Annotated in this window: 54 protein-coding genes and 1 pseudogene (1 of these 55 running past the window's edge); 44 read left to right on the forward strand and 11 right to left on the reverse strand. The window is 39.8% G+C overall.

Features of this window, described 5'->3' with window-relative positions:
• Nucleotides 1-116: 116 nt before the first annotated feature.
• Nucleotides 117-368 (forward strand): annotated as a pseudogene (locus tag QSE00_RS20730) (outer membrane beta-barrel protein); the annotation flags it as partial.
• 126 nt (nucleotides 369-494) lie between these two features.
• On the opposite strand, the gene QSE00_RS20735 reads toward QSE00_RS20730, so the two are convergent.
• Nucleotides 495-1,181 (reverse strand): dioxygenase family protein, encoded by a 687-nt coding sequence (locus QSE00_RS20735; protein ID WP_286107338.1) that lies wholly within the window; start codon nucleotides 1,179-1,181, stop codon nucleotides 495-497.
• Nucleotides 1,182-1,421: 240 nt separating this feature from the next.
• Here QSE00_RS20735 and QSE00_RS20740 point away from each other — a divergent pair, with 240 nt between their 5' ends.
• The 7 genes from QSE00_RS20740 to QSE00_RS20770 all read left to right on the forward strand — a co-directional run bounded on the left by QSE00_RS20740 (nucleotide 1,422) and on the right by QSE00_RS20770 (nucleotide 8,213).
• The gene (locus tag QSE00_RS20740) at nucleotides 1,422-2,762 is read left to right on the forward strand and encodes a DEAD/DEAH box helicase (protein WP_286107339.1); all 1,341 of its coding nucleotides are present in this window, start codon (nucleotides 1,422-1,424) and stop codon (nucleotides 2,760-2,762) included.
• Nucleotides 2,763-2,767: 5 nt separating this feature from the next.
• Complete coding sequence (locus tag QSE00_RS20745; protein ID WP_286107340.1) at nucleotides 2,768-4,081, forward strand: DEAD/DEAH box helicase; 1,314 nt, start codon at nucleotides 2,768-2,770, stop codon at nucleotides 4,079-4,081.
• Between the two features lie 228 nt (nucleotides 4,082-4,309).
• Nucleotides 4,310-5,860: an SDR family NAD(P)-dependent oxidoreductase gene (locus tag QSE00_RS20750; protein ID WP_286107341.1), complete on the forward strand. Its 1,551-nt coding sequence runs from the start codon at nucleotides 4,310-4,312 to the stop codon at nucleotides 5,858-5,860.
• A 111-nt stretch (nucleotides 5,861-5,971) separates the two neighbouring features.
• Nucleotides 5,972-6,751 carry a HipA family kinase gene (locus tag QSE00_RS20755; RefSeq protein ID WP_286107342.1) on the forward strand — a complete coding sequence of 260 codons (780 nt, stop codon included), beginning with the start codon at nucleotides 5,972-5,974 and terminating at the stop codon, nucleotides 6,749-6,751.
• Nucleotides 6,741-7,124, forward strand: a complete 384-nt coding sequence (locus QSE00_RS20760; RefSeq protein ID WP_110355182.1) for a DUF3037 domain-containing protein — start codon at nucleotides 6,741-6,743, stop codon at nucleotides 7,122-7,124. The genes QSE00_RS20755 and QSE00_RS20760 overlap by 11 nt, the downstream gene beginning before the upstream one ends.
• 327 nt (nucleotides 7,125-7,451) lie before the next feature.
• The gene (locus QSE00_RS20765; RefSeq protein ID WP_031444295.1) at nucleotides 7,452-7,646 is read left to right on the forward strand and encodes a cold-shock protein; all 195 of its coding nucleotides are present in this window, start codon (nucleotides 7,452-7,454) and stop codon (nucleotides 7,644-7,646) included.
• A 117-nt stretch (nucleotides 7,647-7,763) separates the two neighbouring features.
• Entirely contained in the window at nucleotides 7,764-8,213 is a 450-nt protein-coding gene (locus QSE00_RS20770; RefSeq protein ID WP_286107343.1) for a KTSC domain-containing protein, read from the forward strand.
• Between the two features lie 135 nt (nucleotides 8,214-8,348).
• Here the strand turns inward: QSE00_RS20770 and QSE00_RS20775 are convergent, their stop codons facing one another.
• Entirely contained in the window at nucleotides 8,349-8,738 is a 390-nt protein-coding gene (locus QSE00_RS20775; protein WP_110355184.1) for a DoxX family protein, read from the reverse strand.
• A gap of 194 nt (nucleotides 8,739-8,932) precedes the next feature.
• On the opposite strand from QSE00_RS20775, the gene QSE00_RS20780 reads away from it, so the two are divergent.
• The 8 genes from QSE00_RS20780 (at nucleotide 8,933) to QSE00_RS20815 (ending at nucleotide 14,488) form a co-directional block, all read left to right on the forward strand.
• A complete protein-coding gene (locus QSE00_RS20780) occupies nucleotides 8,933-9,505 on the forward strand; it encodes a TetR/AcrR family transcriptional regulator (RefSeq protein ID WP_110355185.1) in 573 nt (190 codons plus the stop codon).
• Nucleotides 9,506-9,608: 103 nt separating this feature from the next.
• Nucleotides 9,609-10,457, forward strand: a complete 849-nt coding sequence (locus QSE00_RS20785; RefSeq protein ID WP_286107344.1) for an MBL fold metallo-hydrolase — start codon at nucleotides 9,609-9,611, stop codon at nucleotides 10,455-10,457.
• Between the two features lie 9 nt (nucleotides 10,458-10,466).
• Nucleotides 10,467-10,718: an MBL fold metallo-hydrolase gene (locus QSE00_RS20790; RefSeq protein WP_286107345.1), complete on the forward strand. Its 252-nt coding sequence runs from the start codon at nucleotides 10,467-10,469 to the stop codon at nucleotides 10,716-10,718.
• Nucleotides 10,715-10,966, forward strand: a complete 252-nt coding sequence (locus QSE00_RS20795; protein WP_286107346.1) for a hypothetical protein — start codon at nucleotides 10,715-10,717, stop codon at nucleotides 10,964-10,966. The genes QSE00_RS20790 and QSE00_RS20795 overlap by 4 nt, the downstream gene beginning before the upstream one ends.
• Nucleotides 10,967-11,225: 259 nt before the next feature.
• On the forward strand, nucleotides 11,226-12,086 hold the full coding sequence (locus QSE00_RS20800) for a helix-turn-helix domain-containing protein (protein WP_286107347.1): 861 nt from the start codon (nucleotides 11,226-11,228) through the stop codon (nucleotides 12,084-12,086).
• Between the two features lie 66 nt (nucleotides 12,087-12,152).
• The gene (locus tag QSE00_RS20805; RefSeq protein WP_286107348.1) at nucleotides 12,153-12,701 is read left to right on the forward strand and encodes a carboxymuconolactone decarboxylase family protein; all 549 of its coding nucleotides are present in this window, start codon (nucleotides 12,153-12,155) and stop codon (nucleotides 12,699-12,701) included.
• A gap of 70 nt (nucleotides 12,702-12,771) precedes the next feature.
• Nucleotides 12,772-13,194: an OsmC family protein gene (locus QSE00_RS20810; protein ID WP_110355189.1), complete on the forward strand. Its 423-nt coding sequence runs from the start codon at nucleotides 12,772-12,774 to the stop codon at nucleotides 13,192-13,194.
• Between the two features lie 190 nt (nucleotides 13,195-13,384).
• Entirely contained in the window at nucleotides 13,385-14,488 is a 1,104-nt protein-coding gene (locus QSE00_RS20815; protein ID WP_286107349.1) for an acyltransferase family protein, read from the forward strand.
• Nucleotides 14,489-14,663: 175 nt separating this feature from the next.
• Here QSE00_RS20815 and QSE00_RS20820 read toward each other — a convergent pair whose 3' ends face one another.
• Nucleotides 14,664-15,029 carry an arsenate reductase family protein gene (locus tag QSE00_RS20820; RefSeq protein WP_286107350.1) on the reverse strand — a complete coding sequence of 122 codons (366 nt, stop codon included), beginning with the start codon at nucleotides 15,027-15,029 and terminating at the stop codon, nucleotides 14,664-14,666.
• A 27-nt stretch (nucleotides 15,030-15,056) separates the two neighbouring features.
• A complete protein-coding gene (locus QSE00_RS20825; protein WP_286107351.1) occupies nucleotides 15,057-15,272 on the reverse strand; it encodes a hypothetical protein in 216 nt (71 codons plus the stop codon).
• 403 nt (nucleotides 15,273-15,675) lie between these two features.
• Between QSE00_RS20825 and QSE00_RS20830 the strand changes: the two genes are divergently transcribed.
• Together QSE00_RS20830 and QSE00_RS20835 are read left to right on the forward strand one after the other, a co-directional pair.
• The gene (locus tag QSE00_RS20830; protein ID WP_286107352.1) at nucleotides 15,676-16,689 is read left to right on the forward strand and encodes a zinc-binding alcohol dehydrogenase family protein; all 1,014 of its coding nucleotides are present in this window, start codon (nucleotides 15,676-15,678) and stop codon (nucleotides 16,687-16,689) included.
• Nucleotides 16,690-16,759: 70 nt separating this feature from the next.
• The gene (locus tag QSE00_RS20835; RefSeq protein WP_286107353.1) at nucleotides 16,760-17,230 is read left to right on the forward strand and encodes a RidA family protein; all 471 of its coding nucleotides are present in this window, start codon (nucleotides 16,760-16,762) and stop codon (nucleotides 17,228-17,230) included.
• 56 nt (nucleotides 17,231-17,286) lie between these two features.
• Here the strand turns inward: QSE00_RS20835 and QSE00_RS20840 are convergent, their stop codons facing one another.
• The gene (locus QSE00_RS20840) at nucleotides 17,287-18,393 is read right to left on the reverse strand and encodes a Gfo/Idh/MocA family protein (RefSeq protein ID WP_110355194.1); all 1,107 of its coding nucleotides are present in this window, start codon (nucleotides 18,391-18,393) and stop codon (nucleotides 17,287-17,289) included.
• 277 nt (nucleotides 18,394-18,670) lie between these two features.
• Here QSE00_RS20840 and QSE00_RS20845 point away from each other — a divergent pair, with 277 nt between their 5' ends.
• Both QSE00_RS20845 and QSE00_RS20850 read left to right on the forward strand, forming a co-directional pair.
• Entirely contained in the window at nucleotides 18,671-19,972 is a 1,302-nt protein-coding gene (locus tag QSE00_RS20845) for an MFS transporter (RefSeq protein ID WP_286107354.1), read from the forward strand.
• Between the two features lie 209 nt (nucleotides 19,973-20,181).
• Nucleotides 20,182-21,846 carry a BACON domain-containing protein gene (locus QSE00_RS20850; RefSeq protein ID WP_286107355.1) on the forward strand — a complete coding sequence of 555 codons (1,665 nt, stop codon included), beginning with the start codon at nucleotides 20,182-20,184 and terminating at the stop codon, nucleotides 21,844-21,846.
• Between the two features lie 87 nt (nucleotides 21,847-21,933).
• Here the strand turns inward: QSE00_RS20850 and QSE00_RS20855 are convergent, their stop codons facing one another.
• Complete coding sequence (locus QSE00_RS20855; protein ID WP_286107356.1) at nucleotides 21,934-22,818, reverse strand: AraC family transcriptional regulator; 885 nt, start codon at nucleotides 22,816-22,818, stop codon at nucleotides 21,934-21,936.
• Between the two features lie 166 nt (nucleotides 22,819-22,984).
• Here QSE00_RS20855 and QSE00_RS20860 point away from each other — a divergent pair, with 166 nt between their 5' ends.
• From QSE00_RS20860 to QSE00_RS20870, 3 genes are read left to right on the forward strand one after another with little or no spacing between them, the layout of a single operon-like run.
• Nucleotides 22,985-23,659, forward strand: coding sequence for an NAD(P)H-dependent oxidoreductase (locus tag QSE00_RS20860; protein ID WP_286107357.1), 675 nt, complete (start codon nucleotides 22,985-22,987; stop codon nucleotides 23,657-23,659).
• Between the two features lie 27 nt (nucleotides 23,660-23,686).
• Nucleotides 23,687-24,694 carry a zinc-binding alcohol dehydrogenase family protein gene (locus QSE00_RS20865; protein WP_286107358.1) on the forward strand — a complete coding sequence of 336 codons (1,008 nt, stop codon included), beginning with the start codon at nucleotides 23,687-23,689 and terminating at the stop codon, nucleotides 24,692-24,694.
• A 29-nt stretch (nucleotides 24,695-24,723) separates the two neighbouring features.
• Nucleotides 24,724-24,990, forward strand: coding sequence for a cupin domain-containing protein (locus QSE00_RS20870; RefSeq protein ID WP_286107359.1), 267 nt, complete (start codon nucleotides 24,724-24,726; stop codon nucleotides 24,988-24,990).
• Nucleotides 24,991-25,052: 62 nt separating this feature from the next.
• Here the strand turns inward: QSE00_RS20870 and QSE00_RS20875 are convergent, their stop codons facing one another.
• Nucleotides 25,053-25,442 carry a DoxX family membrane protein gene (locus QSE00_RS20875; RefSeq protein ID WP_286107360.1) on the reverse strand — a complete coding sequence of 130 codons (390 nt, stop codon included), beginning with the start codon at nucleotides 25,440-25,442 and terminating at the stop codon, nucleotides 25,053-25,055.
• Between the two features lie 584 nt (nucleotides 25,443-26,026).
• On the opposite strand from QSE00_RS20875, the gene QSE00_RS20880 reads away from it, so the two are divergent.
• A complete protein-coding gene (locus tag QSE00_RS20880) occupies nucleotides 26,027-27,001 on the forward strand; it encodes an LLM class oxidoreductase (RefSeq protein ID WP_286107361.1) in 975 nt (324 codons plus the stop codon).
• Nucleotides 27,002-27,631: 630 nt separating this feature from the next.
• Here QSE00_RS20880 and QSE00_RS20885 read toward each other — a convergent pair.
• Both QSE00_RS20885 and QSE00_RS20890 read right to left on the reverse strand, forming a co-directional pair.
• Nucleotides 27,632-28,198, reverse strand: a complete 567-nt coding sequence (locus tag QSE00_RS20885) for a hypothetical protein (RefSeq protein WP_181422831.1) — start codon at nucleotides 28,196-28,198, stop codon at nucleotides 27,632-27,634.
• A 158-nt stretch (nucleotides 28,199-28,356) separates the two neighbouring features.
• Nucleotides 28,357-28,593 carry a hypothetical protein gene (locus tag QSE00_RS20890; protein ID WP_286107362.1) on the reverse strand — a complete coding sequence of 79 codons (237 nt, stop codon included), beginning with the start codon at nucleotides 28,591-28,593 and terminating at the stop codon, nucleotides 28,357-28,359.
• A 307-nt stretch (nucleotides 28,594-28,900) separates the two neighbouring features.
• On the opposite strand from QSE00_RS20890, the gene QSE00_RS20895 reads away from it, so the two are divergent.
• The 13 genes from QSE00_RS20895 to QSE00_RS20955 all read left to right on the forward strand — a co-directional run bounded on the left by QSE00_RS20895 (nucleotide 28,901) and on the right by QSE00_RS20955 (nucleotide 43,967).
• Complete coding sequence (locus tag QSE00_RS20895; RefSeq protein WP_286107363.1) at nucleotides 28,901-30,343, forward strand: CotH kinase family protein; 1,443 nt, start codon at nucleotides 28,901-28,903, stop codon at nucleotides 30,341-30,343.
• Nucleotides 30,344-30,515: 172 nt separating this feature from the next.
• Nucleotides 30,516-31,370: a helix-turn-helix transcriptional regulator gene (locus QSE00_RS20900; RefSeq protein WP_286107364.1), complete on the forward strand. Its 855-nt coding sequence runs from the start codon at nucleotides 30,516-30,518 to the stop codon at nucleotides 31,368-31,370.
• 92 nt (nucleotides 31,371-31,462) lie between these two features.
• A complete protein-coding gene (locus tag QSE00_RS20905; protein ID WP_286107365.1) occupies nucleotides 31,463-31,864 on the forward strand; it encodes a DUF5367 family protein in 402 nt (133 codons plus the stop codon).
• A gap of 4 nt (nucleotides 31,865-31,868) precedes the next feature.
• On the forward strand, nucleotides 31,869-32,378 hold the full coding sequence (locus QSE00_RS20910; protein WP_286107366.1) for an anthrone oxygenase family protein: 510 nt from the start codon (nucleotides 31,869-31,871) through the stop codon (nucleotides 32,376-32,378).
• A gap of 41 nt (nucleotides 32,379-32,419) precedes the next feature.
• On the forward strand, nucleotides 32,420-33,259 hold the full coding sequence (locus QSE00_RS20915) for an NmrA family NAD(P)-binding protein (RefSeq protein ID WP_286107367.1): 840 nt from the start codon (nucleotides 32,420-32,422) through the stop codon (nucleotides 33,257-33,259).
• A 156-nt stretch (nucleotides 33,260-33,415) separates the two neighbouring features.
• Entirely contained in the window at nucleotides 33,416-33,772 is a 357-nt protein-coding gene (locus QSE00_RS20920; RefSeq protein WP_286107368.1) for a 5-carboxymethyl-2-hydroxymuconate Delta-isomerase, read from the forward strand.
• Complete coding sequence (locus QSE00_RS20925) at nucleotides 33,765-34,058, forward strand: hypothetical protein (protein ID WP_286107369.1); 294 nt, start codon at nucleotides 33,765-33,767, stop codon at nucleotides 34,056-34,058. The genes QSE00_RS20920 and QSE00_RS20925 overlap by 8 nt, the downstream gene beginning before the upstream one ends.
• A gap of 4 nt (nucleotides 34,059-34,062) precedes the next feature.
• Nucleotides 34,063-34,461: a hypothetical protein gene (locus QSE00_RS20930; RefSeq protein ID WP_110355216.1), complete on the forward strand. Its 399-nt coding sequence runs from the start codon at nucleotides 34,063-34,065 to the stop codon at nucleotides 34,459-34,461.
• A 16-nt stretch (nucleotides 34,462-34,477) separates the two neighbouring features.
• Complete coding sequence (locus tag QSE00_RS20935) at nucleotides 34,478-34,930, forward strand: GNAT family N-acetyltransferase (protein WP_286107370.1); 453 nt, start codon at nucleotides 34,478-34,480, stop codon at nucleotides 34,928-34,930.
• 152 nt (nucleotides 34,931-35,082) lie between these two features.
• A complete protein-coding gene (locus tag QSE00_RS20940) occupies nucleotides 35,083-39,882 on the forward strand; it encodes a BspA family leucine-rich repeat surface protein (RefSeq protein ID WP_286107371.1) in 4,800 nt (1,599 codons plus the stop codon).
• 2 nt (nucleotides 39,883-39,884) lie between these two features.
• On the forward strand, nucleotides 39,885-40,583 hold the full coding sequence (locus QSE00_RS20945) for a hypothetical protein (RefSeq protein ID WP_215948156.1): 699 nt from the start codon (nucleotides 39,885-39,887) through the stop codon (nucleotides 40,581-40,583).
• 415 nt (nucleotides 40,584-40,998) lie between these two features.
• Nucleotides 40,999-41,595 carry a DUF6515 family protein gene (locus tag QSE00_RS20950; protein ID WP_286107372.1) on the forward strand — a complete coding sequence of 199 codons (597 nt, stop codon included), beginning with the start codon at nucleotides 40,999-41,001 and terminating at the stop codon, nucleotides 41,593-41,595.
• Between the two features lie 344 nt (nucleotides 41,596-41,939).
• Nucleotides 41,940-43,967 (forward strand): M13 family metallopeptidase, encoded by a 2,028-nt coding sequence (locus QSE00_RS20955; protein ID WP_286107373.1) that lies wholly within the window; start codon nucleotides 41,940-41,942, stop codon nucleotides 43,965-43,967.
• A 158-nt stretch (nucleotides 43,968-44,125) separates the two neighbouring features.
• On the opposite strand, the gene QSE00_RS20960 is transcribed toward QSE00_RS20955, so the two are convergent.
• Nucleotides 44,126-46,153, reverse strand: a complete 2,028-nt coding sequence (locus tag QSE00_RS20960; RefSeq protein ID WP_286107374.1) for an NADPH-dependent 2,4-dienoyl-CoA reductase — start codon at nucleotides 46,151-46,153, stop codon at nucleotides 44,126-44,128.
• Nucleotides 46,154-46,370: 217 nt separating this feature from the next.
• Here QSE00_RS20960 and QSE00_RS20965 point away from each other — a divergent pair, with 217 nt between their 5' ends.
• Together QSE00_RS20965 and QSE00_RS20970 are read left to right on the forward strand one after the other, a co-directional pair.
• A complete protein-coding gene (locus tag QSE00_RS20965; protein ID WP_110355222.1) occupies nucleotides 46,371-46,958 on the forward strand; it encodes a DUF6515 family protein in 588 nt (195 codons plus the stop codon).
• A 426-nt stretch (nucleotides 46,959-47,384) separates the two neighbouring features.
• Nucleotides 47,385-49,589 (forward strand): hypothetical protein, encoded by a 2,205-nt coding sequence (locus QSE00_RS20970; RefSeq protein WP_286107375.1) that lies wholly within the window; start codon nucleotides 47,385-47,387, stop codon nucleotides 49,587-49,589.
• 82 nt (nucleotides 49,590-49,671) lie between these two features.
• Here the strand turns inward: QSE00_RS20970 and QSE00_RS20975 are convergent, their stop codons facing one another.
• Nucleotides 49,672-50,532 carry a sigma-70 family RNA polymerase sigma factor gene (locus tag QSE00_RS20975; protein ID WP_286107376.1) on the reverse strand — a complete coding sequence of 287 codons (861 nt, stop codon included), beginning with the start codon at nucleotides 50,530-50,532 and terminating at the stop codon, nucleotides 49,672-49,674.
• Between the two features lie 412 nt (nucleotides 50,533-50,944).
• On the opposite strand from QSE00_RS20975, the gene QSE00_RS20980 reads away from it, so the two are divergent.
• From QSE00_RS20980 to QSE00_RS21000, 5 genes are all read left to right on the forward strand, one after another.
• Nucleotides 50,945-51,592 (forward strand): hypothetical protein, encoded by a 648-nt coding sequence (locus QSE00_RS20980; protein ID WP_286107377.1) that lies wholly within the window; start codon nucleotides 50,945-50,947, stop codon nucleotides 51,590-51,592.
• A 355-nt stretch (nucleotides 51,593-51,947) separates the two neighbouring features.
• A complete protein-coding gene (locus tag QSE00_RS20985) occupies nucleotides 51,948-52,505 on the forward strand; it encodes a porin family protein (protein WP_110355226.1) in 558 nt (185 codons plus the stop codon).
• Nucleotides 52,506-53,882: 1,377 nt separating this feature from the next.
• The gene (locus tag QSE00_RS20990) at nucleotides 53,883-56,006 is read left to right on the forward strand and encodes a hypothetical protein (protein ID WP_286107378.1); all 2,124 of its coding nucleotides are present in this window, start codon (nucleotides 53,883-53,885) and stop codon (nucleotides 56,004-56,006) included.
• 172 nt (nucleotides 56,007-56,178) lie between these two features.
• Entirely contained in the window at nucleotides 56,179-56,778 is a 600-nt protein-coding gene (locus QSE00_RS20995; RefSeq protein ID WP_286107379.1) for a DUF6642 family protein, read from the forward strand.
• 226 nt (nucleotides 56,779-57,004) lie between these two features.
• Nucleotides 57,005-57,671, forward strand: partial view of a DUF4838 domain-containing protein gene (locus tag QSE00_RS21000; protein ID WP_286107380.1) — the 5' portion only. The gene runs 1,220 nt beyond the window's last position; only the first 667 of its 1,887 coding nucleotides appear in the window; it begins with the start codon at nucleotides 57,005-57,007; its stop codon lies beyond the right edge, outside the window.

The following is a 57,671-nucleotide window of genomic DNA, read 5'->3' on the forward strand; positions in this document are numbered from 1 at the left end:
ATCGGTAGAAATCATAAGCAGATAATTGGTTAAATATTTGAATGTCAATAACTTAAATATACCAATTTTCTGCTTTTCCTGCAATATAAAACACCCATTTCTTAAGTCGAACTCACGTTAATCTAAGTTTCCGAAAATCGTTTTTTGACGATAAATTAACGGCCACCCTTCAATGGCAGAATATGGATATGGGATTGTTGGATACCAATGAACAGCGAATCACTACGTTTAAGGCCAATGAATTTTATACTACCACCAATTACAGGTATGAGGTGGATATTATATCGATTAATTTGTCCTATACCTTTAACGCCATAAAAAATAAGGCAAAGTTCATAGAAAGCGAGTTTGGCAAAAAAGAATTCTAAATAGAAAGGCGTATTCACCCAACACAAAAAAGGTCTGGACTATAATAATTGCCAGACCTTTTTTTGTTCCATTAACTATGTTATCGTTCTGCAATGCGACCTTGAATTCCTACCAGAGTACCAATATTAAACAACAATGGTCTTTGTCAGGGTGTAACCGTCCGTTATATTTCCTGTTAGCGAATCGGCCATATTGCCATCAATACTGTTGGAAAATACATTGTCACTTTCGTTCAAGGTGTCCGCTTTACCGTGATAAGGGGTAGTGGCATAAACTGTATCACATACCGATTTTGGAAAGGCAACTTGGGTTATCCTTATGGATTTTTCACTGGAATCCAACACTTCCAAATGTATATGGGGGGCCCTACCTTTGTACCATCCTGGGAAAATGCTGATAAAGGAAACGTTACCGTTGGCATCCGTAGTCTGGCGACCCCTTAAAAAATGGTCGCTGGTAAAATCGGTTGGTTGCAATGCAATTCCACCATATTCAGAATAATAACCTTCGGCATCACAATGCCAAACATCTACATAAACACCGGAAAGAGGTTTGCAATCATCGCTTTGGTCCAGCACCTTAATGGTTATTAGCAATGCCACCCCGCTTCTATCGGAAACAATATTGGCCTTCTTTAAATCCGCAGGAGTCTTTATGGGAAAAGGTCCGGCCGTTTCACTAGGCGATATTTCACAATCAACCATATCCTCTTCATCATCCTTGGGATTACTGTCCTTGGAACATGCCTGTAATACGGTTGGAACAGCAATAAGGCCGAACAATCCTTTTTTTAGAAAATTGTTTCTATCCATTTCCAGTGAAGTTTAGGCTTTACTAAAGTTATGCAAAAAGTAGGTCTTGCTGAAGGAAATAGATGGATTTATGTTGAAAAGGGATTTATGGACGGTTAAATACATATCCTCCTATTGGTTCCAGGCAAGGGAACCAAATTAAATCCATGCCTAGGGATCCGAATGGTTCTGAAATGGGAATATGTATCAATTACCGGCATTAGCTTGAAAACTGTGGCTATCTTTGCAGAAAATTATTATATGTCAAAGCAGTTTTCTGATTTAGGAGTCAACGAACACCTACTTCAAAGTTTAATAGACCAGCAAATATCGGTACCCACTGATATTCAGAAAAAGGTAATTCCGGTTATTTTGGAGCAAGACAAGGACGTAGTGGCTCTGGCAAAAACAGGAACCGGTAAAACAGCTGCTTTTGGGTTGCCTTTATTACAATTGATAAACACAGATAATAGCAAAATACAATTGGTAATATTGGCGCCTACGCGGGAACTAGGGCAACAGATTTACGCGAATCTTGTTTCCTTTTCCACCCATTGTCCGTCTATTTCCATTGCCTCCATATGTGGAGGAATACCTATTAAACCTCAAATTGAACGTTTAAAGAGTACTACCCATATCGTAGTGGCCACACCAGGTCGCCTAGTGGATTTGGTGAACAGGAAGGCCATTATTATTAAAGATATCAAGTATTTGGTTTTGGATGAGGCCGATGAAATGGTAACTGCTTTAAAGGTGGACCTGGACCATATTATTTCAGAAATTCCCAAATCCCGAAGAACTTTATTGTTTACTGCCACTATGCCGGGAGCCTTAAAACAATTGATCCAGAATTATATGTCCAAACATGTGGTTCAGATAGAAGCGGACATGTCTACAGTAGGGCATCAGGGTATAGAGCATAGGTATGTTGTAGTGGAACCTATAGAGAAATTGGAAGTTCTGCTACACTTTTTAAAGTCCAGGGAAGGCGAAAGGGGAATTATTTTTTGCAAGACAAAAGCGGCGGTCAATAAATTGGGAAAAAATTTGGCCATCAATAAATTCCGATCAGGCGCCATCCACGGAAGTTTAACCCAGGGAATTAGAGATCGTGTGATGGGACAATTTAGGGAAGGTACTATAGATGTTATGGTAGCAACCGATTTGGCTGCACGTGGTATAGATGTTAAGGAAATATCCTATGTGGTAAATTATCATTTACCGGATACCTATGATACCTATGTTCACAGAAGTGGACGGACCGCAAGGGCAGGGGCAAAGGGATTTTCATTAAGCGTTATCCAAAAAGAGGAAGTGGAGGATATTGCCGATTTTGAAAAGGAGTTGGGTATAGAATTTAAGGAATTTAAAAAGGCCGATGCCCAAAGTATTGAAGAAAACAATGCCTTGATATGGGCCAACAAAATATTCAAGACCAAACCCAACCGAAATATTTCACAGGAATTTAGGGAAGAAATAAGAACGGTTTTCCATCATTTGACAAAAGAGGAACTTATAGATAAAATATTGGCAAATTACCTGGCTCGGTCTACGAGTCACAGTCCAAAAGTAGAAGCGCCCAAAAAGAAAAAAAATAAATAGTAGGTATGGCAAATTATATTAAAGGCCAGGAGGATGTTTTGGCAAAACTAAATATCCAACAGTTGAATCCCATGCAGGAGGAAGCTATTGCCGTAATTGGAAAAACCACCAACACTATTATTCTGTCCCCAACGGGTACGGGCAAAACTTTGGCTTTTTTGTTGCCATTGATAGAAACTCTAGATCCTACTATTGAGGAAGTACAGGCGCTGATTTTGGTGCCTACCCGTGAATTGGCCATACAAATTGAGCAAGTGGTTAGAAATATGGGCACTGGCTATAAGGTGAATGCCGTTTATGGAGGACGCCCTATGTCCAAGGATAAGATTGAAATTAAACATAATCCTACTATTTTAATAGGAACCCCGGGACGTATTTTGGATCATTTTGACAGTGACCGGTTCTCAAGGGAAAGTATTAAAACTTTGGTACTGGATGAGTTCGACAAGTCTTTGGAAATAGGTTTTGAGGAAGAAATGGCAGGAATTCTCAGTGAATTGCCCAATATTAAGAAAAGGATTTTGACTTCCGCTACGCAGGGGGTTGAGATTCCTGGTTTCGTGAAATTGGATCAGCCGGTTCTCATCGATTATTTAGAGGAAGAAGTTGGTTCAAAATTAGCAATTAAGATAGTGCTATCGGCTGCCAAGGATAAGTTGCCAAGGCTTTTGGAGCTATTGCAACACTTGGGAAATCGGCCCGGAATCATTTTCTGTAATTTTAGGGATAGTATAGAAGAGGTAAGTTCTTTACTGGAAAAAAATAAGATAGGCCACACTTGCTTTTCTGGAGGAATGGAACAAAAGGATAGGGAGCGTTCCCTGATTAAATTCAGAAACGGAACCAGTCAAATTTTAATCGCAACGGATTTGGCGGCGAGGGGAATAGATATCCCGGAGTTGAAATATATAATTCATTACGAGCTTCCACATTCTGAGGAGGAATTTATCCATAGAAATGGGAGAACGGCAAGGGTAAATGCCAAAGGTACCGCCTACGTGTTAAAATGGGAAAAGGAGCGATTGCCTGAGTTTATAAAGGATTCAGGTGCTGTGGATATCTCTAAAAAAGCGGCACCAATGAAACAGTTCTGGGAAACCTTGTTTATTTCGGGAGGAAGAAAGGACAAAATTTCCAAGGGTGATATTGCCGGGCTGTTTTTTAAACAGGGAAATATCAATAGCGATCAATTGGGGGAGATTGAATTAAAACAGGACTGCGCCTTTGTTGCCGTTCCTTTGTGGATTGCCGATCAATTGGTGGAAAAATTGAACAATTCACGTTTAAAAAAGAAAAAAGTTCGGATTTCGGTTCTTTAATTTGTCGGAGTAAAAACTAAATATTTATTAGTGAAACCCAATTTTGGGAAGTGAGTAAGACGCACTTAAAATTGCAAGTTGAACTAATCCCGCCTTTTTCGGCGGGATCTAGGTGCAATTCCTCGGCCCTAGGGTCGATTCCTATTATAGGGTTCAGGGCTCGCCCGTGCCGTTCGGGCGGGCCTGCCCTGAGGTTTAATAATTTTTAACCGTTGGAATATATTATAAATGAAAGAGGATCTAAAAGGGAGTAAAGCTGCAATCACTCCAGAGGAAATTGATAATTGTATTGCGCTCTTGCAGCAATTAGTGGACCACACAGATCAGATATTTGATATTCCAAAGGGAAAAAGAACTGCTTTAATAAAAGTATCGGGCCAATTTTCCAGACCCAATAGGGAAGAATTTTCCAGAAGAAAAAAAGACGGTAAGAAAAGTGCCCTGCGTAAAAAAGCGGCAAGGGACAAAAAGGCCCGTAAGGAAACAGGAATAAGAAATGCACGTGAGGCCCACATATTCGTTGCCCCCAAACTTTTGTCTTCTGCAAAATTGGTCAATCATAAAAAACAGGAATTAGAGGTAGCAAGAAACTGTTATGTTTGTAAAACGGAGTTTAACGAATTACATCATTTTTATGATACCATGTGTATAAAATGTGGTGATTTCAACTATGCCAAGCGATTTCAAACAGCTGATGTAAAAGGGCAGGTTGCCGTTGTAACCGGTTCCAGATTAAAAATTGGATATCATATTACTTTAATGTTATTACGCGGTGGGGCTACCGTGATCGCTACTACCCGGTTCCCTGTTGATTCGGCATTGCGCTTTTCCAAAGAAGATGATTTTATGGAATGGGGGCATAGATTAAAAATTCACGGTCTGGATTTACGGCATATCCCAAGTGTGGAAATATTTTGTAATTATATAGAGCGGCAGTATGACCGATTGGATATTCTTATAAATAATGCAGCCCAGACCGTACGACGACCCGCTGGTTTTTACCATCATTTGATGTCCAATGAAGAAAGCCCTATATCGTTACTCCCTCCAAATGCCCAAAAGGTTTTGAGCGATCACACAGCTTGTTTGCTGGAATTAAAAGAACTAAGCTCGGGAGCCTCTCCCAATCAGAACACACCGGTTACATGGCATGGACCGGAAGCAGGAATCGGAATAAGGGCTTCGGCCAAATTATCGCAGATCCCCTATAGTTTTGATAAGGCCTTGGTAGCAAAAGAGGTATTTCCCACAGGGGAATTGGATGCCGATTTACAGCAGGTAGATTTGCGAAATACAAACAGTTGGCGCCTTAAACTCGGAGAAATTGAAACTACTGAAATGTTGGAAGTACAATTGGTAAATGCCGTGGCCCCTTTTGTATTGTGCAACCGTTTGGGAGAATTAATGAAGAAGGAGAACACAGGACAAAAGCATATCATTAATGTTTCGGCAATGGAAGGGAAGTTTCATCGTTCTTTTAAGGAATCACGGCACCCACATACCAATATGGCCAAGGCCGCTTTAAATATGCTTACGCATACCGCTTCAGGGGAACTGGCCAAAGCAGGTATATTTATGAATGCCGTGGATACGGGATGGGTTACGGATGAAGACCCTGCTGCACTATCTAAAATGAAGCAGGAAGTCTATGATTTTCAACCGCCTTTGGATATTGTGGATGGTGCTGCCAGGGTGATGGATCCGTTAATTGACGGAATTAATACAGGGAAACATTGGTCTGGTAAATTCCTGAAGGATTACTTTCCAATTGGTTGGTAATTGTATCGGGTCCCATTATAGCTTGAATTTTCTTCAATCCATAAAAATTGGACCAATTCACGGGAATACAAATTCTATTTTACACAACTAACTTTTTTTATCTTCGTGCTTATGAATTCAATTGATATAAGAACAGTTGATGTTGTTCAATATATAAAACCATTGCGGGAAGGTGGTTCCTTGCCGGCGATTGTAAAAGCCGATGATGGATTTTTATATGTTTTAAAATTCAGAGGGGCAGGTCAAGGAAAAAAGGCCTTAATAGCAGAACTTATTGGCGGCGAGTTGGCCCGGGCTGTCGGACTTAAGGTACCTGAATTAGTGTTTATGAATCTAGATGATTCATTTAGCAAGACAGAGCCGGATGAGGAAGTTCAAGATTTACTTAAATTTAGTGTAGGCCTCAACCTAGGCTTGCATTTTTTGTCCAGTGCCATAACTTATGATCCATTGGTTTCCAAGGTAGATGCTTTAATCGCATCAAAATTGGTACTGCTGGATAGCATTATGAGTAATATTGACAGGACGGCAAAAAACACCAACTTATTGCAATGGAATAATGAATTATGGGTAATTGACAATGGTGCGAGCTTTTATTTTCACCATAATTGGGAAACATGGAAAAATCATCTTACCAGAACCTTTCCCCTTATAAAAGACCATGTGCTTTTAGAGTTTGCCACTGAGTTAAAAGAGGCGGCATTGGAAATTAAAGGTTTACTTACTACTGATAAAATTGCCGAAATCATAGCATTAATTCCTGAGGAATGGTTGTTGGACGAGGCCGATGATTTAAATCCTGATGAAATTAGAGCGGCCTATATTGAATATATAAATGCCAAACTTGCTATGATCCATACACTGGTTAAAGAGTCTGAAGATGCAAGATAAAGACAAATACGAATACGCAATTATTAGACTTGTTCCTAAGGTGGAGCGTGCAGAATTCTTTAATATTGGGGTAATACTTTTTTCAAGAAGGAAGAAATTTTTGGAAGTAAAATATTTAGTGGACCCCCAAAAATTGCAATGTTTCTCAAAGGAAGTCGATATTAATGCCATAGATAAATATTTAAAGGCCTGGACATCGGTATGTAAGGGAGCACCTTCCGGAGGAGCCATCGGCAAACTAGATTTACCGGATAGATTTCGTTGGTTAACTGCCTCCAGGAGTACTATGATCCAGAGTTCTGAAACACATTCGGGCCTATGTAAAGACCCTAAAAAAGAATTGGAAAATCTATTCGAAAGCTACGTTTTATAGCAGGAACATTGGCGTAGCGTAAGGGGATACATGAATTTATGGATTAATTGTTGATCTTAAAACAGGGCATCCATATTCAAAAATTAAAATTATTTATTCCACTACGAGCTTATAAATGGCCTTGGGGGTTGATCCAATGAAAGTGTATAACGGTCAGGCTTATAGCAGGATACAGTGTTTTTTAATGGGCAATTGTTTAAGTGTAAACACCCATATTTATGTTTCCAAAAATATTGTTAGTAAATATAAATGAAGTAAATAGCTGTTTTTTAAATTATTAGCACCATCTTTGCAGGATAATATTATAATAAATTTAATTACATTACGATGAGTAGTAAAGGAACAGTAAAATTTTTCAACGACACAAAAGGTTTTGGTTTTATCACTGAAGAAGGTGTTGAAAAAGATCATTTTGTACACATTTCAGGTTTAATAGATGAAATTCGCGAAGGCGATGAAGTATCTTTTGACCTAAAAGAAGGTAACAAAGGATTAAACGCAGTAAACGTACAAGTTATATAATATATACTTCCATGTTTAATGAAAAGCCCGTCAACATTGACGGGCTTTTTTTTTGTTTGTTAAATACATAGGGTTGTAAGAAATTAAGCGTAGTTTCGCGGCCTGTAAAAAATCAATATGAAGCGCATAAACGAATACAGGAAATTATTTGGAATAGAAAGGGAGATCGATCTAAAGGTACTTAAGAAAAGTTACCGCGACCTGGTAAAGGAATGGCATCCGGATAAATTTCAAGAAGGGGATATCAAGCGCGAAGAGGCGGAAGTAAACAGTAGAAAGATAATAGACGGTTATCACTTTTTAGTGAGCATAGCTCCTGAAACCAAAGCAGCAAACTTAGAGGCTTATACGGAAACCATAGCCAATTCCGGAATTGCCGATTACCATCATAAGGGCCTTTTATTGGAAATTACCTTTTTGGATGGATCTACTTATGAGTACTTTGGCGTTACCAAACAGGTTTATATCAAGATGGTCAACTCCAATACTATTAATCGATTTGCCAAGCGTATGATCTATCCGAAATACAATTACAGGCAATCCAAAAGACAGCTGCAGGAAGCCTAATAGCTTTACGTCACCTATTTGGCCAGTATCGCCAATTGCATAGTTATTCAAAGGAGGTTAAAAGTAAGGACCCAATGGGTGCTACTTTACGTGGAATTATATGCTGTAACTTGGAAACTCAAGGAATTTTAATAATTATATGCCATCCTGTATAACTTCGGCGACAACAATGCCGATCGACAACAGAAATAGGATCAAGGCGGGCATTGATTTTATATTGGGGTCATCGGCCTTAAAATGCATGGCAATGGCACCCAACATGAAAATTCCCATAGCGCCGGCCGCAGGGGTGGTCAAATTCTCCAACCAAATAGATGTTAATAACAATACGGCAAGGGAAACTTTTAAAGTTCCTACTATATACATTATCACAGGGGACAGACGATAAGTCTCAAATTCTTCCTTCATGGATTTGGAGTCACCTCCCCGCCAAGGCGTGGGTTTGTTGAACCGAAGAAACCATACATTTATAATAGTGATAAAAATAATGATCTTGGCCGCCACTAAAAAGTAAGAAATAAGCATAGGCTTCGGTATAATTTAAATTGATCCAAGTTCCCCAGTCCCAATATAAGAATTATCCCATGGTATTTCTTCGGTATTTGGAATTATCCTTTTCTATTGGAATTTAATTACGCTACTCTTAGGGCAGTCGATCATTTTATATAGAATTTATTATAATCGAATATTTATTCGATTAATATAGCTATATTTGTACCGTGAGGGTAAAGGATGAATCAAAACAGTTGGCCATTGTAGAAAACACTATAGAGGTAGTTTTTGAAAGGGGCTTTGCAGGTATAAAGATGGCAGATTTGGCCAAGCGGGTGGGTTTATCGGTTTCCACTCTTTATGTCTACTATAAGAATAAAGAGGACTTAATAGTATCTATTGCCACCGATTTAATTGCCAGGGAAACCCAAAGAAGTGAACAAGGAATATCAGGGGATTTACCTTACAAAAAGAAACTCAAGACATTATGGCTGTTCTGGATCAACTTCAGTATTAATCATAGAAAGGAAATGAGTTTCTTGGAACAGCTAAAGAAATCGCCTTATTATGACAAAGTACCAGTGGCCGTGAAGGAAAACAAAAGTAAGTTGGCCATGGAATTGATTGATTTGGGGAAAAAGGAAGGGCTGTTAAAGAATATTGATAACAATATTCATTTCGCGGTGATCGGGGCCATAATGGGAGAGACTGTAAAATTAATCATGGATAAAAAATTGGAATTACACCAAAAAGATATGGACTTGATGTTCTCCACAGTTTGGGACGCCATTAAAAGTTAGTATTTTTTTAATTTATAACAGAATAAATATTCGATAATAAAGCAATCTATGTCCTTTGATGGCAAAAAAATATATGGATCACTTAAAAAAAATACTAAAAAAAATGAGTATAATTATTGGAAGCGGACTTTTCATATTTATCGTAATTGGGGTCCTATTTTTGTATGTAAGCCCAGAGTTTGGAGGTACTCCCACTTTGGAGCAGAAAACGATCTTTCTTAAATCGCCCAACTATAAGGATGGTAAGTTCGTCAATAAGGGCCATGTTAAGTTGGATATGAGTATGCGTGATATGGGGAAGAGTTTGGCAGGCTACTTTGGTGCCTCACCCCACACTAAACCCGGTGTGGATATTCCCGTGGAGAAATTGGATTCATTGGATATTGTGGAATACCAAGACAGTACCCGGCTTATTTGGTTTGGACATTCTGCTTTTTTATTACAAACGAACAACAAAACTATTTTAATCGATCCTATGTTCGGGAAGGTCCCTGCACCGCATCCCATGTTGGGAAGCAATAGATTTAGTAGGGAACTGCCCATAGCCGTGGAAAAACTTCCTAGGATAGATGCCGTCATTATTTCCCATGACCACTACGATCATTTGGACTATGGTTCCATACAGAAACTAAAGGAGAAGGTGAATATGTTTTATACCCCCTTAGGGGTAGGGGCACACCTGCAAAAATGGGGAGTGGAAAAAGAGCGAATTGTAGAGCTGGATTGGTGGCAGGAAGCTACCCACGAGGGATTAATTTTCAGATGTACCCCGGCACAGCATTTTTCTGGAAGGGGTTTTTCCGATAGGGCCAATACCTTATGGAGTTCTTGGATAGTACAATCGGAAACCGAAAATATTTTCTTTAGCGGAGACAGTGGTTACGGCCCACACTTTAAGGAAATAGGGGACAAGTACGGTCCTTTTGATTTTGCGATGATAGAATGCGGATAGTACAATGAGATGTGGCCGGATATTCATATGTTCCCTGAGGAGACGGCCCAGGCAGGACTGGATGTAAGGGCCAACCGGATTATGCCCATTCACTGGGGAGCCTTTAAATTGGCAATGCATCCCTGGACAGAACCTGTAGAACGCTTAGCCAAAAAAGCAAAAGAACTTAATCTGGATTTGGTTACTCCGCGAATTGGAGAATTTATAAATATCGACCAATTGGAATTTCGCACTACGGAATGGTGGAAAAAATCGCTTTGAGCCGAGATTCTATTGTAAAGCCTGCCATAAGTGCGGGACAGCAGCCGAGCGTTGGACAATTTTTAAATCTGTTCAGGAAAAAGTTAAAGGCAGATTTAACTATTGAGGGTATGCCCCTGCCCGCCAGTTGTGCCAATGTTCCGATGCTTAATGTTTGTGTTTTGGTCCCATCCTTTAATGATATGGCAGATAGGGTTGCCTTGGCTACTTGCCTTCCCGTTAGAGCGGTTATTGGTGTAGTGGTATAAACCCCATATGGGGCTTTGCTGCCCGGCATTGTTTGAGCCAACAAACCCCATTTTGGCTTAATAATAGATTCCCATTTTGTTCTCCCGGACATTTAACAACAGGTTTGTGTATTCGTTTTTGTATTGTGGTATGCATTGATTTTAAATTGAAAGCAATGGCATGTTCCTGCGACCAACACTAAAAAGAAAATGCCAATTGCGGTTAAGGTGCTGCAATTTATGGATGTATAATAAGTATTTGAAAAACGAGTAGCGGTTTATGGAATTTATAGGGCATACCAAAGAGTATCTTTTTTTGGGAACTATTGATAGTCATAGTTGTGATATCTTAAAGGAACATATTGAAAGTAGCCTCACCATTTTGTGGTTTCAATCCGATGCCAATATTCTTATTATTGATGGAAAGGAAGAAGTATTTTCCAAAAATCAAATTGTTTTTTTAACGGAGTTCCATCAAATAGTCCCCAAGAAAATTGGAGAAATTCGACTTTTGAGGTTCAATAGGCCTTTTTACTGCATACTGGACCATGATAGTGAAGTAGGTTGTAAGGGAATCCTATTTTTTGGCGCTTCCCAACTCCCCGTGATTACCCTTGTCCAAGAAGATTATCAAAAGTTTGATACGCTTTGGCAAATGTTTACTATAGAAATGACGTCCAATGATAATTTGCAGATAGATATGCTGCAAATGATGTTAAAGAGGTACCTGATATTGTGTGCCAGACGCTATAAAAATCAGAAAAACTATCCTTCGGGGCACAATGAAACCGACCTTGTCCGGGAATTCAATTTTCTGGTTGAACAGCATTTTAGAACAAAGCACAGCGTTGCGGATTATGCGGATTTACTATTTAAATCCCCTAAGACTATCTCCAATATTTTTTCAAAAATGGGTTCCAAATCTCCCTTGAAATATATCCATGACCGGATAGCGCTGGAAGCCAGGCGCATGCTGTACTATGCGGATAAGCCCGTCAAGGAAGTAGCTTACCAACTTGGATTTGATGATATCCAGGCTTTTAGCCGATTTTTTAAGAAACAAGAGGGGATTTCCCCTTCGGAATATAAAGAAAAAGGAAATTTGGGAACAATTGCCAATTCTTCGGGAATTACTACCTAACAAAACCCTTCTTTCCGGTTGCATCTTTGCATTGTCAAAATAAAGTATAACTAAAAAAATAAGACAATGGAAAGATTTCAAGTACCAACTAGGGAAGATGTATCAACAGACAATCAGGCAATTTTCGACAATCTGAAAAAGGCCGTAGGATTCGTTCCCAATTTATATGCCTATTACGCAAAGAACGAGACTGCCTTAGGGGATTACCTAACATTACAGAATAGGAAAACAACATTAAAAGCAAAGGAAAAGGAAGTCATCAATCTAGTAGTGAGTCAGTTCAATGGATGTAATTATTGTTTATCCGCCCATACCCAAATTGGTAAAATGAACGGCTTTACCGAAGATCAGATTTTAGAGATAAGAACGGGTGCTGCCAGTTTTGATGATAAACTGCATGCTTTGGCAAAGTTTGTCCTATCCACAGTGCAGAACAAGGGAAAAGCCAGTGAAAAAGTGAAAGAGGAATTCTTTGCTGCCGGTTATACGGAGGCCAATATGATAGATGTGGTTATAGTAATCGGTGATAAAACCATTAGTAATTTTATTCACAATTTGGCGGATTTTAAAATTGATTTCCCATTAGCGGAAGAGCTACGGACAGCAGCTCTATAAATCAGTAGTAGTCAATAAACACCTTATTGGAGATAATAACGACAAAGGGTCAAAAAAAACAAGAATCAAAATGAGTACAAAAATAAATATTAAGAACTTGCCCCTCGGCTACCAATCAGTAATAAGCAATGGAAAACATGCAATACTAGGGGATGAGCCCGTTTCCTCCAAAGGCACGGATTTAGGATTTTCCCCAGTGGAATTGTTATTGGCAGGAATCTCTATGTGTAAAGTAGCTACTATACGAAATGTTGCCAGAAGAAAAGGCTGGGAAATTGGGGAGGTGGATGCCCAATTGGAACAAAAGGCAGTACGCCAACCCAACGGCACCTTTAAAACCACAGTAGCCTCCAATATCCAAATTCAGGGAAATATCACCGAGGAACAAAGGGACTTATTGGTGCAGGAGGCGGATAATTGTTATGTTACCAGACTGGTCAGGGGAGAATGGGAATTTCTTGAGTCGGTTCCCTTGGAGCCTGTGGAGGCCTGACCAATATTGCAACATTTATACAATTAAGTGGCCCCGGTGTTTTCATCGGGGTTACTTTTTTATACACACCATATGTGCACAAAAGAAAGGTAGGGTATTAAATGTTTTTTTGGGATCAATGAAAAAGGGTAATTTATTTGGTAGAACAATTGTACTGTTTAACTTAGTTGTCAAATAAATTCCATTTAGTATGAAAAGGTTCAAAGCACTGGACGTGTTCCGCGGATTGACTATTTGCCTAATGATAATCGTTAATACCGCTGGAGATTGGGATCTTACCTTCGCTCCGCTGTTACATGCCAAGTGGAATGGGTTTACGCCGACCGATTTGGTCTTTCCGTCCTTTTTATTTGCTGTAGGAAACGCTTTTGCATTTGTTAAGACCAGATGGGCCGATAAACCCCTGTCGGAAGTTTTTCAAAAGATTATAAAAAGGACCTTAATTATTTTTTTATTGGGCTTTATAATGTATTGGTTCCCCTTTGTATCATGGACAGATTCCGGGGAACTGGCTTTTGTTCCTTTTAGTGAAACGAGGATATTGGGAGTATTACAGCGAATAGCGATTTGTTATTTTATTGGCGCAACCATGATTTATTTTCTTACCAACCGCCAGCTCATCATCACATCTGTAATTATTCTACTGGGATATTGGGGGTTGTTGAGTGCCTTTGGCGATTATACCTTAGAGGGCAACCTGGTACGAACCTTTGATAGGTTACTTCTTGGCGATAGCCATCTTTATGGTGGTGAAGGACTTCCGTTCGATCCTGAAGGGCTCTTAAGTACGTTGCCGGCCATCTGTAATGTGATAGCCGGGTATCTTGTTGGGAAGTATGTTATTCAAGGGGGTATTAGTTACGAAAAATTGGCAAAAATGCTAATGATAGCTTCAGGATTATTGGCCGTTGCGTACTTGTGGAACTTGAGTTTTCCTGTCAATAAAAAGCTATGGACAAGTTCGTTTGTGATTCTCACTATTGGTCTCGACATTATTGTGTTGTCCGTTCTTATTTATGCTATCGACTTTATTAAGAAGCCGATAAACTTTAATTTTTTCGAAATCTTTGGAAAGAATCCCCTCTTCATTTATCTATTGTCTGAATATTTGGCAATAAGCTTACTTTTTGTACGGGTAAATGAAAATCAAAGTTTATACAATTATATCTACGAAAAAGGTTTTAGTTGGTTCGGACCCTATTATGGGTCATTTGCCTTTGCCTTTGTATTCATGTTCGTATGTTGGCTGATAGGTCTTTGGTTGGACAAAAAGAAGATTTATATTAAGGTCTGAGCTTAACTTGTTTCGGTACAGGAGAATATTTAAGCCAAACAGCAAAATCAACCTGGCTAAATAAGTTAAAATTATTAGCCTTCTTTATAGGAGCGGTCCAGCACAATCCAGACCTTGTGCCCATAACTGTTTTTAAAAACTTTTACCTCTCCATTACGCGTATGGATAGGCGTTATTATATTTTAATTATATCCGTAGGGGTTTCTACCAAGATGGTCATTTTACCACGGATGGCAATGGGCTGTTTCATGATTTCAGGGTTGTGCCTTATCATTTTTATCCAGTCGTCGGCAGATAATTCATGGGGTTCAAAATGGGCTTTATAGGCCGGATGTTCCTGGTTTACCAAGTCTTTGACCTCCATATTTAATTTATCGGCCAATTCCGCGATTTGGGTCCCGGTCAAGGGAACCTTTAAAATGTCAATTTCAAATACTGGCAATCCTTCTGCTTTGGCATAGGCCAAGGTTTGTTTGGCCCTTGCAGACTTGGAACTGTAATAAAGGGTTATCTGTCTTTCCGAGGTGGCTATTTCTCCCATATTCATTTTTTTAGAATTGTCTTTGTCCTACCCGTTTTTTTTATGGGTCTCCAAATGATGTTTTATCAACTGCTTTAAACTCTCTAAATAATCCTTTAAATCTTCCTTGTTTACGTGCGGATGACGTTTTGCGGGAATGGTCAAAGGATTTTCATCCAAGGAACGATATAGCTCGGGATAATTGGTCTCTATATTGGCAGTGAGCTGTGAAATCTCGCCTAATACTTTTCTTAAATCATTCATTGTAAAATAGTATGGATTGCAACTATAAAGATAATGAAGTTTTTAGTTTTAAATCCTGACGATGGTCATGTAAATCTTAATTGTTCCATGGTAAATTAATAGGAAATCAAAACCACCTCATAGTATATACGGATTTGGATTAGAGCATGGAATCCAAGGTTCCAGTTTATCCGAAGTTGCGTTCTTTCATTCCAAGGGTTTTAAAAGACTTATGCTACACGCATATTGGGTTAATTTTTTGGAACCCCCGATATTCGGGACAATTCAATTATATTTATGAATCAAGAATATTTACACGACTAGAAGCAAATTTACCAGTTTATAATAAAAATGTCACCGGCCTGTATTGTCACTTTACTGTTACAAAACTTGGCGCCGGTATAACAACTAAAAACACATAATAATGAAAGCGATAGGATTTAAAAAATCATTGCCCATTTCTGAAAAAGATAGTTTTATAGCCTTTGAAACCGAAAGGCCAACTCCTACAGGATATGACCTATTGGTTAGAATTGAAGCAATTTCGGTGAATCCGGTGGATTTTAAAATTAGACAAAATGCCGCTAAGGATACAGTATTGGACACTCCTAAAATTATTGGATGGGATGCGGTGGGAACCGTGGAGGCCAAGGGCGATAAAGCTTCAAAATTTGAGGTAGGGGACCAGGTGTATTATGCAGGGGACATTACCAGAAGTGGTTGTAATGTCGAATATCAGCTTATAGATGAACGGATTGTTGGGCACAAACCTAAAAATTTGAGTGTTCCGGAAGCAGCGGCCATGCCATTGACAAGTTTAACTGCCTATGAAGCGTTGTTGGACCGGATTGGGATCGACCCTGGAAAGGACATCGGTAAATCGGTTTTGATCATAGCAGGTGCTGGCGGGGTTGGCTCCATTGCCATACAATTGGCCAAAAAATTGTGCAAGCTTACAGTTATCGCCACTGCTTCACGGGAAGATTCCGTAACCTGGTGTAAAGATTTAGGTGCAGACTATGTGGTGAACCATCACAATCTAAAGGAAGAATTGGAAAGAATTGGACACGGCCAGGTTAATTATGTATTGGATTTTGCGGATTTGGAGGGTTATTGGGAATTGGCAGTGGATATAATTAAGCCCCAGGGGCACATTGTCTCCATTACGGGGAGCAGTAAACCGTTGAATTTAAACTTGTTAAAAAACAAGAGTGTAACTTTTTCTTGGGAATTTATGTACACCCGATCCATGTTCACTACAGAGGATATAGAACGCCAGCACGAAATCTTGAACCATATGGCCCAATTATTGGATGAAGGGACTTTAAAAACCACTCTGACCACTACACTTTACGGGTTTACGGTGGAAAATTTAAAGACCGCACATGAAATGCAGGAATCAGGTAAAACTATCGGTAAAACGGTAATTTTATTTTAAGTCACTCTGGCAACAGTTTTATTTTCAAAAATTACTTTTGTAATGGATCGATCAAAAAAAAAATGGGAGAATGACCATTGAGGAAAAATTGGAGAGCTTGGGCATTGTATTGCCCAAAGTAGCACCTAGAGGGGTGGGGAATTATGTTTCTTGGACCATTAGTAATAATACCCTTTACACCTCTGGTCAGTTACCTTGGAAAGATGGGGAGTTCGGAATTTTGGCCTATACCGGTAGGGTGGGGAGCCATCTGAGTATAGAGGAGGGGTATAACTGTGCCCGTATTTGTGCCATTAACGCCATAGCCCAACTAAAGGACGCTGTAAAAGACCTGGAAAGGGTGAAAAAAATTATCCGCTTGGATTGCCATATACAGGCCGCCGAAGGGTTTAAAGATCATTCAGATGTTCTGGATGGGGCTTCCGATGTCATGAACCAGGTGTTTGGGGCAAGAGGGATCCACACCCGATCGGCCATAGGTATTTATCAATCGCCATTGGATGTACCGGTAATAGTATATGTAATTGCCGAGATAGAGTAAGTATAATTTCGATCTTTGGTTTTAAATGATAGGACTCAATTGAATTGTCTAAAACATTATAAATCAATCCTTTTTCCTGATTTTGCCGCCGCATAAATTGCGTCGATAATTTTAAGGTCCTTAAGACCTTCCTCCCCGTCTACGGGAACAATAGGTTGTACTCCTTCAAAAATAAGTTGTGCCATACCATCCATTTGAAGCGTCTGGTGGGTTATGTGTGGTTGGGTTAGTTCCCCTTTGTGTGTTCTCCCCTTAATTGGACCGTAGCCTGTGGAGGGTTGCATTTCTGCATACCCCTTTTCTCCATTTAGAAAAAAGCGATCCAAATGGCCCATGGCATAGGTAGATAAACAAGAGGCGGTTGCACCACTTGGGAACCCCATCTGAAATTGTATGGTTTCGTCCACGCCTTCCTTAAATTTTACGTGATCTGTCTTGGTTTCTTGGGCCGTAACCCAAATGGGTTCCTCGCCCAACATATACCGGGCTCCGTTAATGGAATATATGCCAATATCCATCATTGCACCGCCACCGGCAAGTTCTTTATTCAATCGCCATTGGGTAGGATCGCCAATGGTGAATCCGGATAACCCTTGAAAGAACTTCAGCTTTCCGAATTCTCCCGCTTTCCGCATGCGTATAACTTCCACCGTTTTAGGTTCGTAATGCATGCGATAACCCACCAACAGTTTTACTCCGGCCGCTTTACAGGTGTTCACCATTTCCTGACCTTCTTTGGCATTGATGCCCATGGGTTTTTCGCAGATTACATGTTTTCCCGCCTTGGCAACCCTAATAACTTGATCCTTATGCAATCCGTTTGGGGTAATTACATAAACGGCATCGATATCCGGGTTGTTTTTAATTTGATCAAAGTTATCGTAGTTGTAGCAATTTTTTTCCGGTATATCGTACTTGCTTCGCCAATCGACCACTTTTGAGGGAGTACCGCTTATAAGTCCCACTAACTTTGCCCTCTTGCAAGATTCCATGGCTTTGGCAACCCGGGTGCCATAACTTCCAAGCCCCATTATGGCAACCCTTAAAATGGGTCCTTCATAAGGCTCGCTGCTAGCTGCGAACAGCTGTGTTGGACTGTATAAAATTGGTAAACTGATAGCGGAAACAGTTAATTTTCCCAAAAAATCTCTTCTAGTACCCATAATGATGTTATTTGTATGACCTAAAAATAATGAAAATGAAGTTATACTTCCAATAGCCAAGGAAATGTTTGGTCGTTATTTAATTGCATCCGAAAATCCTTACCCCAAAACAATTAAAAAATAGGTGTCCGATCCTTTTTTTAACCAATCCCAATCGCAATTCTGGGATGTAATATATCAATGCCCATTGGGATAACTAAGGAATCTAGGGCCTGTTTTTAAGGAGTTGGGACAGTAGATCCTTATAAAAGGTTACCTTTGCAGGTTTTATCGGCACATGCAAAATCAAAATAGAATTACATTAATAAAGCCACAAGAGTTTCCTTTTTTCTATGGTTATGTGGTGCTTTTTATTGGTAGTATTGGCATTTTGGCGAGTATTCCAGGGCAGACCATTGGGGTATCTGTTTTTACGGATCCCGTTAAAGATGCCTTGGGATTGTCAAGAAATGAGTTTAGCAACGCATATATGGTCGGTACCTTGTTGAGTTCTGCCTTGGTGGCGCGGGCAGGGAGATGGTTCGATGCCTACGGTGCCAGATATGTGGCTTTTTTTGCTACCCTGCTCTTAGGGGTGTCCCTTTTGGTATTTTCCGTTTCCGTTGAAATAAGTGGAGCCATTAAGGCATTTTTTAATTTTGATTCCTGGTTGGTTCCGTTCTTATTGATCACATTTTTGTTTTTTCTAATCAGGTTTAGTGGTCAGGGCGTATTGACTATGGCCTCTAGGAATATGATCATGATGTGGTTTAAAAAAAATAGGGGCAAAATTAATTCCATAAGCAGTATTACAGTGTCACTGGGTTTTTCCAGTGCACCTATTTTATTGAATAAGCTTAATGACGACTACGGATGGGCCAGTAGTTGGCAAATAATGGCCATGAGTCTCTTTATTTTTTGCATCTGTATTTTACTGTTATATAGAAATAGACCGGAAGATTTCAATTTGCTTCCGGATGGACATGATAGGAAGGAAGTGGATCAAAAACCGGAGGAATTGGAAATTGATTTAACCTTAAGTGAGGCTAAAAAAACCAGGGCCTTTTGGATGTTTGCACTGGTATTGGCCTTCAATAGTTTTTATGTAACGGGGTTTACATTTCATATCGTATCTATTTTTGGCAGCCAGGACTATACAAAGGCCGAAGCCATTGCTATATTTTTGCCCATGTCCATAGTAGCAATTTGCGTATCAACAACCTGCAACATTTTGAGCGACTATATCCAGCATAAAATCTACTTATTTATCATGTTGCTAAGTGGGGTAGTGGCTTCCTTGGGGTTGTTGTTTCTGGCCAGTCCTATAGGGGTTTATTTATTGGTGGGGGGACTGGGAACCATGGGCGGTTTATTTGCTGTGATCAACGCGGTTACATGGCCTAGTTTTTTTGGTAGAAAATATTTAGGTTCCATCACTGGAAAAGTGATGAGCTTTTTGGTTATTGCCAGCGCCGTTGCGCCTAGTCTATTTAGTTATTGCTATACCTCCTTGGGATCCTATAAATATATAAGTTACATTACCCTGACTTTTTTATTGTTTTTGATCGTTGGGTCTATTGGAGTCAAAAAACCGCAATAGCAAGTCAAAAAAAAAGTATAGACCTCCAAAGTATAGCTTTAAGCAAGGAATTGAAGACATGGGTCGGTATGTTTTTAGAGGTCAATTGGTTGTACAGATAGATAGTAGGAGAATATTTTCATCAGTTTGTAAAATGTGACAGGGAATAATTTAAATTTGATATTGATGAGCCAAAATACTCACATTCAATTTAAAATTTAGATCGAGGTATGAATCTTGTAAAACGTAGTCTTGGCGCCTTAATACCCTTATTCTTGTTTATTGTGGTTATTTCCGGATGTAGCTCGGATGATACTGGGAGTGTTGATGTTGAACCAGCTATTGTACTCTCCCCGAAAACCCTGACCCTTTCAGAAAACGCTAGCGGTACTTTAACTTTATCCATTGTCCCATCTAAGGAAACGGCCTGGGAAATTTCATCCAAACCGGATTGGGTTTCTGTTAATTTGCTTTCTGGTATCTTTAGGGGAGAAGCTATAGTGTTGAATATATCCCCTATTACTGAAGGGTTATATTCTGGTGAATATGAGGGGGTTATCAAAATAACGTCCAATAGCCTTGAAGCAGAAGTAAATGTAACTTTGAACATTGGGGAAAAGGCCTCTATGGGGTCGTCCGAAAGTAGCCTCAGTTTTGGATACTTCGAAGATGAAAAAAGCTTTTATGTAAAGAATGAGGGGAATGTCGCTTTGGATTGGAGCGCCTCCATAGCTGAATCCTATATTTCTTTGATTCCACAAAATTCCAATTTATCCCCAGGAGATTCCATTAAGGTCAATGCCGAGTTGGACAGAAGTTCATTACCGACCACTGTCCAAGATTTGGAATTATCAATTAATAGCAATAAGGGTCAAATAATTAAAATACCGCTTACTTATAAAAATTATAAGGAAGAAAAATGGTTGTTGGATGGAGAAATAGTGGATGCGGAGTTTGATAGAATACATGATCGATTAATAGTAGTGTCAACAGGGCCCAACGAGATTCGCAAGATCGACCCCGCGACCAAGAGCATGGAAACACTTCAATTGAATATGACCCCTACTTGTCTTTCGGTAAGCAGGGATGGAAATTTTGCTGTCGTGGGCCACGATGCCCGAGTGTCCTATATTGATCTAAATACGATGCAATTGCTTAATATTTTTGATGTAGCTACCGATGTTTTCGACATTGTTCTGGCACCCAACAACTGGGCCTATGCTTTTCCTAGGTCCGGACAGTGGGAAAGGATACACTGTGTGGATTTGACCACTGGGGTAGAAACCATCTCCACGGGCAATCAGATACGAGAAGGGACCAAGGCCAAGTTGCACCCATCTGGCAATTTTATTTATGGATCGGATAACGGTGTTTCCCCCTCCGATGTAGAGAAATATGACATTAGTGCAGGAACGGCCCATTATCTATATGATTCGCCCTATCACGGGGATTATTCCTTTGACGGTGATATTTGGATATCCGACTCTGGTGATAAATTGGTTTCGAGAAGTAGAAATATATTTAAATTAACAGAGGACCAAGCTACCGATATTCGTTACTATGGACAATTATTGGGAAATCAGAAAATTGCTACCTTGGACATCCATACAATGGCCAATAAAATTTATGTTGTCATGGAAACGGGTCCTATTTATCAGGAAGTGCCTTCCAATACCATCCAGATATTTGATGCAGAATACCATGAAATGACAGGGACCATTTCGTTGCCGGGATATTTGGTGCCCGATGGCAATGGAGATGGCTCAATGTACGATTCACAGGCGCATTTTGGCTTTTTTAATAATGAGGGTACTGCTTTTTATTCGCTGTTAAGAGCACCCGAAGAGGCTGGTTTGGCAAGCGAGTGGAGTTTGGCCACGGTCTTATTGGATTAAATGGACGTTACCTAAATTCACATCCATGCCATTTGATTGGGTCCAGGTAGCTTGGTTTGCAGAAGGTGTAATAATGAATAGTGGGAGTTATGCAATACAGGCATTTCTGGTCAAGAGTATGTATTCGCCATTATTTTTAAACTCCCTTATGGAGGTGCCCGAATATTTTTTAAAGGTTTTTGAAAGATGGCTAACATCGGTAAAACCTAATTCGTGGGCAATTTCCGTAAGAGTGAAATCGGAATTCAATAAGCGAATTTCCACCAATTTTAATTTTGCCTTTATAATGTATTCCCGCAAGGGCATATTCACTTGCTTTTTAAAATATTCGCTCACATAGGTGGTAGACATCATAAATACATCTGCCAGGTTTTCCACTTTTAAAAGCTCGGTCTTATCAATATTCTCGTTTATATAAATGAGCATCCTAGTGATTCTTTCGTCCGAATTATTTTTGGGAAATTCAAAATAACTTGTCTTTTTAATGTTCCTTATCAGTATTTCTAAAATACTGGTCATTAAACTCGTAATCAAGTTTACGGACTCTTGGCCGTAATTCCTGGATTCCAGTAAAATCATGGCGATTAGACTGTCCATATGGCGTCTGTCCAAATCACTTTTAATGATATCGCCCGGTAGCTGATTGTAGTTGGAAAGGATATAGGAAGCTTCTTTAAACCATTCGTTCCTATCTATGGCCAGCCCATTTATATTTTTGAAGAATGAATCCGTAAACTTTAAAAAGACAAACCTTGTGGGTTGTTCAATGGTAAAGGAATGACATTTTAGAGGTGGCAATAGAAAGATGCTGCCTTTGGCGTAGCGATCTTCATTATAGTTAATACACTGAGTGCCTGCTCCTTCTTTTATTAAAACCAGTTCAAAAAAATTGTTTTTAACCGGACGCTGTTTCCATTCCGACAATTCCAATTCTTGTATTTCAAAAGGTTTATGAGTCTCTAATACTTGCATTTTAGGCCTATTTTTAAGTAAAACTAAGTAAAATACCCATATGGAATTGGTTATTGGGGTATTTAACCTTTAAAAATACATAAATACCCATTTTTTATACCATAAGTTAGTGCTTGTACCCCCTTAGCTTTGCCCTAGAATTTAATCCATAACAAAAAATTAAAAAATGATTACACCAAACATTTCAAAAAAGGACATTATCAACGCATTTCAATTTAGGCATGCTACCAAGGAATTCGATGCCACTAAAAAAGTATCCGAAGCGGATATGGATTTTATTTTGGAAACGGCACATTTATCCCCCAGTTCTTTTGGTTTTGAACCATGGCATTTTGTGGTGGTCCAGGACAAGGAGTTGAGGGAGGCCTTAAAACCTGTAGCTTGGGGAGCACCTTTAAAATTGGATACGGCTAGCCATTTTGTATTGGGTTTGAGCATGAAAGCGCCAATGGTAAAGCATGATGCTGAATATATCATGCATATGATGAAAGAGGTAAAGCAACTACCTGCAGAAGTTATTGAAATGTATTCTAAATTTTACAGGGAATTCCAGGAGCGGGATTTTGATTTGGATACGGATAAAAAATTGTTCGACTGGTCAGCGAAACAAACCTATATCGCCTTGGGGAATATGATGACCTCAGCGGCTTTAATTGGAATAGACAGTTGCCCCATTGAAGGATTTCATCAAGAAAATGCAGAGGCTTTATTGAAAGGGAAATTTGGTGTTGATACGGATAAATACGGTCTGTCGTTTATGACTGCTTTCGGATATAGAAAGGCAGATCCCGAATTTGGCAAATCGAGAAGGAACTTCGATGATATCGTTACTTGGAAGTAATCCTATCATCCTAAAAAACAAAATAAAATGAAAGCAATAGGCTACAAAGAAAACCTCCCCATTGAGGATGTAAAATCGCTACAAGATTTAGAATTAGCAATGCCAAAGGCAATTGGTCATGACATTTTAGTGGAGATAAAGGCAATTTCTGTAAACCCGGCAGATTATAAAGTACGAGCAGGAATGCCGGTTGATGGTGATGATTGGAAAATTATTGGTTGGGATGCAACAGGGACTGTTAAAGAAGTTGGAGAAGATGTTACGCTGTTTAAGGTTGGAGACGAAGTTTGGTATGCGGGCGATTTTACAAGACAGGGAAGTTATGCACAGTATCAAATTGTAGATGAGCGCATTGTTGGTAAGAAACCATCTAGCTTATCGTATGCAGAAGCAGCTGCCTTGCCATTAACATCACTAACAGCTTGGGAAATGTTGTTTGATAGGTTGGAAGTAGCTAAAAATGATGCCACGAAATCTATTCTAGTAATTGGTGCGGCAGGTGGTGTGGGATCTATTTTGGTGCAACTGGCCAAGAAACTTACAAAATTGAATATTGTTGGAACGGCTTCTCGTGAAGAAACTACAGATTGGTTAAAGGATTTAGGTGCAGACTCTGTTATCAACCACAGAAATAAATTGAGTGAGGAATTTAAGAAATATAATTTACCTGCCCCTGATTACATCGTGAGCCTAAATGCTACCGACCAACATGCAGACGAGATTGTAAAAGTGATAAAGCCACAAGGAAAATTCGGTTTTATAGATGACCCAAAGATGTTTAATGTTATGCCATTTAAAAGTAAGGCAGTGTCTACCCACATTGAGTTGATGTTCACACGGTCTATGTTTCAGACAGAAGACATGATTGAGCAGCACAACATTTTAAATGAAGTTTCTAAATTGATAGACAATGGAACAATAAAAACCACTTTGGGAGAAAATTTTGGAACCATTAACGCAGAGAATATGCGTAAAGCCCATGCTTTTTTGGAAACTGGAAAAGCTAAAGGTAAAATTGTTTTGGAAGGGTTTTAGCTCAATGAGTCAAATAATTTAAATAGAAAATGAAAACGATACTTAAAACATTGGTTATAATAGTATTAAGTGCCGGTACTACAGTTAATGCACAAGTATCAACATTAGACTCTGTGGCAACCTCGAAAGTGCAGCATTTCAATTTTGATGAAATGGCATCCGAAACCATTGTCGAAGGTATTCAGCGTAAATGGTTTCACGGGGAGAAAGGGCAAATGACCATTTTTAATTTGGAAAAAAGGGGCGCATATTCCGTGGCACCAGCACATTCTGATCTTATGGCCAAGAAAAAATAAGTCAACTTATAAGGCTCACCAATGAATTTTTGGGAAATCCACTCTCCTGAACAATTGTCCGTTTATTTTAATTTTAGGTCCAATGCCCAGCTATTATCGTCAATATAATTCATCAATACTGCAAAAAAGGCTACATGGAAAAGTTGTGATGGTAATATTGCCCAGTTCTCTATTAAAGTGGTTCCAAAGATCAACATGAGCATGATCAGCGCCCCTAAAAGAATCGCTTGCCTGGTAAAAAGGCCTATAAGCAAAAGAAGCCCTACACAAAGTTCAAGTACGGGAAGTGCGTAACTAAAGGGTACAACAATGATTTCCGGTAACATGGAGCCCTCAAAACTTTTGACCATCCATTTACTAAAACCCGATAGTTTGGGCAAACGTACCAATCCGTGCCCAAACATGCTTAACCCTATCGCCAGGCGCAACATTAAATAACTAATATTGTTCATTGTTTTTTTGTTGCAAATATAGAAAAATGTGGGAGGGTGTAGTTTTAAATAGCGTCCATAAACCATTTACCCCACTTTTCCCTGATTTATAAAATTGACCAATTTTTATTCTTACTTCCTTTAAAAATACTGTAAAATTGGTTTTTCTTATCTTTATAAAAAGTACGACAGGATTATTATTACACAATACGCTGTGATTTCCAATTTATTTTGAGACCTTTTATTGCTTTGTTTCCATAAAGGGCAAGAACTATATCGTAATTTTTAATGAATCAATTATACCATTGAAATCTGTAAATTAGGTATTTGCAGGTTCTCTTGGATAGTATTGGTACAAGGTATTTGATGGGGAAACTATCCATACCCTTGAACGGGATGAATTTTTTAAACAACTTTAAAACGCCTAAAGCCACGGTAATAGTTCATGAACGTATTTTTGGATGAACTACTTTGAACAGCTTCAACGTAAATAGTGGGATAGAGGCATATCAATAATATTAAGTGGTAAGGTATCTGGTACCTGTGGTATAATGAATCTGTTGGACGGATTCATAGAATTAATTAACCCCTCCGAAGAAAAGTGTATGAAGGATTTTGAGCCTATTAACAAAGCATATAACAATGTATTTCAACCCGATGAACTGAGCATTGGAATTGCAATGCCTATTGAGAACTACGATCAGGGCTTAATGCCTACCATGGAACATCATTTGGAACGTGTGGAATTATTGGAAGAATTGGGCTTCAAGGCCCTTTGGATTCGTGATGTACCTTTCAATGTACCCTCTTTTGGTGATTCGGGCCAGATGTACGACCCCTTTACTTATTTGGGATTTTTGGCAGGCAAAACCAAAAAAATAGCCTTGGGTGTTTCCAGCATAGCTTTGCCATTGCACCATCCGGTACATGTAGCAAAATCCGCTGCCACCATAGATCAATTATCAGGAGGGAGGTTGCTTTTAGGAGTGGCTTCGGGCGATAGACCTGACGAATATCCGGGTATGGGAATCGAATATGAAAACCGTGGGGAATTGTTTAGGGAGGCCTTTCGATACCTTCGTATGTCACAGCATAGTTACCCTAAATTGGAAACCAAAAATTTTGGTATTTTAAAAGGGGATATTGATATACTTCCAAAGGCTAAAAGCCATAAAATTCCCTTGTTGATGACTGGTTTTAGTCAGCAGTCCTTGGAGTGGAATGCCAAACACGCAAATGGTTGGATGTATTACGGCAGGGATCTTGGACAACAGAAATATAGAATTGAGGAGTGGCGGACACTGGTTGCGGAAACAAGTATATTTGACAAGCCTTTTATGCAACCTCTGTATCTAGATCTTCAAGAAGACGATGATTTTATACCACAACCTATTCATTTGGGCTTTAGGACGGGTGCTAATTATTTGATCACCTATTTACATCATTTAAAAACTATTGGTGTAAACCATGTAAGTATAAATCTAAGGTTCAATTCCAATGATATGGAAAGCACCTTGGAGCGACTGGCAGAAAAAGTATTGCCAGAATTTCAAAAGAATAAAAAGTCAGTAAAAATATAACGAGCAAAGCAAAGGTTGTTAGAGGAAGGCGGACACCAAACGATAGACCTTGATGTCAATGCCAAAGGTTTTTATAACGGAAAATGACTTATTCCCACATGAAGGTTGACGGCACGTAAGGACCGGCCTATTTTCAATTTACTTAAGTGGTTATTATTGCCTGCCTTCGGCAGACAGGCCTGCCTTTGTCGGCAGACAGGTTTTTTATAGGTTTTCGTGAATCTTCGATTTCGTCTTAAATCAAGTAGTTTCCACATTGGGTTCAGGTAGCCGTCCAAAGAGCATTTCACCCAAGTGAAAGCGGCCTGGACGCCGGGGCCGTGGAAAGTGCGTAGATTTAAAGAAATTTAAAATCAGCCTGCCTAGGCTACAGCTGGCTCCTCCTAACCACAAGGTACCCCGTACCTTGGTCATTCGGCCCTGGTCGTTTTTTATTCATTGGCTGGTCTATTGATTTTTAATGGTATTCATGAATGCTGCGCATTTGGGCGATGCAAAAAATGAAAAGGATACAAACTTTAGATAGTAAATTATATTTTTTTGTAATTCACACACAACTTTTGGAATTGATCCGGGAAAGGTGCTATTTGGGTTCGTCAAGATTTATCACCTGATAAGGTGCTTTGTGGTCTAATCGGGAATATTGAACCGCTCGGCTATTTCTTCATAACTGAATTTGGTATAATCTACGGGAGCTGATTTTCCGCTTTCAGGAATGCCCCCAGGAATCAAAATGTATCGGAATTCTATGAGCAGCAAAGGCTGACCGATTACATCAGAATCTATCGATTCAACGATAAGTCTTAAATTATATAAACTACCTGGCCGTGCGGAATAACTTTGGTTACGACCGAAAATTACTGCAGGGAGTTGATATACTACATCGCCGGCTGATTTGCCATACACGAGAACTGCGCCATTTTCTTTGATATCCTCAGTCAGTCCCGGAGCAATTATAAAAGAATTCCAATTTAAGTAGGTATTGGGATCAAAAGTGAAAGGGGATGTTATCCATTCGGAATAAATCACATTGGCTGTACCAGCAGGTCCTACTTCGCCTTGTGGTCCGGCAGGCCCTTGTTGGCCCTGTATTCCTTGTTCTCCTTGTGGACCAATATCACCATCTTTCGAACAGGCCATGGTTAAAGTGCCCATTAAAAGAATGGCAAATAATCGCGTTGTGGAATTCATTTTCATAATACCTTTATTTTATGGCTAATAGCATTTAAATTACATCTCGAAATCAGTGTGAGAGGGTAATTATTTTAAAGGCCTAAATTAAAGATGCCATTCAGGAAGGGATGTCACATATGTAACAAAATATATAAGAGAAGTAACATGTGCCATCCTTATAATTAATATATCTTTCCCTTTACATAATAGCCGTCTACGGCGGTCAGCCTAAACCCTTTTTGGTGATATTTGTTAACTGTATCTTGATATTTTTGGCCTGTTATCGCTTGTAAATCTATCCAATTCTTGATCGTATGGGGGGTCATTCCTTCATTTACAGTTGTGTGCGCATGGGTCTTGTGGACTATGAAAAATAGCAGGACCATACACCAAACGATTGTTTTTGATACTTTTTTCATGATACTTTATTTTAAGATTGGACAAGGGGCAATCTTTGCGCCTTGGTAGGGGAAAGGTGCTATTTGGGTTCGTTAAGATTTATTACCTGATAAGGTTCCGGGCCCAAGGCATATATTGTACCGATGATGTAGACCTATGGGTAAAATATATAATAATCTTGCCCAAGGCTTATCACTTTTTCGGAGATCCCATAATTTACCCACCAATTATATATCCCTATTCGCTTAAAAGAATAGGCCATTCACTGATTCCCTAAAATTCATATTGTTCCAATCCACATCTTTGTAGGGTATTAATAACCTATAAATGAAAACAACAATGAGAAAAGTAAGCATACTGTTTTTTTTAGTACTGCAATTATTGTTCATATTTTCCTGTTCCAACGATGTTACTGAAGCAACGGGAGGGCTAGAGGAAGTAGCGGACAGTGAAGCATATGTTGAAACCTACGGGGATACGGATTTTGAAGCTTTGGACTGGACAGAGGACACCCATAGCAAATCGGCCGACCCAAATTTTGATGAAGTATTTGAGGATGAGGCAGTAAAACGATTGGATATTGTAATCACGGAAGAGCGTTGGCAAAGTATGTTGGATGATATGACCTCCCTTTATGGAGTGTTTGGAGGTAGCGGAGGACCCGGTGGTGGTGGATTGACAGAGGTAGATGAGGATCCTATTTTTGTTCCTGGTGATGTTATGTACAACGGCAAGGAGTGGTATAGGGTAGGAGTGCGCTTTAAAGGGAATTCCAGTTTACAATCCAGCTGGAGCAGTGGTATTCTGAAATTATCCTTTAAGTTGGATTTTGATGAATTTGAAGATCAATACCCACAAATAGACAACCAGCGCTTTTACGGTTTTAAGAAATTGAGTTTAAAAAATAATTACAATGACAAATCCATGCTAAGGGAAAAGGTTGCGACGGATATTTTTAGGGATGCCGGTGTAGCGAGTTCTCACGCAGCATTTTATACCGTATATGTGGACCATGGTGATGGGCCGGTATATTTTGGAGTGTACACCATGGTGGAAGAGGTAGATGATACGGTAATCGACACCCAATTCTCGGATAATGATGGTAACCTGTACAAACCCGATGGTGACGGGGCCAGTTTTGCCGAAGCTAGCTTTTCCGAGGATGTATTTGTGAAGAAAACCAATGAGGATGAGGCCGATTTTAGCGATGTTCAAAGTGTTTTCACGGCCTTACATGCAGCGGAAAGAACAACGGATCCTGTAACTTGGCGTACCAATTTGGAGAGCGTTTTTGACACCGATACCTTTTTAAAGTATTTGGCGGTCAATACGGTTATACAAAATTGGGATACTTATGGTAGAATGACCCATAATTATTATCTGTACAATAATCCAGATACGGAAAAATTATCTTGGATACCATGGGACAATAATGAGGCATTGCAGGAGGGGAATAGAGAGGGCTCCTTGGCCTTGGATTTCTCGGACTTAAATGCAGGGGATTGGCCCTTGATCGGCTACCTATATGAAGATGCCACCTATAGGGCGAAGTATGATGGGTATGTGCAGGAAGTGGTCGATAATGTTTTCAATGTTGGTACCATGCAAGCAAAGTATGCAACCTATGGAGCCCTGATAGAACCTTTTGCGAACCTAGAGGTGTCCGGTTATACTTTTCTGAGTTCAAGTTCCGATTTTCAGGCTGCCCTAAGCCAATTGAATAGTCACGTTAACGCTCGTGCCACAGCGGTAAATAATTATTTGAACTAATCCCGCCTTTTTCGGCGGGATCTAGGTTCAATACCTGGACCCTAGGGTCGATTCCCCCGAGTAAGATCCGGCCACTTTAACAGTTAGCCGGATTTTTTTTGTCTTAATTGCTGGCATGGATGTATAACCGGATGTTCAAACCCATAAATTTCGTAAATTGGTGCTGCTATTTATGACCAGGGATTTTATAAACATAAACGACTTTATTGTTTTGGTGGAAGAAGCCAAAGTAAATGAGGCAACCATAGATTCATGTTCTTTTGAGGAACCACTGATTGCCGTTGCCTTTTATGGCTCCGGTAATGTTGATTTAAAGGTGAATTATGGCGACAAGCAAAAGGACTTTAGTCACACCAAGGGATTGGCCCTTTCTTTTTACGCAGATGATAAAGTAGAATTTATTCATACGGTCTCCTCCTCCAAGCCATTGGAATGCTTGGTGATAGCCACCTCCATAAAAGCATTGGATAAGCTTCCCAATCAAGAGGGCGAGTTGTTCGGAGATATGTTGGGCGAGCTGGTAGACCCCTCCGACCATTATGTGGAAGGCCCTAGTTTCATTATGACCCCGGAAATGCAAGCAATTGTTGATAGTTTGTTCAATATTAAATATGAGGGAAAAACCAAAATGATGTTTTTCCGAAGTCAGATAACGGCACTGCTTTCCCACTTTTTTGGTCAATTGGCCGGCTTAAAAACAGAGAAAATAAACACTCAGGAACGCAAACGACTCAATTGGGCCAGAGATATCCTATTGGAGAATATTGATAATCCTCCTACCCTGAACGAACTTTCCAAGCAAATAGGGTGGAACACCTTTAAATTGAAAAAGGACTTTAAGGCATATTTTGGGGTTCCCGTGTTCAAATACCTTCAAAATGAGCGTTTGACCCTGGCTCACAAGTTGATCCGAAATCAGGATGCTACTGTCCAGGAGGCTGCCTGGCATGTAGGCTATGACAGTTTAAGTTCCTTCTCCAATGCCTTTGAAAAAAAGTTTGGCTATAGACCAAGTCAAATCAAGTAAATTCCCTTTCGAACAAATCATACTCCATTTGGGACAAACCTCCTAGAGTGCACTCCAATAATTTTGGCATGTAACTTTTAAAAATAAAAGGCATGAAAATTAAACGCGCACTGCTTATCGGCATCCTCATTTGGATTATTGCAATTCTTTTTTATTCAGCTTCTTACTATGTGCCCATTATGGAAAATAGGGAGGCACAGGCAAACCTTGTATTGTTTGTAGTGGTTATACCCTTAGTCTGGTTGGGCTGTGCTTTCTACTACAAAAATGACCTTCAGACCCATGGTTATCTAGTGGGGCAAACCATGTTGTTGACAGCTGTTGTTTTGGATGGCTTAATCACGGTCCCTTTCTTCATAATTCCACAAGGGGGAAGCCACTACAGCTTTTTCACCTCCTTGGGATTCTGGATCATAGCGGCCGAATTTTTATTGGTAGCCGTGCTGTACTGGTATACTCGTGTATACCACAAAACTAACCTACAAAAAAAATAAGGTCATGGATATCACATTTGAAACTATAGTAATGGGTGTATTGATAGTGCTTACCGGCCTATCCGCAGGATTGTGCTTCACCTGGACCAATGCCATTACCCCCGGAATTGGAAGGTTGGACGATCAGGGCTATTTAATGTCCTTCCAACAAATGAACAGAACCATAATTAATCCCCTGTTCTTTCTGGTGTTCTTTGGTCCTTCCCTTCTCGGGTTTATCAGTTTGTATTGGTTGAAAGGAAGTCCGGCTACACTTATGTGGCTATTGATTTTGGCCATGGCTACCTACTTCTTAGGGGTTGTGCTGGTTACCATTTTCGGGAACGTCCCTTTAAACGAGATGCTGGATAAAGTTGATTTAAACACGGCCAGCTCCGAAGAATTGGGACAATTGCGGGAAAGCTTCGAGATAAAATGGAATCGTTTGCACCTTATTAGGACCATCAGTTCGATAATTTCATTTCTCATACTGCTAATGGCATTCGTACAAACCATCAAAAATAGTATTCAATAGACATCACAAAATCGTATAAAATAATTTTAATACAAATAAAAATGGAAAACACGAGTAATATTTTAGTTATCGGCGGAACTGGGAAAACAGGCCGAAAAGTCGTTCAAGGATTAAAGGAAGCAGGACATAAGGTTAGGATAGGTTCCAGATCTGCAAGTCCGGCCTTTGATTGGGATCAACCAAAAACATGGTCCGGGAGTTTGCAAGGGATGGAGAAGGTCTATATCACCTTTCAGCCAGATTTAGCGGTTCCGGGTGCCTTAAAAGCTATTGAGGTCTTGATTGGGAAGGCCAAACAGGCCGGTGTAAAAAAGGTAGTACTATTATCGGGTAAAGGGGAGCGGGAAGCAGAGCTCTGTGAACAAGTAGTGATCCACTCGGGTCTGGATTATACTATTGTTAGGGCCAGTTGGTTTAATCAAAATTTTAGTGAAAGTTTTTTATTGGAGCCTATCTTGGATGGCTTTGTGGCCTTGCCCCAGGCAGATGTTAAAGTTCCCTTTGTGGACACGGATGACATTGCCGATGTGGTTGTGGCGGCTTTGTTAAAGGGGGAGCACAACGGAAATATTTATCAACTTACCGGGCCCAGGCAACTCACCTTTAAGGAAGTGATCCATGAGATTTCGGAAGCCACTGGAAGAAACATTGCCTTTACATCAATTACGCTCTCGGCCTATGCGCAAGTAATGAAACAACAGGGAGTTCCGGCCGATTATGTTTGGCTAATAGAGTACTTGTTCTCTGAAGTCCTAGGTAATCCGAACATTGCGGAGATGACCAATGATATTGAAAAAGTATTGGGGAGAAGGCCTAAGGACATTTCAAAATATATCGAGGAAACGGTGGCTACGGGAGTTTGGTACCCACAGGCCAATTAAATTTTCGCGTTTCCCTATGGGTAGATGCCAAGAATGGCACAGGCTTGCAAGCGATGCCAATAGGATGGACTGCCCACTAATCGCTTTAGAAAAATAGGGGAGTGTAAAAGCCGGAGGGGGATAACTACTAAAAATAACAATTCAAAATTTAAATTTATGCCACATTTTATAATAGATTGTTCGGAAAGCATCATTTCGTTAAAATCGCCTCAGGAGATTATGCAAAACGTATATGATGCTGCCGAGTCCACACAGCTTTTTGATCCTGGAGATATAAAGGTAAGGATCAATCCATTTAAGTATTACCAAATTGGGAGCAATAAGAGTGATTTTGTCCATATTTTTGCCAATATTATGGAAGGGAGATCGGTACAGCAAAAGGCTGTGTTGTCGAAAACAGTGGTAATGAAATTAAATCAAATGTTTCCGGGAGTTCCAATTCTATCCATGAACATCCGGGATTTTGAAGAGGCGACCTATTTCAATAAAACGATGATTAAAAAAGATGACTAAAGAAGAGAAAATAAAAATATTGGATACCAGTTGGGAGTTGCATAGTCTGGTTGAAACTAGTTATATGAACAATCCGGCCAATAAGGATGACAAAGAGTGGTTGGAAAAACAGCGGCTGCTACTCGCCGATATGGCCCTTCATTTATTGCAAACATCTGTTGGCCCAGGCGAAATAAAATTGGATAGATTACGCGATAATATTCATGCCATATTAACTATAGCTGATCAGTTTTTGCCTAAGGCCGATCTTAAAAAGGCAACCGAAAAATTGTACGAAAACTTATAAGCACATGAAAAGATCAATAATCACATTCAGCATCCTTCTTTATGCCATTGTGGTACCTTTTTTGGAAATCAATGCAACCCATGTTTTTAATCCGGATTGGACTCCCCATGCAAAAATTCATGAGGTATGGCAGTTAATTACCAATTCGAGTATAGGGGCGCTATGCATATGGTTGGTTTGGGTAAAGAATGAAACCATGATCAGTGGCATATTAAGTTTATTGGTAACTGGCGGCTTCTTATTGGCTTATGTTTTACAGGAATCCTATGGTGGTTCCATGATATTTTTGGACGGAAGTGAAAAAACACTTTTGGGAATCAATATAGGAGTCATTGGATTTGGAATGGCGTTTATTGGGTTGTTGTTCAGTTTGATATTTACAAAAAAAAAGGAGAAACATTAAGGGAGATTTTAAGGATATGATATTCAGAAAAGCAACAAAAAAGGATGTTTTGGCCATTGTGGAAATGATTGCCGATGATGAGTTGGGAAAAACAAGGGAGAATTTTCAAATACCCTTGCCCAAAGAATATTACACGGCCTTTGAAAATATAATGGGCGATGAAAACCAGGAGCTTATGGTTGTTGTAAATGAAGTGGGGGAGGTGATAGGTACCTTGCAATTGTCCTTTATCCAATACCTCACCTATCGCGGAGGTGTAAGAGCCCAGATCGAAGCTGTGAGAATTAGGAAGGATCAAAGGGGAACAGGCTTAGGCACTAAAATGTTTGAGTGGGCGATAAATAGGGCAAAAGAAAGAAATGCCCATATATTGCAGTTAACCACGGACAAGAAAAGGCCATCGGCAATAGCCTTTTATACAAAACTTGGTTTTAAGGACAGCCATGAGGGGATGAAGATGCATTTCTGATTGTATCATTACTAAAGCGAAACGACAACACTCTTATGATGTTGATTTATATAGTTGTTCTTAAGGACATTTAACAGGAAAAGCAGACAGAATAACGAGAGGTCATTGAAATGTCAGAAACAAAATGTAAGTTGGTACCGTAATACCCTTGCATGAAAAAAATCTACTTTTTAGCTCTTTTGAGCTTTTTCCATTTTGCCGTTTCGGCACAATCGGAATTCATCACGACCTGGAAAACGAATAATCCAGGAATTTCAGAGGAGAACCAGATTACAATTCCAACCTATCCCGGAGAAAACTATGATTATTCAGTGGACTGGGGAGATGGCACCTCGGATTTAAATGTTGTGGGGAATATTACCCACACCTATGCCAGTGCGGGAACCTATCAAGTTTCGATTACTGGGGTTTTTCCAAGAATTTATTTTAACTACGAGACGGGAAACCCAATTGCTGCCGATGAGAAGAAGTTACTAGCCATTGAGCAATGGGGTAACATAGTATGGTCTTCCATGTCAGGAGCATTTTATGGGTGTGTAAACATGGATGTCAATGCAACCGATGTGCCGAATTTGTCGAATGTCACCAGTGTCCAAGCTATGTTCCGTGAATGTAGTGATCTGGTAGGCAATTCTTCTTTTAATGACTGGGATGTGAGTAATGTTACGGACATGGGTACCATGTTCTTCGATGCCAAAGAATTCAATAGCCCATTGAATAATTGGAATGTCTCTAATGTACAATCTTTTAACTCCATGTTCAATGGTGCCACCAAGTTTAATCAGCCTTTAAACAATTGGATTCTAATTTCGGCAACATTTATAGGTGGCATGTTTTCAAGGGCATCTTCATTCAATCAAGATATAGGAAATTGGGATGTGAGTTCTGTAACAAATATGGGGTATATGTTCAGTGGAGCAAGTTCTTTTGATCAAGAAATTGATAATTGGGACGTGTCCAAAGTAACTGATATGCGCAGTATGTTCCAGCAGAGTACATCATATAACCAAAATATGTCCTCATGGAATGTTGGCAAGGTAGAACGAATGGATGCCATGTTTAGATGGGCTACCAATTTTAATCAAAATATCAGTAATTGGAATGTACAGAGCGTAACATTAATGAATTCTATGTTCCGGGGCGCATCATCCTTTAATCAAAATATTTCAAATTGGGAAGTTGGCAATGTAACGAACATGTCGGAACTATTCATGGATGCCGTAGTTTTTGATCAGCCAATCGGGATTTGGGATGTTGGTAAGGTAACCAACATGGCCTCTATGTTTGATGGGGCAAGTAATTTTGACCGGGATTTGGGAAGTTGGAATATTGAAAATGTAGAAAATGTTAATAATATATTCACTGGGGCAAAATTATCTTCAAAAAATTACGATAGTTTAATTCAGGGATGGAGCAGTATACCATCATTAAAACCAAATTTGGTATTTGATGGAGGTAATAGTAGTTTTTGCAAGTCTTTTGCAGAAAGGCAAGCCTTAATAGATACCAAGGGTTGGATAATTACCGATGCTGGGGAAGACTGCCCATTTATTAGTACCTGGAAGACCAACAACCCCGGTATTTCTGATAGTTACCAAGTCACTATTCCAACTTTTCCGGGTGAAACCTATAATTATACCATTGATTGGGGGGATGGGTCCTCTAATACCAATGTAACAGGGGACATAACACATTCCTATGCCGCAGTTGGTACTTATGAAATATCCATTACAGGTAACTTTCCACGAATGTATTTCAACTATTTCCCCGTTGATGAAATAAAGGACTATGAGAAGCTTATATCTATTGATCAATGGGGAGATATAAACTGGACTTCAATGGAAGATGCGTTTACAAAATGTTCAAATTTAGATATCCTAGCTACCGATACCCCAAATTTATCCAATGTCAGGAATATGGGTTACATGTTTAGAGGGTGTACCAAATTAATTGGCAATGCTAGTTTTTCCGAATGGGATGTAAGCAATATAACAGGGATGTTTGGTGTTTTTATTGACTGCCCATTATTTAACCAGGATATAAGCAATTGGTATGTTGATAATGTAACGGACATGGGATCCATGTTTGCAGGAGCTTATTCTTTTAATCAAGATATTTCTTCATGGAATGTGTCCAATGTTATTCGTATGTCGGGCTTATTTAACCGTGCCAGTTCATTTAACCAAGACATAGGAGATTGGAATGTATCTAAAGTCAATGATATGGGTTACATGTTCAATTCTGCCAATAGTTTTAATCAAGATATTTCAAATTGGGATGTTTCCAATGTTAAAAGAACTGAAGGAATGTTCTTGGGTAACCAAGCATTTAACCAAAGGCTAGATGGATGGGATGTTTCAAATGTCACTAGTATGGCCGTCATGTTTTATGATGCTCCCCTTTTCAATCAAGACATAGGGGAATGGGATGTCTCAAGTGTCACCGATATGGCCAGGATGTTTGGAAGAGCTTTTTCTTTTGATCAAGATCTGGGAAATTGGGATGTAAGTAATGTTGTAGATATGACATCTATTTTATCCGGTGTTACTTTATCAACAAAAAACTATGATAGTCTATTAAAAGGTTGGAGCGGCTTAACCAATCTTCAAAATAATCTGGTTTTTGATGCTGGAAATAGCCAATATTGCAGCTCAGATTGGGCCCGACAAGCAATTATCGATACCTATGGATGGACTATTTCCGATGCAGGTGCCAACACCGATTGTCATTTCGTAACTACTTGGAAGACAGATAACCCTGGTGCTACCAGTGATGATAGAATACGTATTCCTACAGCTCCAGGTGAAATCTACAATTACTCTGTAGATTGGGGCGATGGTAACAGTGATACAGGGATTACAGGAAATATAACTCACCAATATGCAGTACCTGGAACGTATACAGTATCCGTATACGGGCAGTTTCCTAGAATATACTTTAATGATTTTTATGGAACGACCCAAGATTCGGACAAAATTGTTTCCATAGACCAGTGGGGTTTAGGGGAATGGACTTCCATGGATAATGCTTTCACACACTGCTCTAATCTAGATGTATTGGCTACCGATATTCCATATTTGGAAAAGGTTAGTTCTGCAATTGGGATGTTCAGGTTTTGTGAAGCCTTGGTAGGAAATGATTCCTTCTCCGATTGGAAGGTAGGCTCTATAACGAATTTCGGCAATATGTTCGATGGGGCAAGCCTGTTTAATCAGGATATAGGTGATTGGGATGTTTCCAATGCAACTTATTTATCATTCATGTTTTCCGATGCAATTAATTTTAATAGTGATATCTCCAATTGGGATATAGGTAATGTTGAATTCATAGACGGTATGTTTGTTGGTGCCAAAGCCTTTGATCAGCCAGTCGGAAAATGGGAAGTTGATCACCTAACATCAATGCATGCCTTGTTTGGAGGGGCCAGTTCCTTTAACCAGGATATTTCTTCTTGGAACGTTGGTAATGTGCAACATATGGGCGCTATGTTTTCGGGTGCAACGTCCTTTAATCAGGATATCGGAAATTGGGATGTTTCAAGCGTGACATCAATGAACGTAATGTTCGCAGGGGCAGAGACGTTTAATCAGGATATATCGAGTTGGGATGTGAGTGCTGTTACTGATATGAGTGGAATGTTTGAAAGAGCAACTAGTTTTAATCAGCCTTTATACATTTGGGATGTTTCCAGTGTAACTCAAATGGCTATAATGTTCGTCGAGGCCACTTCGTACAACAAGCCCTTGAACCAATGGGATGTATCAAATGTTACTGATATGAGCGGTATGTTTGGAAAAGCTACTTCTTTTAATCAAGATATTTCAGATTGGAATATGGGCAAAGTGACTTCTATCGGAGGAATGTTCAATGGGGCATCTTCCTTTGACCAGAACCTAGGAAAATGGGATGTAAGTATGGTTACAACGATGGATCATCTTTTCTCTGGTGGAGGACTATCATTAGAAAACTATGACAAAACCCTTATTGGTTGGAGCAATATACCGGTGTTACAAAGCAATGTTTTATTATTTATGAATAACAGCCAGTATTGCGATGGAGAATTAGCAAGGCAAAGCCTTATTGATAATTATGGTTGGATCATAACAGATGGCGGTAAAGTTCCTTATTGTAACGAAGACAATGACTTGGATGGAGTTTTGGACCAGTATGATCTTTGTTTGAGTACCCGACCAGGCATTGAAGTCAATAGTAATGGTTGTGATATTGTACCTTCAGACGGTGTTAAGGTTTATGCCTTAACGCCAAGTTGTACGGGCAGTAACGATGGGAGTATTGAAATATCCATGAATGAAACAGAATATTTGCTGGATATATCCATTTCGGGCGAAGGAATTTTCAATCAATTTAAAAGCGTTGCATCCCATGAACCCTTTAAAATTGATCAATTGCCTGTCGGTTCCTATACTGTTACTATTGCTATTCCTGAGATTCTCTTTCAACAAACTTATGGCGTTGCCATTAATGGGCTGACTTCTGTAAGTGGAAAAAGAGAAGCGTTGGACCTTACAGCAAGAACTGTTTCCTACAACGTTTCGGGTAGTAAAAAATATGAGGTACTGGTGAACGGACAGCTAATGAATTTTACTTTTGACGATCTTGGAGATCAAACCATCTTTATAGACGGTCTATCGGGTAAAACAGATGTTTCGATTTTTGGAGAGAGCGATTGCCAAGGTCACATTACCGACAGTTTCTATATAGGTGACTCCATACAGGTCTTCCCTACGATTTCCTCGGATTACATTCACCTTTTAAGTAAAGGAAATTTCTTGAATGTAATGATTTTTAACTTAGAAGGGAAATTGATCAAAGTAACAGATTACCAACAACAGACAAATATTTTGGATATCTCTTCTTTGGAATCAGGTTTGTATATACTTAAAATAAGAACTGATAATACAGAGGAATCAATAAAGATCATTAAGAAATGAAAATGACAAAATCAATTATAATCAATGCGATTTTAGTTTTATCCTCTCTACTATTTTCCTGTAGCGGTGGCAGTGATAGTGCAAAAGAACCAATAGTCAAAGAAGTTAATCCTCCTACTAAGGCAATTGGAATTTTACCAGTAAACGGCGAGCCTTGTTCCGACTATGAAGCGGTTTCAGGGAACGACGCTCAAGTAAGTATTTCCTTTAGCTGGCAGGAAGCAGAATATGCCCAGAATTATGAATTGGTGGTGAACGAAGGTGGTAATGAGGTTTTTAGAAATATATTTAATGCATTGGTAGCTAAAGTGACACTGAATAGAGGCAAGGTATATACATGGAACATAATCTCAAAAAACAGCGACGGACAAACCAATAGTGATACCATGTCTTTTGCCGCTCCAGGTACTCCTGTAGGTAATTATGTGCCCTATGCGGCCGAAATTGCCATTATATTTGATGTTACCACCGCCGATCTTAATACCTCATGGATTGGCAAAGATGAGGATGGTGATGTTTTGACATATGATGTTGTGGTGAAGGAAGAGGGAGAGACCATTGCGGAATTTAATGATTTAACTGTTGACACACTGGATCCCATAGCAACTTCTCCAAATATGCTATATACCGTAGAAGTTATAAGTAAGGACGTTTCTGGGAATTATTCTATATCTGAATTCAGTGCCATATCTCCAGAATAGACGGGAAAGTATATCTAATTTGGATTTCCTAGGGGTAATCTCGTCTTGAGGTTCTTATCCAATAAATGGTATCTCCCTTAAAAAAATATTAAAAAGTTCTCATTACAAGGATTTACAAACTATTTCAGTTGGGAAGGGGAGGTCATGGTCGTTAAAACCACTGATCTTTTAGTTCATTAACCGGTAGCGGTAAGTGAACACTACCAACCAAACATTCTTGGTTTACAACTGGTAATACCCAACATTTACTAGTAGCCCTTTCCTTTAAATCTGTTAAATTCCAATATTCATAGTTAGAAATCCAGCCATTGTCTATTTGCTTTCATATTTCTATAGCGTACGTATACCTTTGGTTTATCAATACGTTGCAATGACTACGTATAACCAACAATTGGAACCCAAAACCTTAGAGATTATGAAAGCATTTATCAGAATATACAGTTTATCCGTTTTACTCGCCCTTGCGTTTGTAACACAAGCTTCCGGGCAATCCGTTGGTAACTCAACCCCTAAATCCAATAGGGATACCAAGTCAACCACGGTAAATAAAATGGTGTATAAAAGAGTTTCTAGCACTAAGGTCACTTATAAAAGGCCAATGCGAAAAGTAGTTTCGGTACGTTCAGTACCCCATAGAGAAGTCATTAAGTATAAAGGGCAGGACTTTTATTATGCCAACAACAAGTATTATATCCTATCCGGGGGAAGGTATACTGTTATTGCTCCTAAAATAGGATTCAGATTAAATAGCTTGCCCTCAGGTTATAAGCGACTTAATTATAATAATTACAACTATTATAACAGCCAAGGGGTATTTTATGTACAAATTAACAATTCCTATGAAGTGGTAGAGCCTGAAATAGGTACCGTAGTGTATGAACTTCCGGATGATTTTGAAAAAGTGGCTATAGATGGAATGGAATATTACGAATATGCCAGTATCCTGTATGGAAAAGTGCATGTAAATGGCATCAGGGCGTACGAAGTAGTAGGCTTTATAGAAATGGAATAATGAAGGTTAGATTGGTTGATTAGTGGGGAGGAGGGTAATTACTTGTTTAATTATCCTCCTTTTTTGTGTAGTATAGAGGTAAATATATTGGAATTTCATCGATCTCCTATTTTATAATCCCAAAGGTAAATACGGCAGCTTTAGGGATGGGTGAATATACCATGTAAAGATTGCTGAATCACTATATCCTAAAACGATAACTACTACATAATCCGGGAAAAGTTCTTCATCTATTTAAGTAAACCTGCTATTTATATTACTAAAATTTATTACCCACTATATCCGTTTCCTACCCATAAAATAACAGGAAAAACATATCTTAGAGCTAACAAAACAATTCTGCCATGAAAACACTGTTTTATGCCTCTTTGATTTTTTGGATGTGTATTTCCTGTAAAAATGAACCTTCCAATAAGAACGATCTTTTAACCGATAATAAGACATTTGTCTTTGATGGAATTACAGATTCCATAAGACCAGGGGATGACTTCTTTAATCATGTCAATAAAAAATGGATGGACACAGCGGTTATTGCGGAGGATCAGGTTGGGGTTGGGTCCTATCGATTTTTGAATATTCCCCAACAAGAACTGCTCAGGAATATTCTGCAGGAAGTATCCCAACAAGAACATACCAAAGGGAGTATAGAACAAATGGTGGGCGATTTTTATGCCTCTGGAATGGATACCCTTAGTATTGACGCCAGAGGAATTTCGCCTATACAACCCATAATGGATAAAATAGAGGCCATAAAGGATATTCTGGGTATGATGGACTTTGTAGCTACCCAGATCAAGTCCGGGGATTATTCCATGGTGGCGCCCTATGTTTCCCCTGATCAGGAGAATAGTTCCCTTAATATTCTACATGTTGCCCAGACCGGATTGGGCATGCCGGACCGGGATTATTATTTTCTGGAAGATGCTTCGGTAGAAGCTGTTCAGGAGGCCTATAAAACATATCTGACCTCACTTTTTAAGTTGGTAGGGGAGAAGGATGCCGAAGCCCGGGCAGCTATTGTCTATAATTTGGAAAAACAATTGGCCCAATCGCACAAGACGCGTACAGAGCGGAGGGTCATTAAAGAGAACTATCACAAAATGGCCCTTGACGAACTGGATCAAAAACAGCCCAATTTGGGTTGGAAGACGCTATTCTCAATTTTGGGTGCGGAGATCGACTCTTTGAATATCTCCCAACCAAAATATTATGACACTTTGAATAAACTGCTTACCAAGGTGCCAATGGACCATTGGAGAACGTACCTAAAAGCACATTCCTTGGATTCACACGCCAATATATTGAGTACACCCTTTAGGGATGCCGCATTTGAATATAGCAAAGCATTGTCGGGACAGGCGCAACAACAACCCAGGGCCAAGCAGATGGTACGCCGGGTAGATGATCAAATAGGCTTTGCCCTGGGACAATTATATGTAAAGCGTTACTTTAAGGAAGAGGCTAAAAAACGGGCCCTGGATCTGGTAAATAATTTTCAGGAAGTATTGGAGAAGCGTATCGATGCCTTGGATTGGATGGGCGATAGTACCAAGCTAAAAGCCAAGGAAAAACTTTATGCCATCAACAAAAAAATAGGCTATCCTGATGTATGGAGAACTTATGACGTGGTTATAGAGCGTGATAAGTTCTTTGAAAATGTGGTGGCCTTGCAACAAGATGACTATCATTACGAGCTAAAACAACTTAATAAGGCTCCCAACAGGGACGAGTGGCATACCACCCCCTCCACGGTAACGGCCTATTACAACCCATCGTTGAACGAAATTGTGTTTCCCGCCGGTATCCTCCAAGCCCCTTATTTTGATCTATATGCCGACGATGCTGTGAATTACGGTGGTATTGGAATGGTGATAGGTCACGAGTTTACGCATGCCTTTGACGATCAAGGGGCACAATATGACAAGGATGGCAATGTTGCCAATTGGTGGACCGAGGACGATTATACCAAGTTCAAGGCCAAAACTCAAAAGATCAGTGACCTTTATGCTGGCTTCACGGTTTTGGACAGTATCCATTTGAAGGGCGACTTAACGGTGGGTGAAAACGCGGCCGATAACGCAGGGATTGCCATTGCCTATGATGCGTTTAAGCTAACCCAACAGGGACAGGATTCCACCAAAATAGGAGGTTACACTCCGGACCAACGTTTTTTTCTTTCCATAGCCAATATATGGCGGGTAAAAATGCGCGAGGAATTCTTGCGCAATTATGTAATGAACGATCCGCACTCGCCACCTATCTGGCGTGTAAATGGCCCATTAATGAACTTTACACCGTTTTATGAGGCTTTTGATGTTAGGCCCGGGGATCGGAATTACAGACCTGAAGCTGAGCGGATCAAGATATGGTAAGTACAAAAAAAAGAAAGGTTGTGTAAATTTGTCCTTTGAATAGGATGGTCTGCATTATAGATATGAAATCGCTAAAGGAATATTGGATCAACGGATGGGGAGAGGGTTATGTGTATGGTAGGGATAATGTAGGACCACTGTTTAACTTATTTAACGTTTTAAATTAAAGCAGCCAACTTACTGGCTTGATCTATAGCACGTTTGGCATCCAATTCGGCTGCCACATCTGCCCCGCCAACCACATGTACTTTTATGCCTGTGGCTTCCAAGGGTTCCAATAACTCCTTAAGTGGCAATTGCCCGGCACAAATGATCACGTTATCTATCTCCAACACTTGCTGCACTTCATTGTGAACATAATGCAAACCTTCATCATCAATTTTGGTGTACTTCACCTGATTGATAAACTGTACTTTTTTATTCTTCAAGCTGCTTCTATGTATCCAACCAGTGGTTTTGCCAAGGCCACCACCAAATTTTCCCTTGCTGCGCTTCAACATAAAAATTTCCCTTGGAGAGGGCCTGACTTCGGCACTTATCCCTTCAATACCGCTACGGGCCTTCATGGTCTTGTCTATTCCCCATTCCTTCAACCATGCGTCAATGTTTAAAGCGGTGCTTTCACCCTCATGTGCCAAATACTCGGACACATCAAAACCAATTCCTCCTGCACCGATAACGGCAACGCGTTTTCCCACAGGCTTTTTTAATTTTAAAACGTCTATATAGCTCAATACTTTAGGGTGCTCTATTCCTTCAATTTTTGGAGTTCTTGGTACAATCCCGGTAGCCAATATAACCTCATCAAAATTTCCATTTTTTAAATCTTCGATTTCTACCCGCGTATTTAATTTTACAATTACCTGGTGCAATTCCAATTGTTTGTTGAAATACCGAATGGTTTCAAAGAATTCTTCCTTCCCGGGAATTTGTTTTGCCATGTTAAATTGCCCTCCTGTTTCCTTGTCGGCATCAAAAAGCGTCACCTCATGTCCGCGCTGTGCGGCAATGGTAGAGGCGGCCAAGCCTGCTGGACCTGCCCCTACCACCGCAATTTTCTTCTTTTTTTCGGCAGGTCGATAATTTAGTTCGGTTTCATGACACGCCCTCGGATTTACCAAGCAACTGGCAACTTTTTGGACAAAAACATGGTCCAAACAGGCTTGGTTACACCCAATACAGGTGTTTATTTCGTCCGCTCTATTGGCTTGCGCTTTGTTTACCCATTCGGGATCTGCCAAAAATGGCCGTGCCATGGAAACCATATCGGCGTGACCTTCGGCCAGTACCTTTTCGGCGGTTTCGGGCATGTTGATCCTGTTGGAAGTAATCAACGGAACGGAAAGTTCTTCCTTCATCTTTTTGGTCACCCAAGTAAAGGCAGCGCGTGGTACCGATGTGGCAATGGTGGGTATGCGTGCTTCATGCCAGCCAATTCCTGTATTGATAATTGTGGCACCGGCCTTTTCAATTTCCTTGCCCAAGGCTACAATTTCTTCCCAACTGCTTCCTTTTTCCACTAGATCCAACATGGATAAACGATAGATGATGATAAATTCCTCCCCTACGGCTTCCCGGGTCTGTTTTACCAGGGCTATGGGCAAGCGCATTCTGTTTTTATAGGATCCCCCATAATCGTCGGTACGGGTATTTGTTCTCTCAGCAATAAATTGGTTGATCAAATAGCCTTCAGATCCCATAATTTCCACACCATCATAGCCTGCCAATTTGGCTAATTTGGCAGAATTTACAAAATCGCGGATAGTACGATGAATACCGGACGGTTTTAGTTTAAAGGGCTTAAAGGGTGTGATGGGCGATTTGATCGCCGAAGGTGCCACCGCCAACGGGTGATATCCGTAACGTCCGGAATGTAAAATTTGCATACATATCTTGCCACCTTCCCTATGTACTGCGGAGGTTATAACCTTGTGGTGTTTTGCGTGTTTTTTGCTGCTCATCCGTGCCGAAAAGGGTGCCGTCCAGCCTTGCACGTTCGGTGCAATCCCTCCCGAAACAATCAGACCAACCCCACCTTTTGCCCGCTCGGCATAATAGGCCGCGATTTTTTCAAGGCCATTTTTTTTCTCTTCCAAGCCCGTGTGCATGGATCCCATTAGAATACGATTTTTAAGGGTTGTAAATCCCAAGTCCAAGGGCTCGAAAATATGTTTATACTCGGTCATTAGCCTATATTTTTTACTATGCATGCATAATAATCAACAAGGTACGGTTTTTTTGGGTTGCACTCAAATTTAACGGCAGGGGGTAGGGGGCAATCTTAGTTGGGTCTAGAAAAACATCATTTTGTCCAAAATCCATTTGTAGGATTAAACCAAAATTGAAAATTAAGGTCAAAGGAGTGTAAGTGGAATAAAGTTTAACCTTTTAAAATTATGACCTATGAAAACAAATAGCAAAACATATTTGGTCCTGTCCATATTACTTATCGGCTTTATGTACGTAGGTATGGCCCAAACCCGCACTCGAACAATTACCACCACCAAAACGACCAGAACGGTAACCAAAAAGACCCCAAATAGGGTGTCCAGCAAAAGAGTGGTGTATAGGACCCCTAAAAAGAAGGTCGTTTCTGTGAGAACCGTACCCAATAGAAGGATAGTGAAGTACAAAGGGCAAAATTACTACTATTCCAACAATAGGTTTTATACCTATTCTAGAGGGCGCTACATTGTAATAGCTCCCAAAATAGGATTTAGAATAAGTACTTTACCGGCCAATTATCGCAGGGTTCGTTTTAATAACCATGTCTACTTTACCGTGGGAGGTACTTTCTATACCCAGATCGGGAACGAATATGAAGTGGTTGAACCCGAAATAGGGACCATAGTCTATGAACTCCCTGACGATTATGAAAAAGTGACCATAGACGGGCAGACCTATTATGAGTTCGGCAATATCCTATATGAAAAGGTACAGGTAGATGGTACTAGGGCCTATGAAGTGGTTGGTATAGTGGATTTGGAATAGATAGCAGAAATAGCGGTCGATTAAAAAAAGCGTTTATCAATACATCGGTAAACGCTTTTTTGGGTTTGTAAAGGGAGGGGGTTATAAGGAGGGTGTGCTACCCCATCCTATTGAATGCATAGAATATTATCCCATTTATTGTCGGGTCTTTCATGGCCAAGGCAATTATTCAGTCTCTGAAAACCATCGTTCTTGGATAGTTGATTTTAGAATATGTATACCTATTTAACGGTATGCCTATGTGTTTTGAGGGAGCAACTTTGTCGGTCATTTTAAGAAACAGCTGGGATTTTGATGAAATTTTATTTTTAATTTTCAAATGTTAAAATTCAACAAGGTTAAAATACCATAGGTATTCATCAAGAATAGTGGTGCAACTTAGTTTGCATACATTTATTTTTATCGATTCTTCAATTGATATAAATTATGAAAAGATTATTCTTAGGTTTTTGTTTACTAGTAGGATTTGCAACCAAGGCACAAACGGTCACCGATAAGCCGTTTTTACAGGATAGTGCCGAAAAGTTTTCTTTGGAGGAGGGGCAAGGGAATATAAATTTGCTTCAAATTGCCAGTGATCGAAATAAGGCCATTAAAGTTCTTGGCAGCCAAGGCCTCATGCTCCCACATGAAAAAAGATTGCGGCAAGACGTACAGTACAGACCTTTGCTGGATATGGATATTGTGGCTTTGGCCGAGTACCAAGGTCAATTTGTATATTTAACGGATCAAGCGGTCCTAAGCAATGCCTGGGCCGGGAAGTTATACATAGACCATAATATAAAGAGTCCCAAGGCTATGGGCATAGGCCCCGATTTTTTGACCTTGATTGCAGGAGAAGGCGATTTTGCCCTTTTTAAGAACAATCAGGAAGTTTGGAGGGCTGCCATTAGTGGGCTACAACCCCTATCCGTTCAATATGACCCCAATTCCGGTCATTTTTTACTTTTAACAGCGGAAGGGCTATACCAGTTGGATAGTGTTTTAAAGACATCAAAAAAAGTGTTTAACGGCACTAATTTAACCGCCTTTGCTTTTCATGGAGATCGAATTGTTTTGGGGACTGCCAATGGAATACAGTATTTGGATCGCAAAACATATGCCTTAAATACCTTGGACGAAAAACTGCCATGGACCGAAATAACCAGTGTTAAAAATATACGTGAAAACCTGTGGTTCGGATCTACCAAAGGAGCCTTCAAACTGCGTGATGATGGTAAGTACGATTATTACGCTTCCAAGCGTTGGCTGGTAGACGATGAGGTGGTAGACTTGGCGGAAGGGCCCGATGGAAGTGTGCTGGTCTTGACCCAGGAAGGGATGGGCAAAATTAACTTCGTACCCATGACCCTGGCGCAAAAGGCGGAATATTTTCAGGAAATTCAGCGGTTGCGGCACATTCGCTACGGTTTTACTTCGGACTTGGCCATGAGAATACCTGGGGACCTTTCTACGGGCTACTTCCACGATACCGATAATGACGGACTCTGGACATCCATGTATTTGGCAGGGGAGTTGTTTAGATATGCGGTAACCAAGTCCGAAGATGCCAAACAGAATGCCTATGAAGCCTTTGAGGCCATGGAAAGGTTAACGGCACTTCCCGATTTAAAAGGCTTTCCGGCAAGGTCGTTTGAAAGGGACGGCTATGAAGTGGGACTTCATGCCAACGGATTTTCTGAAGAATGGAGGGAGCAATATGTAAAAGAAAACGGAAGGATATGGCAGTTATCCGAGGATGAACTTTGGCGATGGAAGTCGACCACCAGCAGCGATGAATCCTGTGGGCATTTTTTCGTGTACGCACTTTTTGCCGAGCTGGCACCCGATAAGGAATGGCGGGATAGGGCCATACATCAAATAAAAATTGAAATGGACCATATTATGGATAACGATTGGTACCTAAGGGATTGGAATGGAAAGCCCACCGCTTGGGGAAGATGGAATCCAGAATACGTAAACAGCTTTCCCATCAATGTGGGCGATCGCAGGCTGAATTCCACCCTAATACTGTCTTTCCTACAAACCGCCTATCATTTTACAAAGGACAAAAAATATAAAAAGGGAGCCGAAAAACTGATGAAAAAATACGGATATGATGATAATGCCAACAGACCGGCTACGGTTATTGGTTATGTGGAAGGGGAGGATTTAAGTGATAAATGGAACCATTCCGATGATGAAATGTATTTCTTGACGATGCCCGGATTTGTTAATTATTCCTTTACGGAAGAACAAAGGGAGGCACATTTCAATTCGGTGAAAAGTCATTGGGAAGTGGAACGCTCCGAAAAAAATCCTTTGTGGAATTATCTATTCGCATTGGCTGGGGGAGAAAATATAGATAGTGAAGAATCGGCCTGGTGGTTGCGGGAGTTTCCTATGGATTTGATCGATTGGAAAATTAACAACGACCACCGTAAGGACCTGACGAAAATAGCCCCTAATTTCCGAAGCCAGACCTATACCGAAGTGTTGCCGGGCGACGAGAGGACGCTGCATTTGCACAATGGGGCATATAGAAACAATGGCGGAAGTGACGGCAAACGGGAATATGCCCCCTATATCTATTTGTTGCCCTATTGGGCGGGCAGGTATGTTGATGCCATTAGTGCGCCCCAGGCCGAGTAAGGTAATAATAACCTCAACTTGGCCAAGGCGTCCAAGTGGGTAGGGGCCAGCTTGCCGACCAACATAGACGATTTATAGACTCTTATAAATATCCCTTTAAAATTTTGTTGCGGGATTTATTTTGTAAAATCCGTATGGCTTTTTCCCTAATCTGTCTTACACGTTCCCTGGTGATGTCAAAGATTTCACCGATTTCGGTCAGGCTCATTGGGGTTCGCTGTCCAATACCGTAATAAGGCCGTATAATTTCACTTTCCCTACTTGGAAGTGTTTTTAAGACTTGGTCAATATCCATTCTCAAGGAGTCTTTCATCATATTGGCATCTGGGCTGGTTGTTTCCTTGGATTTTATAACGTTGTATAGATTCGAAGATTCCCCTTCTGTGAAAGGTGCGTCCATGGACAAATGCTTTCCGGCATTTTTCATGGCAATTTTAACCTGATCTGGGCCCATGTCAAGTTCTCTGGCTATCTCGACGGCACTTGGGGGGCGCTGATACGTTTGTTCCAAGGAAGAGTACACCTTGTTTATTTTGCTGATTTCCCCAATCTTGTTCAATGGCAAACGCACCATACGCGATTGTTCGGACATCGCCTGCAATATGGATTGGCGTACCCACCATACCGCATAGGAAATAAATTTAAAGCCTCGGGTTTCGTCGAAACGTTTGGCCGCTTTTACCAATCCAATATTTCCTTCGTTGATCAGATCGGAAAGTCGTAAACCGTTTCCTTGGTATTGTTTTGCGGCCGAGACCACAAAACGTAAATTGGAATTGACTAACTTATTAAGGGCAATCTGATCTCCTTCACGTATTCTTCTGGCCAGATCCACCTCCTCCTCTGCGGTAATCAAATCAATTTTTGATATTTCTTGAAAGTACTTTTCTAAGGATTTAGTGTCTCTGTTCGTAATTTGTTTGGTGATCTTAAGTTGCCTCATATAGTTGTTTTAATTAATAATTATTTACTATAACCTACGCTTTTTATTGCATTAATCCTAGTAAAATTGTGTTTTATATAAATTTTATTCAATAAAATAACATAAAAACAGCTTTTTTTTAAATCATTTTTAATATATCAAGGTGTGTTAAGAGGAAACACTTATTCTAGGTGTCATATCTCTATTTCAGTAGGAGGGAGTGGAGCTTGGTTAAAGGCGCAAAATGGTTTTGGACACCTAATGTTTAAATAATAACTTTGGGAAAAGGGAACTCAAAAATTTGTTTGGTAGCGCATAACTCCATAAGCAAACCCGGATTCGGGGTGATAAGGGTTGTGACTGTTGGATAGAAATGCACGTTTTTTCAATGACACAAAAGCAACATGAACTAAAGTCGCTAATAAGGATAGCTATGGAACGCGATCGCCTTTTTAATATGCCCAAAAGTGCCTATACGGACTGGCTACATAAATACAATGGGACTGCAGAAGAGACCGAAACCTTGGCCAAAGTCTTTAAGAGAAATGATCTGACCTTTAAGGATCAGGCCCGGGATATTGAAGAAGATAATAGGGCATGGGCCATGCGTTTTTCCAACGAATCCACATTGAAGGATAAGTATCAAGATTTAGGGAGGAGACTTCATGAGTATTGTGAAAGTTATGGCTATCACCCAGACTTCAACGACCCCATTATGAACAATCCTAGATTTAAAGAACACTGTAAGCCCCTTATTCCTCGTATAGGGAATGTATTGCCTTGGACGATTGCCCCTGAAAACTTGGATAATGCCCGGATAGAGGTAGAGTACACCTTTATGCTCTCGAAGTTTATAACAACAATGGAGGGTAGAAAATTTTTTGGTATTAAGGAAAGGATTAAAGAAGACCTTATCATGGCAGTGGACAATGACAAGCAAATACGGGAGGAATATGACGATACACTTGCTGATCGCTTAATTCTGGGCCAGATGGATGAAGAAGCCATAGGTGCTTCAGTTTATGATATCCCATTTGCCAAATTAGCTTCCTATAATAAAGAGGCGACAAGGTATATTTAGGAAATTGCCTAAATAGGGGCATGTACTTTATACGGAAAGTTATATTAAATTCAATATACATTAGCCAATAGTCGCTATACGGCCTATCAACTTCGTGGTATTTGCCATCCCAACCTAAATTATGGGGACTAAAAGTTTTGTTGGGTAAATGTACCTATACCATTCAGTATATTCCCTTTGGTCCCCATTTTAAAACCGGATGGCCCGCTTCCGAACCTTTTGATTTTTATACCATTCCACTCCCAGTATTTTTAAGCACTTGTTAAAATTGGTTAAAAACGTTAAAGCGATAATAAAAACAAGGCTGGACATTAAAAAACATCTTCTTTTGTTTTCAACAATTAAAATTTAAAGCATGAAAAAATTATTACTTCTTACCGCATTGACCGTTTTTGGATGGGCAAATGTAAATGCCCAGGACATTCATCTTGGTGCCAAGGTCGGTATTAACTTTGCCTCAATTTATGGGGACAATACGGGAAGCCTCGATCCTATAACCAGCCTGGTTAATTTTGGTGTGGTGGCCGAAATGCCATTTAGCGATAAATTTTCTTTTCAACCAGAAATAATGTATTCCATTCAGGGCTATAGTATTGGCGAAGATGTAGTTGCCTTAAATTATCTGAACCTTCCATTAATGGGGAAATATTATCTAACAAAGGGCCTCAGTGTGGAAGCTGGTCCACAAATTGGGCTTTTGCTTTCCGGCAAATATGAAGATGTGGATGTAAAAGATGATTTTAAAACCGTTGATTTTGGTATAAATCTAGGGCTGGGGTATAAATTAAAAAACGGACTTCATTTTGGTGCGCGTTATGATTTGGGATTATCCAATATTAATAATGTAGATGGGAATTCGGATAAATTCAGGAATGCCGTCTTACAAGTCTCTGTGGGCTACTTCTTCTTTTAAGCAGTATCTTTTTAAATATAACCGGTATAAAATGGCCCTTTGGTTCGATTCAAAGAAACACTAGGGCCATTGTTTTTATAGGTAACCATGCTTTGGAACAAAACGATACCCAATATTTCTTTTAATTTCAACCATATATTTGTTGGCTCAATCCCCTTTATCAGCACTAGACCGGGAGGTGTTAATGAAGGATGTATGGGACCGCTTTAAATAGTGTAGCGCTTGTCCTCCTTCGGGTTCACAATCATTTTGCAGACTATATACCTCTTTTTCGTTGGGTCCGCCGGCATGGGGTAAGGAGGTATTGCAACACTAAGTACCCCTCCAAACAGTATCAAAATGGCCATATAATGGATAAAGTACAGTAATTATCGGTAGATACCCTTCACCAAGGGCTATTAAATGGATCAATCCCAAAAGTTGTGTGTGAATTACAAAAAAAATATAATTTACTATCTAAAGTTTGTATCCTGTTCATTTTTTGCATCGCCCAAAAAACGAACCAAAAAACGCTAGGCTGATTTTAAATTTCTTTAAATCTACGCACTTTCCACAGCCCCGGCGTCCAGGCCGCTTTCACTTGGGTGAAAAGCTCTATGGACGCCTTCCACCTTCTAATGTGAAAACCACTTGATTTAATACGAAATTGAAAATAGGCCGGTCCTTACGTTGCGTCAACCTTCATGTGGGGATAAGTCATTTTCCGTTATTAAATAACTTTGGGCATTGCCCTCAAGGTCCATTGTTTGGTCGTTCTTCTTCCGTCGTGGAGATGGCATGGCCGTTAAGAATTATTGAAGCCTTGGAAATAATTTAGGCCATGGCATCGGTCCTTAAAATCCAGAGATTTTAGGGACCACCTAGCGATCCAGAGATTTTAGGGACCACCTAGCGAAGAAGGGTCTTTTCTTTTGTTTCGTTTTCTTTGGACAAGCAAAGAAAATGAAAGAATAATTTAATCATTGGTTTTACTAAATTGCTCCTATTAATAAAAACTATTTATCAAAAAAAACACGACTGATCAAATTAATCCCTTTTTTTTATAAACACAAAAATTGCTTTTTTATCCTATTAAATTTTAACATTTTGCCTAGTTTTACCCAGACCAAAAACCAACCAAATGAAAAATGCCTTTTTTTGCACACTATTTATATTCCTTGCTTTTAGTTGTGGAGGTTCAGATGATGATCCTACAGAAGAACCCCTTGAAGATCCCGTTGCAGAGGAAGATGGTGTGTAGCCGATCCCGTAGACCCTACAGATAATTTTACGATTACCGAAGACGGCAATGTAAAACGCGATACCTATGTAATCTTACCTAATGACAGTAAGCTTAAGGCAGAGGATCTGACCGTATCATCCCTATTTTCCGATGATGTGATAAATGACAACCACAAATCCGAGATTGAATTGTTTAATGAAAGTTCATTTGAGCTATTGTTTGCAAAGGATAAGGAAGGGGAAATACTTATGCTTTCCTATGTAAACCCAATTAGTAAGGAGCCTTTGGTTATTACTGCGGAAACAACTGCTGTTGCCTTGGTCATGATGCATCCTTGGACGTTTGAGATGTCTGCAGAAACAAAGCTGGAAGCTGTAGACAAAATAAGGCAAACCCCAGGATTTGAAGAATTGAGGATTAGTGTTGAAGAACAAATTGCCACGGGTACCTTGGATGTAGCAAAGAATGAAGCCTTGTTCAACCTTTTGAACCAGTTTCAGACCAACCTTGCCGCTAAAGAGGAAGTTAATGTGGAACCGCTAAAATTCACCATGGAAGATGGAAAAGTAACGGTGCTGAATTACAGGAGCAGTGCTTCCTATGGCGTGGGAATCTACGACGGGAACGATGTTTTTATAGAACATAAGTTAAGTGCTGGTTTGAATAAGAGCAGGTATTTGGAAAGTGGTTTCTCCACGGGCGGGGAGACCGATAACCTTAAAGCAACATTCAATATTCCTTCGGATGGGCAATGGACAATGAAGGCTACTAGCGGCTTATCATTTGATGGTACTCTTCAAAATCAGCAAGCCGCCTTTTATAATACCGGCCAATTAACCTTGGGTGTCATAGGCATTTTCTCTGACAGGTTAAAAAAATTGATTAAAAATGCCGATTGTATTCTGTCGTTGGGCGGTAATGTATTTGACGGACAATCAGAATCCTCTCAAATATCCGATAGGCTCAAATTGTTCAAGGACGGGAAAATATCGGGGGCTTATTTGGCCTATGACGTATTTTTTTATGTTGCTGATAGGATTGCCAGTATTTTTTCGATTATCGAAGATTGCAGCGGGGTCAACACCGACAAGTATGGTGTAAACTTTAAAGGGCTTGGTAAGATTTTAAGTTTTTGGACCAATGTAAAAAGTGCCTTTGATACGGGTGCTCTATTTGGTGATTGGTTGCTTTATGATAAGGAAATAGAATTCTGTTTTATTAAGGATGGGGATGAATTAAGGGATTGTGTTTATCTAACGGTGAATGGCGACTTGGATTTTGGAGATATTGGTGTAAATAGAAAATCGCGGTATAAGGTAGAAATCCTTAATGAAACCGATAAGGAAATTACCTTGTATGGTGTCTATACGCAACCAGAAGAAGGTTCAACAGGGCAGTCGGAATTTTTCAGGGTGGAGTATCCAAGTGCTGGTGATTGGCCATTGACCATACCGCCCCAAGGATCTTTTGAAATGGAACTATCGTGCGCTCCTAAGGAAATACGGGAATATACCACGGAAGTATCCTTTTATATCAACCCCGACTTTGATGATGGCTTACATGGTCAGGATTCCAGTCTTAGAATGGAGGCGGTAGCCAACGCTATTATGAATAGGGTGAGTGTTACCCATAATTTACCTCAAACCTTACCAAAAAGTGAGGATGAGGTAAGCTTTGATGTAGCTATAACCAATAATTCTCCAGATGACCTGAAGCTGGCTTGGATCAGGGAGGAAATTGAGGAGGGTAGCCCCACAATAAGTAAAAGGCTTGAACCTCCCGTTGATTTTATTATTCCAAAGGATGGAACAAGAACAGTAACCATGAAGGCAGAAGCTGAATATGTTCATGCATATTCCGGAACATTCGTTGTAGAGTTTTTTCATGAAAACGGAACGGGGACTGGATGGTTACCACCCGAGGATATAGAAGGCAATACTGTTGTTTATAGGACTGACTCAACGGGAGATCCTGTAACCACCACAACCAATACCATTAATTTTGGAGAGATTAATACGGCAAGTTCCAAAAGTTCAGCTTTTTATTTATCTAAGGAAACCTTTGACCCTATAAATATTTCCATCTCCTTACCTAATGGATTCGATGTTGTAGGAGGGTCGCCCTTTTTAATGGATTCAGATTATATGAACATCCCAAAAAATGTTCAAATTAATTTTAGACCCACAGAAGAAAGACCCTACAATGGCAATATCGTAATCAGCAATGACTACAACAATTCTGAAATTATCATTCCTGTGAGCGGGACTGGTGTAAACTAGACAAAAATAAGTTGCTCAAATCAAATCTTAATCTAGATTCACAAATATTAAATAAAACAATAGACAAGTAATTTGTAAATGTGTGTGGAATGGGATTTTATATGAAAACGCTGAAAAACTTGAAGAGTTACAGTAATTTTGTGTTTAACATACTTTATACAATTTCAGAAACTTGCTAGAGAAAAGACAACAATTACCCCAAGAACAATTTATAGATGCAGATTATTTCATTTATTGTTTGGAAGGGGTTCAAGAAATAGAAACGGACAAGGTTACCGAAACACAGGAAAACCTGGGGCAATTGGCCATAAAGTATGGGGTAGCTAGCATATATAAAACATGCGACACCATTGAAGGATTGGAAGATAGCTTAAATGCATTGGTTTTGGACGACCATCATTTTAGGGATTATGAAATCATCTATTTGGTCATGTCCGGTGAGGCCAATAGTATTTGCCTAAATGGCTATTACTATAGTTTGCAGGAAATTGCTGAAATTTTTGAAGGAAGGTTAAAAGGAAAGATCTTGCACTTCTCAAATACTAAAATTCTGGATTTGGACGAAGAAGAAGCACAATATTTTTTGGATATCACTGGCGCAAAAGGTGTTTCTGGCTATGGTAATGAATTTAATGGAATAAGTAGCGCAAATCTTGATAAGGCATTCTTCAACTTATTTAAAGAAGATGATAATATGTTGGATGTGGTGGAAGAGTTGCACCAAAGACATTACAACGTATGCAAATTACTGGATTTTAGATTGTATTATTAGTGAAACTCAATTTTGAGAAGGCAGTAAGACGTACTGAAAATTGCAAGTTGAACTAATCCCGCCATTTTCGGCGGGATCTAGGTTCAATACCTCGACCCTTGATCCTAAAATTTTGCGACCGACCCAGGAGTTATTATCTCCGTGGGCCCCAGAATTCGTATATTTTAATATTCATGGTCTTTTGTTTTATAAATTGTTATTTTCATAAATCTAAATACATATTAAAATGAAAGAAAAGATGCAACCTACTTTCTTAAAAAGGGTGTTTTTTATATTATTAATGGGTTCTTTAATACAATGTTCACCAAAGGTAGCATCTTCATTTTCAGAAGAAGAATGGGATTCCCTACCCGCAGATGGACCAAATTTGTCCACTTTTAACGGGATTTTTTGCAGTTCTAACGCAACAGCATCAGAATTGTATGCTGCAACTGAATTTCAAAGGCTTTTTAGAGAATTTACAGGTAAAGAGTTGCCTATAGATAGTACCGAATCAAAGATTGGAAAAACCATTTTAATAGGCCCTAAAGCAGCTGTTAAAGTTGGTTTTAAGACAACAACGAAAAAGCTTGGTGAAGAAGGTTTTAATATCGATATCTCTAAGGATCAAATTGCTATTTATGGGGGGCAAGCCCGGGGTACTCTTTATGGTGTATATGAGTTTTTTGAAAAATATTGTGGTGTTCGGTTCTTGACCCATGATCATACTTTCTATCCACAGGAAGGGAAAAATGGGAATTTTAGGATCAAAGGGCGAAATTATAATTACGTTCCTCCTTTTGCTTTTCGTTCTTCCCATTATGGTGAAACACTCCAAAACCCTTCGTTTGCAGCTAAACTACGCACTAATTCGGTCAAAGGTGAAGAGAAATTTGGCGGTATTACGGGGTATA

Source organism: Arenibacter flavimaris, assembly GCF_030291335.1.
GTDB lineage: Bacteria > Bacteroidota > Bacteroidia > Flavobacteriales > Flavobacteriaceae > Arenibacter.

Excerpts from the sequence above, each read along its gene's own strand:
- QSE00_RS20940 (WP_286107371.1), top strand. The coding sequence starts at position 35,083 with ATGAAAAAAATCTACTTTTTAGCTCTTTTGAGCTTTTTCCATTTTGCC.
- QSE00_RS20810 (WP_110355189.1), top strand. The coding sequence starts at position 12,772 with ATGAGTACAAAAATAAATATTAAGAACTTGCCCCTCGGCTACCAATCA.
- QSE00_RS20890 (WP_286107362.1), bottom strand. The coding sequence starts at position 28,593 with ATGAAAAAAGTATCAAAAACAATCGTTTGGTGTATGGTCCTGCTATTT.
- QSE00_RS20850 (WP_286107355.1), top strand. The coding sequence starts at position 20,182 with ATGAATCTTGTAAAACGTAGTCTTGGCGCCTTAATACCCTTATTCTTG.
- QSE00_RS20980 (WP_286107377.1), top strand. The coding sequence starts at position 50,945 with ATGGAACGCGATCGCCTTTTTAATATGCCCAAAAGTGCCTATACGGAC.
- QSE00_RS20825 (WP_286107351.1), bottom strand. The coding sequence starts at position 15,272 with ATGAATGATTTAAGAAAAGTATTAGGCGAGATTTCACAGCTCACTGCC.
- QSE00_RS20765 (WP_031444295.1), top strand. The coding sequence starts at position 7,452 with ATGAGTAGTAAAGGAACAGTAAAATTTTTCAACGACACAAAAGGTTTT.
- QSE00_RS20930 (WP_110355216.1), top strand. The coding sequence starts at position 34,063 with ATGAAAAGATCAATAATCACATTCAGCATCCTTCTTTATGCCATTGTG.
- QSE00_RS20770 (WP_286107343.1), top strand. The coding sequence starts at position 7,764 with ATGAAGCGCATAAACGAATACAGGAAATTATTTGGAATAGAAAGGGAG.
- QSE00_RS20950 (WP_286107372.1), top strand. The coding sequence starts at position 40,999 with ATGAAAGCATTTATCAGAATATACAGTTTATCCGTTTTACTCGCCCTT.
- QSE00_RS20910 (WP_286107366.1), top strand. The coding sequence starts at position 31,869 with ATGGATATCACATTTGAAACTATAGTAATGGGTGTATTGATAGTGCTT.
- QSE00_RS20960 (WP_286107374.1), bottom strand. The coding sequence starts at position 46,153 with ATGACCGAGTATAAACATATTTTCGAGCCCTTGGACTTGGGATTTACA.
- QSE00_RS20880 (WP_286107361.1), top strand. The coding sequence starts at position 26,027 with ATGAAGGATTTTGAGCCTATTAACAAAGCATATAACAATGTATTTCAA.
- QSE00_RS20855 (WP_286107356.1), bottom strand. The coding sequence starts at position 22,818 with ATGCAAGTATTAGAGACTCATAAACCTTTTGAAATACAAGAATTGGAA.
- QSE00_RS20925 (WP_286107369.1), top strand. The coding sequence starts at position 33,765 with ATGACTAAAGAAGAGAAAATAAAAATATTGGATACCAGTTGGGAGTTG.
- QSE00_RS20955 (WP_286107373.1), top strand. The coding sequence starts at position 41,940 with ATGAAAACACTGTTTTATGCCTCTTTGATTTTTTGGATGTGTATTTCC.
- QSE00_RS20785 (WP_286107344.1), top strand. The coding sequence starts at position 9,609 with ATGAGTATAATTATTGGAAGCGGACTTTTCATATTTATCGTAATTGGG.
- QSE00_RS20820 (WP_286107350.1), bottom strand. The coding sequence starts at position 15,029 with ATGGGAGAAATAGCCACCTCGGAAAGACAGATAACCCTTTATTACAGT.
- QSE00_RS20835 (WP_286107353.1), top strand. The coding sequence starts at position 16,760 with ATGACCATTGAGGAAAAATTGGAGAGCTTGGGCATTGTATTGCCCAAA.
- QSE00_RS20870 (WP_286107359.1), top strand. The coding sequence starts at position 24,724 with ATGAAAACGATACTTAAAACATTGGTTATAATAGTATTAAGTGCCGGT.
- QSE00_RS20900 (WP_286107364.1), top strand. The coding sequence starts at position 30,516 with ATGACCAGGGATTTTATAAACATAAACGACTTTATTGTTTTGGTGGAA.
- QSE00_RS20815 (WP_286107349.1), top strand. The coding sequence starts at position 13,385 with ATGAAAAGGTTCAAAGCACTGGACGTGTTCCGCGGATTGACTATTTGC.
- QSE00_RS20945 (WP_215948156.1), top strand. The coding sequence starts at position 39,885 with ATGACAAAATCAATTATAATCAATGCGATTTTAGTTTTATCCTCTCTA.
- QSE00_RS20935 (WP_286107370.1), top strand. The coding sequence starts at position 34,478 with ATGATATTCAGAAAAGCAACAAAAAAGGATGTTTTGGCCATTGTGGAA.
- QSE00_RS20915 (WP_286107367.1), top strand. The coding sequence starts at position 32,420 with ATGGAAAACACGAGTAATATTTTAGTTATCGGCGGAACTGGGAAAACA.
- QSE00_RS20830 (WP_286107352.1), top strand. The coding sequence starts at position 15,676 with ATGAAAGCGATAGGATTTAAAAAATCATTGCCCATTTCTGAAAAAGAT.
- QSE00_RS20905 (WP_286107365.1), top strand. The coding sequence starts at position 31,463 with ATGAAAATTAAACGCGCACTGCTTATCGGCATCCTCATTTGGATTATT.
- QSE00_RS20975 (WP_286107376.1), bottom strand. The coding sequence starts at position 50,532 with ATGAGGCAACTTAAGATCACCAAACAAATTACGAACAGAGACACTAAA.
- QSE00_RS20885 (WP_181422831.1), bottom strand. The coding sequence starts at position 28,198 with ATGAAAATGAATTCCACAACGCGATTATTTGCCATTCTTTTAATGGGC.
- QSE00_RS20985 (WP_110355226.1), top strand. The coding sequence starts at position 51,948 with ATGAAAAAATTATTACTTCTTACCGCATTGACCGTTTTTGGATGGGCA.
- QSE00_RS20965 (WP_110355222.1), top strand. The coding sequence starts at position 46,371 with ATGAAAACAAATAGCAAAACATATTTGGTCCTGTCCATATTACTTATC.
- QSE00_RS20970 (WP_286107375.1), top strand. The coding sequence starts at position 47,385 with ATGAAAAGATTATTCTTAGGTTTTTGTTTACTAGTAGGATTTGCAACC.
- QSE00_RS20745 (WP_286107340.1), top strand. The coding sequence starts at position 2,768 with ATGGCAAATTATATTAAAGGCCAGGAGGATGTTTTGGCAAAACTAAAT.
- QSE00_RS20760 (WP_110355182.1), top strand. The coding sequence starts at position 6,741 with ATGCAAGATAAAGACAAATACGAATACGCAATTATTAGACTTGTTCCT.
- QSE00_RS20860 (WP_286107357.1), top strand. The coding sequence starts at position 22,985 with ATGATTACACCAAACATTTCAAAAAAGGACATTATCAACGCATTTCAA.
- QSE00_RS20840 (WP_110355194.1), bottom strand. The coding sequence starts at position 18,393 with ATGGGTACTAGAAGAGATTTTTTGGGAAAATTAACTGTTTCCGCTATC.
- QSE00_RS20895 (WP_286107363.1), top strand. The coding sequence starts at position 28,901 with ATGAAAACAACAATGAGAAAAGTAAGCATACTGTTTTTTTTAGTACTG.
- QSE00_RS20805 (WP_286107348.1), top strand. The coding sequence starts at position 12,153 with ATGGAAAGATTTCAAGTACCAACTAGGGAAGATGTATCAACAGACAAT.
- QSE00_RS20735 (WP_286107338.1), bottom strand. The coding sequence starts at position 1,181 with ATGGATAGAAACAATTTTCTAAAAAAAGGATTGTTCGGCCTTATTGCT.
- QSE00_RS20920 (WP_286107368.1), top strand. The coding sequence starts at position 33,416 with ATGCCACATTTTATAATAGATTGTTCGGAAAGCATCATTTCGTTAAAA.
- QSE00_RS20875 (WP_286107360.1), bottom strand. The coding sequence starts at position 25,442 with ATGAACAATATTAGTTATTTAATGTTGCGCCTGGCGATAGGGTTAAGC.
- QSE00_RS20740 (WP_286107339.1), top strand. The coding sequence starts at position 1,422 with ATGTCAAAGCAGTTTTCTGATTTAGGAGTCAACGAACACCTACTTCAA.
- QSE00_RS20800 (WP_286107347.1), top strand. The coding sequence starts at position 11,226 with ATGGAATTTATAGGGCATACCAAAGAGTATCTTTTTTTGGGAACTATT.
- QSE00_RS20750 (WP_286107341.1), top strand. The coding sequence starts at position 4,310 with ATGAAAGAGGATCTAAAAGGGAGTAAAGCTGCAATCACTCCAGAGGAA.
- QSE00_RS20845 (WP_286107354.1), top strand. The coding sequence starts at position 18,671 with ATGCAAAATCAAAATAGAATTACATTAATAAAGCCACAAGAGTTTCCT.
- QSE00_RS20775 (WP_110355184.1), bottom strand. The coding sequence starts at position 8,738 with ATGCTTATTTCTTACTTTTTAGTGGCGGCCAAGATCATTATTTTTATC.
- QSE00_RS20790 (WP_286107345.1), top strand. The coding sequence starts at position 10,467 with ATGTGGCCGGATATTCATATGTTCCCTGAGGAGACGGCCCAGGCAGGA.
- QSE00_RS20865 (WP_286107358.1), top strand. The coding sequence starts at position 23,687 with ATGAAAGCAATAGGCTACAAAGAAAACCTCCCCATTGAGGATGTAAAA.
- QSE00_RS20755 (WP_286107342.1), top strand. The coding sequence starts at position 5,972 with ATGAATTCAATTGATATAAGAACAGTTGATGTTGTTCAATATATAAAA.